The 44,503-nt window shown below is 49.6% G+C and carries 41 protein-coding genes, 2 tRNA genes, 1 rRNA gene, 1 pseudogene, 1 riboswitch and 1 other annotated feature; of the genes and pseudogenes, 14 read left to right on the forward strand and 31 right to left on the reverse strand.

The annotated features are described in order from the left end of the window. From P9B68_RS10740 to P9B68_RS10840, 21 genes and pseudogenes are all read right to left on the reverse strand, one after another. Positions 1 to 141, reverse strand: a pseudogene (locus P9B68_RS10740) (transketolase); the annotation flags it as partial. A gap of 18 nt (positions 142 to 159) precedes the next feature. Next, positions 160 to 1,341: an iron-containing alcohol dehydrogenase gene (locus tag P9B68_RS10745; RefSeq protein ID WP_277669022.1), complete on the reverse strand. Its 1,182-nt coding sequence runs from the start codon at positions 1,339 to 1,341 to the stop codon at positions 160 to 162. 223 nt (positions 1,342 to 1,564) lie between these two features. Continuing rightward, positions 1,565 to 2,047, reverse strand: coding sequence for a divergent PAP2 family protein (locus tag P9B68_RS10750; RefSeq protein WP_135660845.1), 483 nt, complete (start codon positions 2,045 to 2,047; stop codon positions 1,565 to 1,567). A gap of 157 nt (positions 2,048 to 2,204) precedes the next feature. Then, positions 2,205 to 2,660, reverse strand: coding sequence for an Lrp/AsnC family transcriptional regulator (locus P9B68_RS10755; RefSeq protein WP_135660847.1), 456 nt, complete (start codon positions 2,658 to 2,660; stop codon positions 2,205 to 2,207). 39 nt (positions 2,661 to 2,699) lie between these two features. Beyond that, positions 2,700 to 3,458, reverse strand: coding sequence for a copper homeostasis protein CutC (locus P9B68_RS10760; protein ID WP_243113028.1), 759 nt, complete (start codon positions 3,456 to 3,458; stop codon positions 2,700 to 2,702). A 134-nt stretch (positions 3,459 to 3,592) separates the two neighbouring features. Next, positions 3,593 to 4,987, reverse strand: coding sequence for an aspartate ammonia-lyase (locus P9B68_RS10765; protein ID WP_277669024.1), 1,395 nt, complete (start codon positions 4,985 to 4,987; stop codon positions 3,593 to 3,595). 201 nt (positions 4,988 to 5,188) lie between these two features. Then, on the reverse strand, positions 5,189 to 5,614 hold the full coding sequence (locus P9B68_RS10770; protein ID WP_135660853.1) for an aspartate carbamoyltransferase regulatory subunit: 426 nt from the start codon (positions 5,612 to 5,614) through the stop codon (positions 5,189 to 5,191). Beyond that, entirely contained in the window at positions 5,607 to 6,527 is a 921-nt protein-coding gene (gene pyrB / locus P9B68_RS10775) for an aspartate carbamoyltransferase (protein WP_135660854.1), read from the reverse strand. Before pyrB ends, P9B68_RS10770 begins: the two co-directional genes overlap by 8 nt. Before the next feature lie 363 nt (positions 6,528 to 6,890). Further along, positions 6,891 to 7,148, reverse strand: coding sequence for an HPr family phosphocarrier protein (locus P9B68_RS10780; protein WP_135660857.1), 258 nt, complete (start codon positions 7,146 to 7,148; stop codon positions 6,891 to 6,893). 39 nt (positions 7,149 to 7,187) lie between these two features. Continuing rightward, a complete protein-coding gene (locus P9B68_RS10785; RefSeq protein ID WP_167875227.1) occupies positions 7,188 to 7,667 on the reverse strand; it encodes a PTS sugar transporter subunit IIA in 480 nt (159 codons plus the stop codon). 131 nt (positions 7,668 to 7,798) lie between these two features. Next, complete coding sequence (nagE, locus tag P9B68_RS10790; RefSeq protein ID WP_135660861.1) at positions 7,799 to 9,247, reverse strand: N-acetylglucosamine-specific PTS transporter subunit IIBC; 1,449 nt, start codon at positions 9,245 to 9,247, stop codon at positions 7,799 to 7,801. A 45-nt stretch (positions 9,248 to 9,292) separates the two neighbouring features. Further along, positions 9,293 to 10,189 (reverse strand): PRD domain-containing protein, encoded by an 897-nt coding sequence (locus P9B68_RS10795; RefSeq protein WP_135660863.1) that lies wholly within the window; start codon positions 10,187 to 10,189, stop codon positions 9,293 to 9,295. 246 nt (positions 10,190 to 10,435) lie between these two features. Beyond that, positions 10,436 to 11,101, reverse strand: coding sequence for an HAD family hydrolase (locus P9B68_RS10800; protein ID WP_135660865.1), 666 nt, complete (start codon positions 11,099 to 11,101; stop codon positions 10,436 to 10,438). After that, positions 11,098 to 11,733, reverse strand: coding sequence for a thiamine phosphate synthase (gene thiE / locus P9B68_RS10805; RefSeq protein WP_277669025.1), 636 nt, complete (start codon positions 11,731 to 11,733; stop codon positions 11,098 to 11,100). The genes P9B68_RS10800 and thiE overlap by 4 nt, the downstream gene beginning before the upstream one ends. Next, entirely contained in the window at positions 11,723 to 12,541 is an 819-nt protein-coding gene (gene thiM / locus P9B68_RS10810) for a hydroxyethylthiazole kinase (protein ID WP_135660869.1), read from the reverse strand. The genes thiE and thiM overlap by 11 nt, the downstream gene beginning before the upstream one ends. Next, the gene (thiC, locus tag P9B68_RS10815; protein WP_277669026.1) at positions 12,538 to 13,869 is read right to left on the reverse strand and encodes a phosphomethylpyrimidine synthase ThiC; all 1,332 of its coding nucleotides are present in this window, start codon (positions 13,867 to 13,869) and stop codon (positions 12,538 to 12,540) included. The genes thiM and thiC overlap by 4 nt, the downstream gene beginning before the upstream one ends. Next, positions 13,856 to 14,668 (reverse strand): bifunctional hydroxymethylpyrimidine kinase/phosphomethylpyrimidine kinase, encoded by an 813-nt coding sequence (gene thiD, locus P9B68_RS10820; RefSeq protein WP_135660922.1) that lies wholly within the window; start codon positions 14,666 to 14,668, stop codon positions 13,856 to 13,858. Before thiD ends, thiC begins: the two co-directional genes overlap by 14 nt. 233 nt (positions 14,669 to 14,901) lie before the next feature. Continuing rightward, positions 14,902 to 14,999: riboswitch (TPP riboswitch) on the reverse strand. 123 nt (positions 15,000 to 15,122) lie between these two features. Then, the gene (locus P9B68_RS10825; protein ID WP_135660873.1) at positions 15,123 to 15,989 is read right to left on the reverse strand and encodes a carbohydrate ABC transporter permease; all 867 of its coding nucleotides are present in this window, start codon (positions 15,987 to 15,989) and stop codon (positions 15,123 to 15,125) included. Position 15,990: 1 nt separating this feature from the next. Continuing rightward, entirely contained in the window at positions 15,991 to 16,923 is a 933-nt protein-coding gene (locus tag P9B68_RS10830) for a carbohydrate ABC transporter permease (RefSeq protein ID WP_135660875.1), read from the reverse strand. A gap of 85 nt (positions 16,924 to 17,008) precedes the next feature. Then, complete coding sequence (locus P9B68_RS10835; protein ID WP_135660877.1) at positions 17,009 to 18,409, reverse strand: type 2 periplasmic-binding domain-containing protein; 1,401 nt, start codon at positions 18,407 to 18,409, stop codon at positions 17,009 to 17,011. Between the two features lie 54 nt (positions 18,410 to 18,463). Then, entirely contained in the window at positions 18,464 to 19,471 is a 1,008-nt protein-coding gene (locus tag P9B68_RS10840) for a LacI family DNA-binding transcriptional regulator (protein WP_277669027.1), read from the reverse strand. Between the two features lie 498 nt (positions 19,472 to 19,969). On the opposite strand from P9B68_RS10840, the gene P9B68_RS10845 reads away from it, so the two are divergent. The 7 genes from P9B68_RS10845 (at position 19,970) to P9B68_RS10875 (ending at position 28,544) form a co-directional block, all read left to right on the forward strand. Beyond that, positions 19,970 to 22,405: a GH36-type glycosyl hydrolase domain-containing protein gene (locus P9B68_RS10845; RefSeq protein ID WP_277669028.1), complete on the forward strand. Its 2,436-nt coding sequence runs from the start codon at positions 19,970 to 19,972 to the stop codon at positions 22,403 to 22,405. A 4-nt stretch (positions 22,406 to 22,409) separates the two neighbouring features. Further along, positions 22,410 to 23,759, forward strand: a complete 1,350-nt coding sequence (locus P9B68_RS10850; protein ID WP_277669029.1) for a GH1 family beta-glucosidase — start codon at positions 22,410 to 22,412, stop codon at positions 23,757 to 23,759. A gap of 566 nt (positions 23,760 to 24,325) precedes the next feature. Further along, positions 24,326 to 24,790: an HTH domain-containing protein gene (locus P9B68_RS10855; RefSeq protein WP_277669030.1), complete on the forward strand. Its 465-nt coding sequence runs from the start codon at positions 24,326 to 24,328 to the stop codon at positions 24,788 to 24,790. A 14-nt stretch (positions 24,791 to 24,804) separates the two neighbouring features. After that, positions 24,805 to 26,334 (forward strand): BglG family transcription antiterminator, encoded by a 1,530-nt coding sequence (locus P9B68_RS10860; protein ID WP_277669031.1) that lies wholly within the window; start codon positions 24,805 to 24,807, stop codon positions 26,332 to 26,334. A 27-nt stretch (positions 26,335 to 26,361) separates the two neighbouring features. Next, positions 26,362 to 26,832, forward strand: a complete 471-nt coding sequence (locus tag P9B68_RS10865; RefSeq protein ID WP_167875228.1) for a PTS sugar transporter subunit IIA — start codon at positions 26,362 to 26,364, stop codon at positions 26,830 to 26,832. After that, the gene (locus tag P9B68_RS10870) at positions 26,829 to 28,265 is read left to right on the forward strand and encodes a PTS fructose transporter subunit IIC (protein WP_135660889.1); all 1,437 of its coding nucleotides are present in this window, start codon (positions 26,829 to 26,831) and stop codon (positions 28,263 to 28,265) included. Before P9B68_RS10865 ends, P9B68_RS10870 begins: the two co-directional genes overlap by 4 nt. A 21-nt stretch (positions 28,266 to 28,286) precedes the next feature. Further along, the gene (locus tag P9B68_RS10875; RefSeq protein WP_135660891.1) at positions 28,287 to 28,544 is read left to right on the forward strand and encodes an HPr family phosphocarrier protein; all 258 of its coding nucleotides are present in this window, start codon (positions 28,287 to 28,289) and stop codon (positions 28,542 to 28,544) included. A 375-nt stretch (positions 28,545 to 28,919) separates the two neighbouring features. Here P9B68_RS10875 and rlmD read toward each other — a convergent pair whose 3' ends face one another. Continuing rightward, positions 28,920 to 30,287 carry a 23S rRNA (uracil(1939)-C(5))-methyltransferase RlmD gene (gene rlmD, locus P9B68_RS10880; protein WP_277669032.1) on the reverse strand — a complete coding sequence of 456 codons (1,368 nt, stop codon included), beginning with the start codon at positions 30,285 to 30,287 and terminating at the stop codon, positions 28,920 to 28,922. 148 nt (positions 30,288 to 30,435) lie between these two features. Beyond that, positions 30,436 to 30,678, forward strand: a binding site (T-box leader). 51 nt (positions 30,679 to 30,729) lie between these two features. On the opposite strand from rlmD, the gene P9B68_RS10885 reads away from it, so the two are divergent. The 6 genes from P9B68_RS10885 to P9B68_RS10910 all read left to right on the forward strand — a co-directional run bounded on the left by P9B68_RS10885 (position 30,730) and on the right by P9B68_RS10910 (position 38,404). Next, entirely contained in the window at positions 30,730 to 32,112 is a 1,383-nt protein-coding gene (locus P9B68_RS10885; protein ID WP_277669033.1) for a TrpB-like pyridoxal phosphate-dependent enzyme, read from the forward strand. A 390-nt stretch (positions 32,113 to 32,502) separates the two neighbouring features. Continuing rightward, complete coding sequence (locus P9B68_RS10890; protein WP_277669034.1) at positions 32,503 to 33,561, forward strand: hypothetical protein; 1,059 nt, start codon at positions 32,503 to 32,505, stop codon at positions 33,559 to 33,561. Between the two features lie 58 nt (positions 33,562 to 33,619). Further along, entirely contained in the window at positions 33,620 to 34,288 is a 669-nt protein-coding gene (locus P9B68_RS10895; protein ID WP_135660900.1) for an acyltransferase, read from the forward strand. Positions 34,289 to 34,378: 90 nt separating this feature from the next. Continuing rightward, complete coding sequence (locus tag P9B68_RS10900; RefSeq protein WP_135660901.1) at positions 34,379 to 35,236, forward strand: pyridoxamine kinase; 858 nt, start codon at positions 34,379 to 34,381, stop codon at positions 35,234 to 35,236. A 112-nt stretch (positions 35,237 to 35,348) separates the two neighbouring features. After that, complete coding sequence (locus P9B68_RS10905; RefSeq protein WP_135660903.1) at positions 35,349 to 37,022, forward strand: FtsW/RodA/SpoVE family cell cycle protein; 1,674 nt, start codon at positions 35,349 to 35,351, stop codon at positions 37,020 to 37,022. Continuing rightward, on the forward strand, positions 37,022 to 38,404 hold the full coding sequence (locus P9B68_RS10910; protein ID WP_135660905.1) for a penicillin-binding transpeptidase domain-containing protein: 1,383 nt from the start codon (positions 37,022 to 37,024) through the stop codon (positions 38,402 to 38,404). Before P9B68_RS10905 ends, P9B68_RS10910 begins: the two co-directional genes overlap by 1 nt. A gap of 52 nt (positions 38,405 to 38,456) precedes the next feature. Here the strand turns inward: P9B68_RS10910 and P9B68_RS10915 are convergent, their stop codons facing one another. The 4 genes from P9B68_RS10915 to P9B68_RS10930 all read right to left on the reverse strand — a co-directional run bounded on the left by P9B68_RS10915 (position 38,457) and on the right by P9B68_RS10930 (position 41,588). Further along, complete coding sequence (locus P9B68_RS10915; RefSeq protein WP_277669035.1) at positions 38,457 to 39,272, reverse strand: FUSC family protein; 816 nt, start codon at positions 39,270 to 39,272, stop codon at positions 38,457 to 38,459. Between the two features lie 3 nt (positions 39,273 to 39,275). Next, the gene (locus tag P9B68_RS10920) at positions 39,276 to 39,947 is read right to left on the reverse strand and encodes an HAD family hydrolase (protein WP_277669036.1); all 672 of its coding nucleotides are present in this window, start codon (positions 39,945 to 39,947) and stop codon (positions 39,276 to 39,278) included. Between the two features lie 237 nt (positions 39,948 to 40,184). Then, on the reverse strand, positions 40,185 to 40,619 hold the full coding sequence (locus tag P9B68_RS10925; RefSeq protein ID WP_135660912.1) for an adenine nucleotide alpha hydrolase family protein: 435 nt from the start codon (positions 40,617 to 40,619) through the stop codon (positions 40,185 to 40,187). A 234-nt stretch (positions 40,620 to 40,853) separates the two neighbouring features. Next, a complete protein-coding gene (locus tag P9B68_RS10930; RefSeq protein ID WP_135660914.1) occupies positions 40,854 to 41,588 on the reverse strand; it encodes a M23 family metallopeptidase in 735 nt (244 codons plus the stop codon). Positions 41,589 to 41,922: 334 nt separating this feature from the next. Between P9B68_RS10930 and lexA the strand changes: the two genes are divergently transcribed. Further along, positions 41,923 to 42,510: a transcriptional repressor LexA gene (lexA, locus tag P9B68_RS10935; RefSeq protein WP_207669580.1), complete on the forward strand. Its 588-nt coding sequence runs from the start codon at positions 41,923 to 41,925 to the stop codon at positions 42,508 to 42,510. A gap of 92 nt (positions 42,511 to 42,602) precedes the next feature. On the opposite strand, the gene P9B68_RS10940 is transcribed toward lexA, so the two are convergent. The 5 genes from P9B68_RS10940 to P9B68_RS10960 form a co-directional block, all read right to left on the reverse strand. Further along, positions 42,603 to 43,184 carry a cyclase family protein gene (locus P9B68_RS10940; protein WP_277669037.1) on the reverse strand — a complete coding sequence of 194 codons (582 nt, stop codon included), beginning with the start codon at positions 43,182 to 43,184 and terminating at the stop codon, positions 42,603 to 42,605. Positions 43,185 to 43,198: 14 nt separating this feature from the next. Then, the gene (locus tag P9B68_RS10945; RefSeq protein ID WP_135660920.1) at positions 43,199 to 43,888 is read right to left on the reverse strand and encodes a 5'-methylthioadenosine/adenosylhomocysteine nucleosidase; all 690 of its coding nucleotides are present in this window, start codon (positions 43,886 to 43,888) and stop codon (positions 43,199 to 43,201) included. Positions 43,889 to 44,142: 254 nt separating this feature from the next. Next, a tRNA-Asn gene (locus P9B68_RS10950) sits at positions 44,143 to 44,218 on the reverse strand. 7 nt (positions 44,219 to 44,225) lie between these two features. Continuing rightward, positions 44,226 to 44,342, reverse strand: a 5S ribosomal RNA gene (gene rrf / locus P9B68_RS10955). Between the two features lie 69 nt (positions 44,343 to 44,411). Beyond that, a tRNA-Glu gene (locus P9B68_RS10960) sits at positions 44,412 to 44,486 on the reverse strand. Between the last annotated feature and the right edge of the window lie 17 nt (positions 44,487 to 44,503).

Consider the following 44,503-nt stretch of genomic DNA (forward strand, 5'->3'; position numbering starts at 1 on the left):
AAAATACAGGTACGTGAAAATGTCGGCCGCCGACAGGCTCCCGCCCGGGTGTCCTGACTTTGCGTGGTACACACCTTCAACCACGCCACGCCTTACTTTACAGGCCAGTATTCGCAGTTCCTTCTTTTCCATGTTGTTCATGAATTCTCCTCCTGTTTATTAATAGTTGGCCTTTTTATAAATTTCATAGACATCCTTGCCGTCAAGCTTTTTAAATCCGCCGATCGTGCGTTTTCCGTGGAACACGCAGCTATCCGCCAACTGACGAAGAACATCGTCGCTCTGCGCCCCGATACCCAGCTGCGTAAAACAGGTCGGCATTTGGAGCGAAGCAAAATAAGAAACCATTTGGGCAATCGCCGCCTTCACAGTTTCCTCGGTACCGCTCTTTCGGATTCCCCAAACCTTGTCCGCGAAACGCACGAAGCGCTCGGGTTTATCGCGCCAGCAATAGGCAGCCCAGGAGCCCCATACGGTCGAGAGGCTCGCGCCGTGCGCAACGTCAAAACGGGCGCTCAGCTCGTGGCCAAGCTGATGGGGCGCGAAATCCGTTACGGCGCCGAGCCCGGTCAGCCCGTTGTGCGAAAGGCTTCCGCACCACATCAGTTCACTCATCGCGTCGTAATCGTGTGGATTTTCATGTGCGATTCTTCCATTCTTTATGACAACCCGCAGAAGGGATTCGGCGATTTCATCCGTAATCTCATTTCCCTCTGTCGGTGTAAAATAGCGATCAAGCGTATGCATCATGATGTCGACGATGCCGCAGGAAACCTGAAAAGGAGGAAGCGAATAGGTCAGTTCCGGATTCATAATGGCAAACCGGGGGCGGTTGAACGGGGTGTTCAGCCCCCTTTTTACGCCCAGCTCCATATTCGTCAGCACAGCCGAATCGCTGGTTTCGCTTCCGGCTGCGGAAATAGTCAGCACCGCGCCGACGGGCATGGATTTCGTAAGCTCCTTTTCACGCGTCCAGAAAAGCCATAAATCCGTATCCGGGTTCGCCACGCCGTGCGCGACCGCTTTCGCCGTATCAATCACGCTTCCGCCGCCGACGCCAAGGAAAAAGTCCGCACCGAAAGCAATCGCTTTGGCAACCGCATCGCGCGCAAAGGACACGCGGGGGTTCGGCTGGACTCCTCCAACCGTCAGAAAAGGCAGGCCCGCCTTTTTGAGGGTCTGTTCCACTTTTGCGATCAAGCCGCTCCTCACCGCGCTTCCGCCGCCGTAAAGAACCATAACGCGTGTGCCGCCGTGCTTTTTAATTTCATCCGCTACCTGAAGCTCGGAATCTTTTCCGAAGATGACTTCCGTAGGGGAATAAAATGTAAAATTCTTCATCTGCAAGACCCCTTCGTTAATCGCTGATATCATTTTACACCATTTTTGAAATGTGTCAAATGTTTGAATCCCCACACCAGTTTATTTAAAAAATATTATGCGCAACTCAGCAGTTCCGGATTCGCATGAAGCAAAAAGCAGGAGTTATGACACTAAAAAGAGAAAAATTCCAATAATAACAGCCGTCCGATAAATTTGCGTTTAAAGGACGGCCGTACACACTTTAATGGAGCCAGATAATGGATAATACCGCAATCAGAATCCCGAGAGCCATGCCGGCGATCACTTCCGTGGGCGTATGCCCCAGCGATTCATTCAGCCCCGTAAGCATATGTTCAAAATATTCGTCACCTTCCGGCAGCTCGTACCGGTGCTTTTTCAGATAAGCCTGTATGGAATTAATCGCTTTCGCTTGCTCACCGGCCGCGTGCCGGACGCCCATGGCGTCGTACATAACAATCACAGCCAGCGTAAAGGCAAAGGAAAAGTAAGGAGATGAAAGGCCGTATTCGTGGGCGGTTCCAACCGCTACGGAACAAACGAGTGCGGAGTGCGCACTTGGCATCCCCCCCGCGCCGGAAAGTGTTTTGAAATCGATCCGCTTGTTGCGGAAAATAAAAATCAAGGATTTAATTGCCTGCGCGGCAATCCATGAAACAACGCCAATCGTAATCAAGTAATTAAAAGTAAGAATTTTATAGATCATCGAACCCCATCTTTCCCTTTATATGCCGGGCGGCGAATTGACATTTAAAAGTGTAATTCATTATACCATTTCCAATGTTATAAAGCAAAATGATTTTCCGGTTTTTTAATATTTTATGACAAAAAAGAGCATATCGGCAAATGATATGCTCTTCGGCTTATTGCTCTTCACTATAGTCCGCCGGTTTAATGCCCCTGTGCGGAACAGGCGTGGAAAAAACGATCTGCGTCTGCGTATGCCCAAATTGCTGCAACTGCCCCACAAAGGTGTCCAATTCCACCGTGCTGGGGAATGCAACCTTGATCAGCATGGAATAATTCCCCGTGATGCAGTTGCATTCAATCACATTGGGACATTTCTGGATAAACGGATAAAATACTACTTTTTCACTTGGGGCAACTTCAAGGTTAATAAAGGCCATGATATGGTACCCCAGCTTAACATAATCGACGGAAGCGGTGTAACCCGTAATGATTTTCAGCTTTTCCAGCCGTTCCAGCCGTGCCGAAACCGCCGGGGCGGACAAAAACACCTCCTGCGCCAGTCTTTTAATGGATATTCTCGCATTGGACTGCAGCAGTTCTATCAATTTCCTGTCGATTTTATCTAGCATTCTCTATATCCCCCGCAACGGGAACAGCCGGCTCTCCTTTCAGCCGGCTGAACCTAGCTTATTTAAAATGTTCCGGACGGCTGCCACTTTCCTTTCGTCCGTTCGGAATATGGCATACTCGCTCATAACCGGAAGTCCCATGCTCACACCCTGTTTCCGGTATGTCATGGCGCTGTCGAGCGTCGCCTTCCCCGACATATGGAAGGACCGCGCACCGGTTTCTTTAGCGAGCACTTCGACATTTTCCGCGCCGACGCCGCCACCGATTAAAATATCGATTTTCCCGTCCGCTTCCTTTACAAGGCTTGCAAGCAGTTCCCGTCCTTCGTAACTCGAATTCTTCTGTCCAGAGGTTAGTATGGTCCGCACGCCGAGCTTTTCGGCAGCACGAAGCATCTGGAACGGGTCGCGGCAAACGTCAAATGCGCGGTGGAGCGTAACCGGCCTGTCCCCGGCCGCGTCCATCAAAATGCCCATCCGCTCCAAATCCAGATTGCCGTCTGGCTGAAGGACGCCGATCACGATGCCGTCCGCTTCGTTTTCGCGGAACATTTCAACATCTTTTTGAACAATGTTAAATTCCTCATCCGTGTAACAAAAGTCGCCGAAGCGCGGCCGTATCAAAACATTGACCGGAATGGAAACCTTTTTCTTTACCGCCAAAAACAAATGAATATCCGGCGTGGTTCCCCCGATGATCAAATTTCCGCACAATTCCAGCCGGTCGGCCCCGCCCGCCTGCGCGGCGACCGCGGATTCTACTGAATCCACACAACATTCCAGTAAATAATTTTTCACAGTTACATACATCCCTTTTTATCCGTTGCCTATGCGGCAGAATTCCTACCGGCATCATTTTGCCTCCCGCCAAAGGCAGGAGGCAGTTTCCATTTTCCGTATGTAAGCTATTTTAACCCTCAATCCTGAAATCGTCAACCCCGGATATTGGGCCGGGTCATTGCCATGGGATTCAGAATATTATCCAGCATCTGCTTGGGCAGAAGGCCTTTCTCTAAAACGATGTCCTCCACATTTTTGCCGGTTTTCAGCGCAAGCTTGGCAATTTCGGCGGATTTCCGGTAACCGATGTAAGGGCACAGGGCGGTCGCAATCCCGACGCTTTGCCCGAGAAGCTGCCTGCAACGCTTTTCGTTTGCGGTAATGCCGGACACGCAGTTGTCCACAAAGGTTCTTACACCGTTTTCCAGTGTGGTCAAGGATTCAAATAAATTGTAAAACAGCACCGGCTCAAACGCGTTCAGCTCCATCTGCCCGGCTTCCGCAGCCATAGTGATCGCCATATCGTTGCCAATAATATTAAACGCAATCTGCGACACAACCTCGGGAATGACAGGGTTTACCTTGCCCGGCATAATGGAAGAACCATTCTGCTTCGCCGGCAGGCTGATTTCCGCAATGCCTGCTTTCGGCCCACTGGAAAGCAGGCGCAAATCGTTCGCCATTTTGGAAAGATCCACCGCACAAGTTTTCAGCGCGTTGGAAACAGCCACAAAGCCGTCCAGATTCTGCGTGGCATCGATCAAATCGTCCGCCTGCCGGATTTCGATCCCGCTGAGCTTACGAAGGTTTTCAACAATGTGTTCCAGATAGGAGGGACTGACATTGATCGCCGTTCCGACAGCGGTTCCGCCCATATTCACGGCGCGGATTTCCCCCTCGGCTTTTTCCAGGCGCCGGATGTCGCGGTCGACAACGGATGCGTAAGCGTGGAACGACTGGCCAAGCCGGATGGGGACGGCATCCTGAAGCTGGGTGCGCCCCATTTTCACGATGCCGTTGAATTCGACTCCCTTTTTCTTTAACACGTCGCTCAGCCGTTTCAACTGGGCGATGACCTTCGGCATCAGCATCAGCGCCGTCAGCTTTCCGGCGGTCGGGAATACGTCGTTGGTCGACTGGGACATATTCACATGGTCATTCGGATGCACGACCGTGTAATCACCCTTTTTCCCGCCCAGAATCTCGATAGCCCGGTTCGCAATAACTTCGTTTGCGTTCATATTTGCCGAAGTCCCTGCGCCACCCTGAATCGGGTCAACGATGAACTGGTCGTGCCATTTGCCCGCAAGGATTTCATTGCAGACCTTTACTATGGCGTCCGCTTTTGTCCGGTCGAGCAAGTTCGCTTCACAGTTGGTAATCGCGGCCGCTTTTTTAATCTCGGCCAAACTATTTATAAAACAATCGTTCATCCGTAAGCCGGTGATGGGGAAATTCTGTTTTGCCCTTAACGTCTGAACCCCATAATAGGCTTCCTCCGGTACTTCCAAGCTGCCAATCGAATCGCTTTCGATTCTTGTTTTCATTTTTTTGCCTCCTCCAATACATTCCGAAACACAACATAACTTTTGCTATTAGAGGATAGCACCGGAGAATCCACACGTAAATACATACCGGCAAAATGAAAATTAAATATGGAAACAGAACCTGAAAGTTAACAAAAATAAGTTTTTCTGCAATATACTTTCTTTTTCAACTTGTTTTCCTGCCCGTTTTTCCGGCGGGATTTACTTATCCTGGTACTCCTGCTCGCAGTAAATGCAGCGGTAGCGCTGTGTTCCGTCCTGCGTAAGGCGGAATACATGATCGATCTCCTCTTCAATGCTGGTAATGCAACGGGGGTTTTTGCATTTAATCACATTGGTCAGGGTTTGGGGAAGAACCAACTTCTTCTTTTCAATAATCTTCCCGTTATCAATAATATTAACGGTAATATTGTGGTCGATGAACCCAAGCACGTCGAGGTCGACGTCGGTGGTTCCTTCGATTTTAATAATATCCTTTTTTCCGAGCTTATTGCTCTTGGCATTTTTAATGACCGCAACGCAGCAATCCATTTCGGACAGCTTCAGCAAATCATAAATTTTCATACTGCTTCCCGCGCGGATATGGTCCAGTACAATTCCTTTTTCCAAGCTGTCGATATTAAGCATGTTCTACCTCCAAAAGCGTCATCATTAGTGCCATTCTAACGTACACTCCGTTTTGAACCTGATCAAAATAGGCGGCGCGCGGGTCGTCGTCCACTTCCAGCGCAATTTCGTTTACGCGCGGCAGCGGATGCAAAATCGCCATATCCGGCTTTGCATTCTTCATTTTCGCCATTGTCAGAATATAGCTGTCTTTTAAGCGGATATAGTCTTCCTCATTAAAGAAGCGCTCCCGCTGAACCCTTGTCATATAAAGGATATCGAGCTGCGAAATCACGTCCTCGATATTTTCGACTTCCTCATAAGGAATATTCTTTTCTTTGAGGACATTGTCGATTATGTAGTCCGGCACCCGCAGTTCCTCCGGGGAAATCAGCACAAAGCGGACGCCCTCGTACCTTGATAAAGCCTTAATTAAAGAATGAACCGTCCGGCCAAATTTCAAATCGCCGCACAGTCCAATGGTTAAATGATCCAGCCTGTGCTTTTTCGCACGGATGGTCATTAAATCTGTTAATGTCTGGGTCGGATGCTGATGCCCGCCGTCGCCGGCGTTAATAACCGGAATTTTGGAATACCGGGAAGCCCTTAACGGGGCGCCCTCTTTCGGATGACGGATTGCGCAAATGTCGGCATAACAGGAAACGGCCCGAATCGTATCGGCAACGCTCTCCCCTTTCGCAGCGGAACTGCTGTTTGCAGAAGAAAAGCCTAATACACTGCCTCCCATGTTCAGCATTGCGGATTCAAAGCTTAACCGGGTGCGTGTACTAGGCTCGTAAAATAAGGTTGCTAATTTTTTCCCCGAACAGACTTGCGAATACTTTTTTGGATTTTTTGAAATATCATCGGCTAAATCCAATAGCATGTCAATTTCCTGCACGGATAGGTCGAGTGGATCGATCAGATGTCTCATTTTTACCTCCATCATCTTCAAATTGCGTCCGGATGCCCGAAAAGAAGCACACCCTGAAAAATTCAAAGTGTGCTGCTCAGTCATGAACCGGAATGGTTTTTGTTTTATAGTATACGCTAGCGCGCCGCCGATGTCCATTGTAAGAACTTATAAAATATGCCTCCAACTCACCGACAACACTTGTTTAGAATAACGGAGGTCGGGGAAAACACGATTATACCGTCTGATCCCTCCGTTCGCCCTGTCAAAGCGCTTTGACAACCGGGAAGGTAACCGCACAGGGCCGGGCAGCTTGTTTTGGCTGTCCGGCCCTGTCGGATTGAGTGTATGATTATCTGTGTCCCCGAAAGCGGGCATGCGTAATTACAGGTTTTCCCGGCAAAAATCGCCGATTGCTTTTATATCCTGCTCCTCATTCTTTCCGGACACCGCAATTTCAATGGTGTCCCCTTCCTTTACGCTCAAAGCCATAATCGAAAAAAGCTTTTTTGCATTCGCACTCTTTCCGCCACAGGTAATAATAATTTCCGAATCAAGCTCCTGTGCGCATTTCGCCAAAAGCCCTGCCGGCCTTGCATGCAGGCCGTCGGTAGCGGTGATGGTATATTGTATTGTTTTCATCTTTGTTTTCCCCTTTGCGTTGCTGTTTTACTTTAATTTTTATTTTTCATATTGGACAACAACGGTTTCTCCCGCTTTTGCGTCCCCTGTCTGCAGGGACAGATTTTTCAGGTCTGTAAGGTTGGTCACGATACAGGGAGAGGCTGTACTGTAGCCCTGTTCTTTAATGAATTCCAGATCCATGTTCATCAGCTTTTGTCCAGCCTGGACATGATCCCCCTGCTTTATATGGCAGCAAAATCCCTTTCCCTTCAACTCAACGGTATTGATGCCTAAATGAATGAGCACTTCCGCCCCGTCGTCGCCCTCAATACAAAGGGCGTGGTAAGAATGCGCAATGTTGACCACCTTACCGGCTACCGGCGCGACCACTTCCCCGTTTTCCGGAAGAATCGTCACACCGTCCCCCAGAACCTTCCCGGAAAAGACGCTGTCGGGCGTTTCCGAAACAGGAACCGCCTTGCCGGTTAGTGGGGCTAAAATTTCGAACTTCTTTTTCTTTCTTGTAAATAATCCCATAGGAACCTCCAGTGATATATTCTGCACAAACCCGTTGATTGAAACGGAAAAGTCGGCGGGCGTGCTTCCGACCGGAGCCAGAAGCATTCCCCCGCCGCTGTGATTTTTAACTTATTCGACTAGGCGCTGCTTTACGCAAGGAATTTTTTCATTGCGTTAACCAGCATTTCCGCCTTTGTACCAACGATAACCTGCGTTACCTGATTTCCTGCTTTCAGCAGGCCCGAAGCGCCAAGGGACTTGAATGCCGTTTCATCCAGTTCCTTGTTGCTTTGCAGAACCAGGCGGATTCTCGTAATGCAGGAATCAATCTCCTTAATATTCTCCGCACCGCCGAGCGCCTCTATGTATTGCTTCGCCAAATTATCAAAGCCCTGGTCCTCCACAAGCTTTGCAAAGTTAGCCGTTTCGTTGTCGTCCTCGCGGCCGGGTGTTTTCAGGTTGAACTTCTTGATAAAGAACACGAACAGGAAGAAATAAATAACCGCAAACACAAGACCGACCGGAATAATCATCCACCCGTTGCGCGCTATGTTCCAGTTGAGCAGGTAGTCTGTCAAACCGGCCGAGAAAGCAAAGCTGTCGTGAATGCCCAGCGCACTGCAGACAACGAGGGATACGCCCATTAACACCGCATGGATCAAGTACAGAACCGGAGCAAGGAACATAAACATAAATTCAATCGGCTCGGTAATACCCGTTAAGAAAGCCGTAAGGGCAACGGAGAAAAGGGCGCCGCCAACAGCGGTTTTGTTTTCTTTCTTCGCGCATACGTACATTGCCAGAGCCGCCGCGGGCAGAGCGAACATCATAATCGGGAAGAAACCGGCTGTAAAATGACCGCCAGTTGGGTCGCCGGCAAGGAAACGGTTGATATCGCCATGAACGACTGTTCCGTCCGGTTTTGTAAAATCGCCAAACTGGAACCAAATCGGCGTATTAATTACGTGATGCAGCCCCAACGGGATGAGCAGGCGGTTAAGGAAACCGTAGATGAATTCACCCGGGCCTTTGCTTGTAAGCATCCAGTTTGCCGCCGCGTCAAGCCCCTTCTGAACAGTCGGCCAGATCACGCCTAAAACAGCCCCCACGGCAAGGGAGGCGCCGCCGGAAACGATCGGGACAAATCTTCTGCCGCCGAAAAATCCGAGCCAATCCGGAAGCTTCGTATCCCTGAACCGGTTATAGAGCAAACCGGCAATAATACCGGCGATAATCCCGCCGAAAACCGCCATGTTGATTTTGGTCAGATCCTTTGGTAGTCCGCCCTCCGGCAAGAAGATGGTATGTACCTGTAAAGCATAGTTTACCGCCTGGCTGGATTCGGTAAGAATATAATAGCAGATTGCGCCGGCTAAGCCCGCCGCGCCGTGGTTGTCTTTTGCAAGGCCTACAGCAATGCCGATCGCAAACAGCATGGGCAGATTGTCGAACAGGACTCCGCCCGAGTTTTGAATAAACGGGATGTTGAGCAAATCCGGCTGCCCAAAACGTAAAAGAAGACCAGCAACAGGAAGTACCGCGATTGGTAACATCAATGATTTACCAAGCTTTTGAAATGCCGCTAAAACCTTTTGCATTGTTTTTCCCCCTAATAATAAATATTTTGAATCGAGCTCCCTCGATTAGGTTACGAGTTGCTTAAGCTTTTCAATATCCGTCGCTATGAAAGCAACCGCATCGCCGCAAAGACGGATATCCATCTCCTTTTCGATCACCTCTGCAACCTTTGAAGCCATCGCATACGAATCGGTCATGCTGAGCTTTACCTGCTGGCTTATCTTCATGGTGATCGGTTTTTGATTGGCGGTTAAGGTAACAAGGCAGTGCACGGAAAGCAGAAAACTTTTGGCGGGCGCGTGTGCCTTATCCAGTTTTTTCCCGAGCATGGCGCCGACCATATCCAGAATTTCACTATACACCCTTGTATTTTTTATGGTTGTGCGTATGTGTTTGTTTCTGCGGGCGGAACAAAGATGCAGCGCAATAAAACCCGTTTCCCCGTCGCCGATTTCAATGCCGATGCGTTCCTTTATGATTTCCGCGGCGATCTGTGCTATTTCATACTCTTTACTGTAAAGAATAGAAATTTCCCCAATGAAGGGATTGTCAATCGGCAACCCCATTTGCAGACATTCGATCGCAAACGTAATATGATCGAGTAAAGCGCCAAAGAGTTTTTCGTTTTGAATCCCTAGTTTTTTGCGTGCAATTTCAACAATCTCGCGGGTTATCTGTTCTACCTTCGCTTCTTCCAAACTGAGCTGCCTGAGCTTACTTTCGCTCCCGCTGCTGTCCAGGATGTAAAACATTTTCTGTTGCGCTGTATTTTCATCCACAGTATCTCCCGGCCTTTTTCCAAAACCGATGCCTTTGCTCATCAGAACGATCTGGCTGCCATCCGGCTTTTTAGCAAGAACCGCATTGTTGTTCAATGCCTTAATCACTTTCAAGCCCATTTCGGGAGCCCCCACATCTTTCAATTTTTCATAGCATTCCCCATCTTGACGATTCAGCTTCAACCCCCCCTCAAAGCATAAAAAGGCATAAGCAGTCAGCCCCCTACAAAAAGGAGATCTGAAAGCTTATGCCTGATCGAATCAGTTACATACTTCAATTTTCTCTTATTATAATTAGTTCCTATGCAATTGTCAATATGTTATGAAAATTTTTCTTTCTATAGTTATTTTTATGGAAATTAATTCTCCTTTAGTCATGAGAGATCTTGCAAAACAGCTTAACCGGCGTATCCCGGCGCAAGCGCTTATTCAATGGCCTTGCCGGGATTCCAGCTCGCACAACTCCAGGTAGGAACGGATATAACCGTCCGCTTCCCGCTGAATGGTTTCCTTTTCATATTCCGAATACGGATCGTAAACCCCGCAGGTACAAAATCCACCTGCTTTCGCTCCCAGGATTCCCAGGGAGATATCCTCAAACACCATGCAGTCGCCCGGCTTCAGGCCAACCCGCTGTGCCGCAAGCAGGTAGACATCCGGAAAGCCCTTTCCGCGCGCAACCTCGCTTAAGTCGGCAAAGGCGTCAAACAATTCCAGCACACCGTTATTTTGGAGCGCCGGGCGGTATAGCTCCTCTGCCTGCGCGGTTGCAACCGCCAGCTTTACGCCCTTGCTTTTCAAATGGCGAAGGTACGTTTCGGCGTACGGCTTCAGCCGGATTTCCGACCGGTAGGCTTCCTTCGAAAGCTCTATCCACTCCGCAATCACTTCTTCCGCTGTTTCGGGCAGCGAAAAACGGGAAATGGTATAATCCGCCGCGTCGCCGTAGCTCATAGGTGTAACCTTCTCTATATAATCCTCCGGAAGCACAATTCCTCTTTTTGAAAGGAACCGCTCGTCAATCTTCGCCCAGATTCCCATGGAATCCAACAGGGTTCCGTCAAGATCAAAAATCGCACCTTTAAAATTTTTCATTCGCTTTTCCCCTTAAATATTTCCAATAGCTCGCGGGCGGCATTGCGGATATCGGGCCGGGCGATAATTGCAGAAACGACCGCAAGCCCGTCGACGCCGATGTTGCGGAAAGCGGGGGCGGTTTCCCGGTTAATCCCTCCGATGACGACGATGGGCAGGCTTACCGCTCTCCGGATTTTCAAAAGCTCGTCCATGGAAACGATCGCCGCATCCGTTTTCGTGCCTGTAGCGTACATGGCGCCAACGCTGAGGTAATCCGCGCCGTCCTTTTCCGCCTGAACCGCTTCTTCCAAAGTGGAGGCGGAAACCCCGATAATCTTATCCTCCCCCAGGATCCGCCGCAGGATCTTGCAGGGCAGGTCGCTCTGCCCCACGTGCACACCGTCGGCGCCGACAGCAAGCGCGATGTCCGGACGGTCGTTGATAATCAGGGGGGTATTGTACCGGTCGGTCACTGCTTTTACCGAACAGGCGGTTTCGCAAAAGGCGCGTGAGGAGCAATCCTTTTCCCGAAGCTGAATCAGCGTGCAGCCGCCGAGAATTGCCTGCTCCACCGCCTCCTCCACGGTGGGGGTGGACATCAGCCCCCGGTCGGTGCAAAGGTACAGCGAATAATCGATTTTACGCTTCATCCAGCTTCAACCTCGCTTCCATTACGGCGAAATCCAACTGGCTAAGCTCGTCGAGAATCGCAATATGAAAACTGCCTGTGCCAACTTGTCCCGCTTTCTTATAGGCGATTTCCCCCGCGATTCCCATGGAGGCAACGCCAGCAGCAGCCGCAACGAACGCATCCCTGTTTGCGCCCGCGTAAGCACCAACCAGCGCGGTCGTCATGCAGCCCGTTCCGGTTACTTTGCTGAGCATCGGGTGACCGTTATGAATTTTCACAACCCGTTTACCGTCGGAAATCACATCCACCGCACCGGTAATTGCAACGGTACAACCAAGCTTTTCAGCGACCAAGCCTGCTACGGAAACCGCGTCACGGCGTCCGTCCGCGGCGGAAGCGTCTACGCCCTTGGTGGTCGCGTCCAGCCCAGCAACAAAGGAAACTTCCGAAATATTGCCGCGCAGGACTGCGATTTTTACCAGTTCAAGAATCTCCTTCACGGTGTCGTTACGCAGTCTGGAAGCACCCGCGCCGACCGGGTCGAACACGACCGGGACGCCGCATTCGTTGGCCCTTTTCCCTGCCGCGATCATGGAATCGATCGTGTGCCGGTTCAGCGTGCCGATGTTCAGTACGAGGGCGGAGGAAATCGCGGTAATATCGCCAGATTCCGCCGGGTCATCCGCCATGATCGGCGACGCGCCGATGGCAAGCAGGGCGTTCGCACAGTCGTTTACGGTAACGTAGTTCGTAATGTTATGTACCAGCGGAGCGGCTTCCCGCAAGCGGGCAATTGCCTGTGAAATTTCTTTTGTAATCGTGTTCATTTTTTCAATCTCCTTTCTTTTTCGGAGCAGAATTCGACCTTTTTGCCCTCCAGAATCCAATTGGTCGTGCGTACGGCGCACATCTTGCCACACATGGAGCAGGTGTGCCGGTCGGCCGGAGGGGTGCTTTCGAAGTACTGCTTCGCTTTTTCGCCGTCAATCGCAATTTGGAACATTTCTTCCCAGTCCATTTTGTGGCGGGCATGCGCCATTTGATCGTCCAAGTCGCGCGCGTAGGGAATGTCCTTTGCAATATCCGCGGCGTGCGCGGCTATTTTGCTGGCGACGATCCCCTCCTTTACATCGTCCAAATCGGGCAGGCGCAGATGCTCCGCAGGCGTAACGTAGCAGAGGAAGTCCGCCCCGCTTGCCGCTGCGATCGCGCCCCCGATGGCAGCGGTGATGTGGTCGTAGCCCGGCGCGATATCGGTTACCAGCGGGCCAAGCACATAGAACGGGGCGTTGTGGCAGATGCGCTTTTGCAGCTTCACATTTGCCGCGATTTCATCCATGGCCATGTGGCCGGGGCCTTCCACCAAAACCTGCACATCCTTTTCCCATGCGCGCCGCGTGAGGTTCCCGATTTCGATCAGCTCGCCGATCTGCCCTGCGTCGGAGCTGTCGTTCAGGCAGCCGGGGCGCAGCGCGTCGCCTAAGCTGATGGTCACGTCGTGCTCGCGCAGGATTTCGAGCACCTCGTCGTAGTATTCAAAGAACGGGTTTTCGTTTCCCGTCATTTCCATCCATGCAAACAAAAGGGAGCCGCCACGGGAAACGATGTTCATTTTTCGCCCTTCCCTATGGAACGCTTCCAGCGCGCGGCGGTTAATCCCCGCATGGATCGTCATAAAGTCAACGCCTTCTTCAGCGTGCGCTTTTACAACCCTTAAAAAGTCCTCTGCAGAAATTTCGAGCAGATCCTTGTCCAGGTAGCCGATCGCGTCGTACATGGGAACCGTTCCGATCATCGCCGGGGATTTCGCGATCAGTTCGCGGCGGAAGGTGTTGGTTTTGCCGTAATTGCTCAAATCCATGATTGCTTCCGCGCCAAAACGCAAGGCCATTTCCACCTTTTGCATTTCCACGTCGTAGTTTTTGCAGTCACCCGAAATTCCAAGGTTCACGTTGATTTTTGTTTTCAGCCCCGTACCGATCCCTTCCGCGGAAAGCGCGGTGTGGTGGATGTTCGCCGGAATCGCTACCTGGCCGCACGCGACCAGCGCACGCAGCTTTTCCGGCTCAACACCTTCCTTTTTCGCTACGGTTTCCATCTCTTTTGTAACAATGCCCTTCTTGGCCGCTTCCATCTGTGTTTTATAATTCGGCATGGCAGAGTCCTCCTTCCTGATAAAGGGTATAAAAATGATTGGTCGGGCCGTTCCCTTTTCCAATGGGCAGGGCATGCCGGATAGCGGTTGTCACATACTCCTTTGCCGCTTTTACGGCTTCAACCGTCCCCATCCCGTTTGCTAGATTCGCCGCGATAGCGGACGACAGCGTGCAGCCCGTTCCGTGGGTATTTTTTGTTGGAATCCGTCGCGTAATAAACGTATGAAAGTCCCCGCCGTCGTACAGAATATCCACCGCGTCGCCCGAAAGATGCCCGCCTTTGATAAGCACGTTCCATGGACCCATTTCCGACAGGAGCACCGCGGCCCGCTTCATTTCTTCTTCGGTTTCGATTTTCCTGCCCGTCAGGGCTTCGGCTTCCGGAATATTGGGCGTAATGAGGAACGCCCGGGGAAGCATTTCCTTCTTTAACGTTTCCAGCGCTTCCGGCTGCATCAGCGCGCACCCGCCCTTTGCCACCATCACCGGGTCAAGCACCACGCCGCGCGGGCGGTACTGCAATAACTTGCCCGCCACCGTTTTCATCTGCTCTTTGTTCGACAGCATTCCGATTTTCACGCCGTCGACCGGTATGTCCTCGAAAACGGCGTCGATCTGGTCGGCAATGATCCCCGGCGCAACGTCTTCAACGGAGATCACCCGGCAGGTATTTTCCGCGACAACGGAAATAATGACGCTCATCCCATACACGCCGTGCGCGGCGAAGGTTTTTAAGTCCGCCTGGATACCCGCTCCGCCGCTGCAGTCCGAGCCTGCAATGGTCAATACATTTTTGATAGCAATTCCTCCTTCAAATAAAGCAGCACACGGAAAGGCGGAGTCGGCGCCCCCACTTGTACGGTTCACCCCGAAAATCAAAAGCGGGTTTGCAGGGAGATGTTCCGCCCCGAAGGGCCAAAGGCTAGACGGAATACCCACCGCAAAGACGGTTGTTTGTAAGCGGGACAACCGCATTTATCTTTCAAGGAAATAAAAAATGCCCGCCGTCATGGCGAGCATTCATCCATCTCAATTTCTCAATTCAAGCTCCCTACGACAGTATTAACTGACAGGTTCAAAGGGTCAGGTTCTACCTTCTCAACTCCGAAGAGTCCCCCCGTGTTCTTATTCAATTTTATTGATATCATATCCCTTTTCTGCGGTTCTGTCAATTCACTCCCGTCAATTTTTCTTTCGAATACCGGAAAAGGCGGCGCACCGTTTCGATACGCCGCCTTTCAAAGCATATTGATCAGCCTTTCACGCTGCCAAGGGTAACCCCGCCGACAATAAAGCGGGCCATGCACAGATAAACCAGAATGATTGGGATAATTGCAATTGTAATGAGCATGTATACCTGCCCCATATCGAATTTCAGGAAATCGGCGCTGCGAAGCTGTGCAATGAGAATCGGAAGCGTCTTTTTATTCTTGCTGTCAAGCAGCAGGGCGGGCAGGAAGTAATTGTTCCACGCAAAGACAAAAGTAAAAATCGCCTGAACTGCAATCGCCGGCTTCATCATCGGCAGAACCACGGTGTTAAACGTCCTGAATTCACTGGAACCGTCGATGCGCGCCGCTTCCACAATCTCCAGCGGGAGCGCGCTGATCAGGTACTGCTTCATAAAAAAGACAACGGTTGGCGAAGCGGCGGCGGGCACAATCAGCGGGATGAAAGAATCCTTCAGCCCCATGGCCGCCATCTGGCGGATGAAACCAAGCGAATAAACCTGCGTCGGCACCATCATGATCAGCATGATGAAGGAAAACGCCAATTTTTTCCCGTGAAATTCATACGCGTGCAGCCCAAACGCCGTCATTGCGGAAAAATAGGTTGCAAACAAAGCATTTAGGAAAGAAATCAGAAGGCTGTTCCGGATGCCATAAAGCACCGGCAAATTCTCGTTATGAAGCACATTGTGCAGATTGATAAAAAAGGAATTCCCCGGAAACACGCTGAACCCTTTCTGAATGTCCGGATGGGCGCGCGTAGCATTGATAAGCAGAATAAAAAACGGGATAAGGCAAAGCAATGTAAGAAAAATCAAAACAAAATAAACCTGTATGCGTTTCCCGTTTCCCCGCCGGCGCGCATAAGTCTTTTCTGCGGTATTCGTCATATTAAGCCTGCCCCCTTTCCATGCGTCCGGTCAGGCTTCGATAAACCAAGGCGCTGAGCGCAGCGCAAAGGAAGAAGAGGATAACGGAAACGGCGCCGCCCAAACCGTAATTTTTGCTGAACAAATGCTTATTCAGGTACATGACGAGCGTCATGCTGGAACGGCTCGGATTCCCGTTGCCGTTCGTCAGAATCTGCGGTACGTCGAACATCTGAAGGCCGCCTATCATCGAGGTAATGAACACATAGGTAAGAATCGGCTTAATCAGCGGCAGCGTAATTTTAAAGAAGATTTGACTGGAGGTTGCGCCGTCAATTTCAGCCGCCTCAAAAAGTCCCGGATCCACCCCAAGCATCGCCGCCATCAGCAGAATGGTCGTATTTCCGAACCACATCAAAAAGTTCATCAGGGCTATAAGTCCCCGCGTGCTACCAATATTTGCAAGAAAGCGGTACGGATTTTCCATCCCCATGCTCATTAAAATGCTGTTCACCGGGCCGGAATCGGAAAACATAGCGTAAAACAGCATGGAAAAGGCTGTCGCCATAATCAGATTCGGAAGGTAAATAACGGTTTTGAAAAATCCCTGCCCCTTTATCCGCAGGCTCGCATTCGTGAACCACGCCGCAAGCAGAAGTGAAAAAACAACCTGCGGAATAAAGCACATCAGCCAGAGAATGACGGTATTTCCCATATATTTCGGCATATCGCCGTTGAGAAAGATTGTTTTGTAGTTTTCAAGCCCCACAAATTTAGGGCCGATATGTAAAAGCCCTACCATGTAATTTTCAAAGAAGCTGTTGTAAAACGTGGAAAGAAGTGGTACAAGGGAAAAAACAGCAAATACAAGGAAAAACGGCGCGATAAAAAAGTATCCCCATTTCGCGTAGCTTACCGACTTTCTTTTTTTCACACCGTGCGAAAGTCCGGGCATTTCGATCACCTCAGAGTACATACTCATTCAAACAGCAGGGCGGACGAACCGCCCCGCCGCATTCCGACACACTCGAATATGGATTTTACGAAGGCCTTTTCAAATTCGGATACTTTTCAATTGCCGCCGTATAGAAATTTTCGAGCGCTTTTTCCTTTGATGTATTTCCGTCAAAATAATCCTTGAAGGCCTTCTGGAATTCTTCGTTCAGACCCTGGTCATATTTCGAGATATTGTCCATTTTAATCTTCGGAGCCGTCTTTGCGAACAGCTTAATGTGGTTCTGGCCGCCGAGGAATGCGGATTTGTAATTGCTGTTCGCAAGCTCATTCATTGCGGCCTGGTTGTTTGTGTAATCTTCCGTATCCTGCGTAATTTTCTTCATGGTCTCTTTGTCACAGGTCAACGTTTTCATCACGTCGCGCACCAGGTCTATATTGTCGGTGCCCTTCGCCGCGCAGATCCATGAGCCGCCCCAATAGTAGTTTTGCGGGCCTTCGCAGACCGCGTAATCGCCGTAAGCCCCGTTGCCGACTTCCTCTTTGCCGCCGTCGGCAACCGATTTCGCAAGCGAATTTCCAAGCAGGGTAAAGTTAATGCCCCATGTGGAATAGAAGAAGCCGAACACCTTTCCGTTCGGGCCCTGGTCGGCGGCCCAGCCGTCGTCCCATAGGGAGGTTTTGTTGTTGTATCCCAATGACGTGTATTCCTTCGTCTGGTCAACCCACTTCATCAGGTTTTTGTCAACGACAATCGTGTCGTTTTTGTCTACCCACGGCGCCGATACATTATTCGAGAAGGCGCGGTAAGCGTCATCGTATCCGGAAAGCATTTTGTAGCCCTTCTGGTGCATCTTTACGGCAACGGAATTAAACTTATCCCAGTTGGAGATGGCCTCCTGCACTTTTTCGGGGTCGTCCGTGCCCAAGACGTTTTTGGCGATGGAACGGCGGTAGGCGAACAACCCCGGCGTTGCCTGCCAGCTAACGCCTTTCTGCCTGCCCTTGCTGTCCGTTACGATTTGCTTGGTATATTCATACTGTTCTTTCAAATCCTCGTCGGTCAGTCCGACGTCCTTCTTTACGTCCAGCGTATAATCCGAGTCAACATATTTCAAAGCATAGTCTGCTTCCACAAGGAAAATATCAATCTTCTTTTCCGCAGATTCCTGATTAAGCAGATCCTGGTCGAGCTTGTTCTGATACGCGTTGTTTTCGTTCGGGGTGATCACCCAGTCCACAGTAATGTCCTTCGGAAGCTTCGACGCGTAATAATCCTTGAAACGGCTTTGGAACTCTTCGTTCCAGCAGTAAATGCGCAGAACCTTGTCGGATGAACCGGAAGCCGCTTCCGTCCCGCTAGCGGGCGAAGCGGGCTGAGACGAGGAAACCGTTTTCCCACCGCCGCAGCCGGTGAAGGTTCCCACAGCCAGCGCGGCTGCCACCGTAAACGCCAGTACCCTTTTCAGTTTTATGCTTCTTTTCATGACTTGATACTCCTCCTTTAAATGAAAGATAGTCGGGTGCAACAGGGCGACGGCCTACAGTTGCCTTACCGACCGCCCTTCCAGGAGTTTTCCGGGAATAATGATGCGTTCCGGCAAGGTCGTCCTTGGCCGTTCAATTTGATTGACAAGCTGCTCCGCGGCCGCCCGGCCGAGGGCAGAGGTGTCCTGTTTTAGTGTGGTGAGCCGGGGGGAAAGAATCTGGGAAAGCCAAATTCCGTCATAGCCCACCACGGAGATATCGTCGGGGATGGATAGCCCCGCTTCCAGAATCACGTTCATTCCGCCGATATAGGAAAAGTCATCCGGGAACATAATGCACGTGGGCCTACGGGGCAGCGCCAGCAGCTCCGCCGTACAGCGTGCGGTTGCCGCCGCGTCGTGGTACCTTGCTTCCTTCACGTAACTGTCCGGCACCTCGATTCCCAGCTCGCTGCAGGTTTTGTAAAAGCTGGTCAGCCGGTTTTCGGTAACCGCCGTATTTTCTCCATGGATGAAAGCAATGCGCCGGTGCCCCTTTTTGTAAAGATAAGTGACCAGATCGCGCACGCCGCGGATATTATCGGATATGATCGCTGTGCGGTTATTAAAGATATGGTCGATGGTTACGATGGGAAGCTTGGAGTTTACCAGCTCGATGACCTGCGGATCGTTAAAATCCACGGAAGCCACAACAACGCCGTCCATCCGGCGGTAAAGGCAGTGCTCCAGATAACTGGTCGCTTTCCCGCCGATATTGCGGTTGATAAACGTGATATCGTAACCGCGCTTTTCAGATTCCACCTTGAAGCTCTCCAGCACGGTTGAAAAATATTCGTGTGTCAGCCCGCGCTGTGTTTCGTCCACAAACAGCACGCCGATATTGTAGGAACGGTTTGTCTTCAGGGAACGCGCCGCCGAGTTGGGCGTATAGCCCATTTCAGCCGCTGCTTTCCGCACCCGCTCCCGGGTGGATTCACCGATATCGCGGTGGCCGTTCAATGCCTTGCTAACAGTAGCAACCGATACGCCACAGCGTTCAGCTACTTCTTTAATGGATACCATGCTTGTTCCTTCTCCCCAATTATGTATATATTATTGTTTTCAGAGCATTTATTTTATTTATTATACCATAGCGGCAGTTTGTTTAGGGGAGAACGGGATAAAAAGCCCTTCACTTAATCGTTTTCGTGATTTTGAGTATAATGCACATCTGGTCATTTTGCAAGTATTTTTTCTTATTTATTGATATAGTATATGAATTTTGTATAGAATTCTAAAAATATTATTTCATTTTATTAATTATAATCAAGGAATCATTTGGTTTTCGCGATTATTTTCGTAGCACATGGGAATCTTTACAATGTGATAAATTGTCATTTGGACATTTTGCTGTATTTTTATGTATTCTTTTGACATTTCTATAATTTTGTTTGAAAAGTCCCCAATTTTACACTTGATTTTTCCCTCTGTTTCCAGTATTGTTAAACAAGGATTATTGCTCTCCCCATTACTTAATCGTTTTCGAAGAGTAATTCGCCCCCGGGCAAAAGGAGAGCCAATATGCAATATGGGTATTTTAACGACGATTTACGCGAATACGTTATCACCACGCCCCGCACGCCGCTGCCGTGGATAAACTATCTTGGCAACAGGGATTTCTTTTCCTTGATTTCGAATACCGCCGGCGGTTACAGTTTTTATAAGGACGCAAAGCTTCGGCGGCTGACCCGTTACCGCTACAACGCCTGTCCGCCTGACCAGAACGGCCGCTATTATTATATAAAAGACGGTTCCTGCATATGGAACCCCGGCTGGCAGCCGACGCAAACCGAACTGGACCGGTACACATGCCGCCACGGCCTGGGGTATACGGTCATCAGCGGCGAGAAAAACGGGGTAAGTGCGGAACTCACCTGCTTTGTGCCGCTGAACGACCCGTGCGAGGTAAACCGGCTGGTACTGGAAAACCGGTCTGCGGAAATTAAGGATCTGGACATTTTCAGCCTTGTGGAATTCTGCCTGTGGAACGCCGTGGACGACGCGACGAATTTCCAGCGCAATTACAACACCGGCGAGGTGGAAGTGGACGGAAGCGCCATCTACCATATAACGGAATACCGGGAACGGCGCAACCACTACGCGGTTTTTGCCGTTAATACGGCGATTGAAGGATTCGACACCAGCCGCGACGCTTTCTGCGGGCCGTACCGTGGTTTTTCCTCACCAGAAACTGTTTGCAACGGCTGCTCCAAAAACAGCATCGCCCACGGATGGGCGCCTGTCGGGAGCCACCATATCCGGCTGCATTTACAACCCGGCGAAAAACGCAGCCTGCTGTTTGTGCTGGCCTATATTGAGAACCCGTTGGAGGAAAAATGGGAAGCCCCGGGCGTCATTGCGAAAATACGCGCAAAAGAGCTGCTTGCCCGCTACCGCGAAGACCAGCAGGCGGAATTCGCCTTTGCCGAGCTGCACAATTACTGGAGCGGGCTTCTGAACCGCTTTTCCGTTTGCACAGGGGATGAAAAGCTCGACCGCATGGTCAACGTCTGGAACCAGTACCAATGCATGGTCACCTTCAACCTGAGCCGGAGCGCCAGCTATTTTGAAAGCGGCACGGGACGCGGCATGGGTTTCCGGGATTCCTGCCAGGATCTTCTGGGATTCGTGCATTTGGTTCCCAGCCGGGCGCGGCAACGGATTTTGGATATTGCGGCAACGCAGTTTGAGGACGGCAGCGCCTATCACCAGTACCAGCCTTTGACGAAAAAGGGCAATTCCGACATAGGAAGCGGCTTTAACGACGACCCGCTGTGGCTGATCGCCTGCGTTTCGGCCTATCTGCGCGAAACGGGGGACTTTTCGATTCTCCAGGAAAACGTTCCGTTCCAGAACGACGAAAAGAAAGTCCGCCCCCTTCTGGAACACCTTCGGAGAAGCTTTGATTTTACGGTCAGCCGAAAAGGCCCCCACGGGCTTCCGCTGATTGGGCGGGCGGACTGGAACGACTGCCTGAACCTGAACTGCTTTTCCACCGAACCGGGCGAAAGCTTCCAAACCTGTTCGAATATGGAGAGCAGGAAAGCGGAAAGCGTCTTTATCGCCGGAATGTTTGTGAAATACGGCGGAGAATACGCCGACCTCTGCGACTGGCTGGGCGATACGGCGGAGGCCGCGCGCGCACGGGCGGAAATCGAGAAGGTCCGCACCGCCACGGAAACATCCGGCTGGGACGGCGAATGGTTTCTGCGCGCATACGACGCGTTCGGGAAGCCGGTCGGCAGCCGAACCTGCGAGGAGGGGCAGATTTACATCGAACCGCAGGGAATGTGCGTAATGGCGGGGATCGGCGTTGAAAACGGCCTAGCCGATAAGGCGCTCAACAGCGTGATGGAACGGCTGGAAACGCCGTACGGCGTCATGCTGCTGCAACCCGCTTACACCTGCTATCATGCGGAGCTTGGGGAAATCACCAGCTATCCGCCGGGTTACAAGGAAAACGCCAGCATTTTTTGCCACAACAATCCGTGGATCTCCTGCGCGGAAGCTGTTCTGGGGCACGGAGAGCGCGCCTTCCATATCTATCGGCTTACCTGTCCCGCCTATGTGGAAGCATTCAGCGAAATCCACCGTACAGAGCCATATGTATACAGTCAAACCGTCGCGGGCAGCGACGCAAAGACCTTCGGAGAAGCGAAAAACAGCTGGCTGACCGGCTCAGCGGCATGGAACTTTGTGAACATCAGCCAGTACATACTTGGTATCCGGCCCGGTCTGGAAGGGTTGGAAATCGACCCCTGCATCCCCCGCTGGATGAAAGGGTTTACTGTTCATCGCGTATACCGGGGTGCAAATTACTATATTACGGTAGATAATACGGCGGGCGTGGAAAAAGGAGTGGCGGCAATGAAGGTGAACGGAAGACCCGTAGCCGGAAACCGGGTTCTACTGGAAAACGCCCGTTCCGAATATAACGTTGAAGTAATAATGGGGTGAACGCATGTCTTTTCCAAACGAATTTATCTGGGGCACAGCTTCCGCCGCCTATCAGATTGAAGGCGGTGTTTCGGAGGGCGGGCGCGGCCCGTCGGTCTGGGATACCTTCAGCCATATGCCGGGGAAAATTTTTGAAAATCAAAACGGCGACATCGCATGTGACGCATACCACCGGTACAAAGAGGATATTCGCCTTATGGCGGAGCTCGGTATCCATAACTACCGGTTCAGCATAAGCTGGGCGCGGGTCATACCCGACGGTTTTCATGTCAACCCGAAAGGGCTGGAATATTACGACCGGCTGGTGGATTGCTGCCTGAACTACGGCATAACGCCATGGGTCACGCTTTACCACTGGGATTTGCCGCAGGAGGTGGAAAACCAGGGAGGCTGGACAAACCGCAAAACCGCAAAAGCCTTCTGCTGGTACGCGGAAACGGTTGTCCGGCACTTTTACGAGCGTGTGCGCCATTGGTACACCCTGAATGAACCGCAGTGCTTCATCGATTTGGGGTATCGCACCGGAACCCATGCCCCGGGGCGGCGGGAAAACAAGGGGCAGGTTTTTCACGCCATGCATAATGCGCTTCTCGCCCACGGGCTTGCGGCAAAGGCCATGCGAAGCATCGACCCCGGCCTTATGATCGGGGTTGCCACTACGGGCCGCCTGTGCTACCCGGCCAGTCTGAAGCCATCCGACCGGGAAGCGGCCAAGGCGGCAACCTTCTTCCTTGCCGACGAGAACTGGTGCTTCACCCATCACTGGTTCCTTGATCCGCTCTTTTTCGGGCATTATCCGGAATGCGGGGGTACCTTTCTGGAACCGCTGGCCAAATCCGTTCCGGAAGCGGATTGGGCAGACATACAGGAAAAGCCAGACTTTATCGGGATGAATATTTACCACGGTATGGAGGCAGAAGCCACACCCGAAGGCGCGCCGTCCATCAAACAAAAGTATACGGGATACCCGTGTACCGCAACAAAATGGCCGGTGACGCCGCAGGTCATGTACTGGGGTACAAAATGGATTCATGAGCGGTACGGCGCGCCCATCATCATTTCGGAAAACGGGCAAAGCGGAAACGACCGGATTTATTTGGACGGAAAGGTACACGATCCCGACCGGATTGACTTCCTAAAACGATACCTTCGGGAGCTGGAAAGGGCGATCCGGGATGGCGTGAACATCCGCGGCTATTTTCATTGGAGCTTCACGGACAATTTCGAATGGGCCCTCGGATACGGCGAGCGCTTCGGGCTGATTTACATTGACTATCCGACGCAGAAGCGCATTCCGAAGGACAGCGCCGCGTGGTATGCGGCCATGATAAAGTGCAACAATCTTCTTTTCTAAATAAATTTGAAAAAGGGACTTCCTGTTCTTTCTCCGGTCACCGGACGGATTACAGGGAGCCCCTTTTGTTATTCCGAATCTTTTTTACACTTTTCTCTCCGGACTTTATGCTTGCAGGTCCCAAATATTAAAGGGCATGGAGATAACCGCGATCAGCGCCCCGGATGCTATCATCAGCATGTATAGCGGTCCTTTTGCGGAAAGGATGACCAGATGAAGAAGACAATAAATGAGGCACTCTATGGAATTAGCGTAGGGTGCCTTGTCTTTTACGTTTTATCCGAATTTATTGAACTTTTTGCTCCATATATTTTTCAAATAATTATGTTCGATAGCTGATTTATTCATTAGTTGCTAAAATACACTAAATATTATTGAATAATTTAGAAAATTTGTATATCAACATAATTATCTATATGGAATTTAACTAAAAACGAATAGCACAATTACAACGAATAAGACAATATGTGGAATAATTGTGTTGGGTTCAAAGAAATGTGTCATTCATTTATGCATTGTTTTTAGTTCTGGTATTATATAATGAAAATGGGGAGGCAAAGTCGAAAATGTTTAGTAAAATAAGCAGACGTGAACGAGAAATCATAAATTTGCTTCATCAACAGGATGAATATGTGACTGTTCAGTTCATTGCCAACAAAATTCATTATTCTGAAAAAACTGTGCGCAATGACTTGAAAAAAATCAGTAACTATTTAAGTCACGCCGGCTTAGGAGAGATATCCGCCAAGCCCAAAAAGGGGGTGAAGTTGACGGTCACTTTCGATCAGTGGGAAAAGCTGCAAAGCTCCGTCAGACAATTTGAATTTGTACCGTTAGCGGATGTTTTTACAGAAGAACGAAAATATCAAATTTGCCTTATGCTTTTGCAAAACCGAAGCATGAGTGTTGCAGATTTAGCGAAGCGGCTTTACCTAAGCAGATCAAGCATAGAAAGTGCTTTAGTGCAGGCTGAGAAGTGGTTTAAAAAGCATAGTCTCTCTCTTAAAAGAATTCGTGGAAAGGACTGGTGATAGAAGGAAGCGATTTGTCAATTCGATTAGCAATGTTGGAATTATTTCAAATTTTTAAGTTAAAGCAAGACAAATCGTGCGTGAATGTGAAATTTGGAAGTGATGCATACGTAATCAACCTGATAGCAAAATTTTTAAATGGTTTTCAGGCAGACGGAGTTATCCGCTGCGTCAAAGAAACGGAAAGGGAGTTCGGATTTAATTTTGAATATCATTCACGATATCCACTTTTCTTTCTAATATCTTTTTCACTGTATTGCTGTCGTTTAAAAAGGCAGTACTCCGCATCATTCGGAAATCCCGAAATATCCGTTTTTAACCGGCAAGTTACCAATTTTTTAATAACGCAGTTAGAAAAATGCTATCGTATGAAAATCCCAGATGGAGAAAAAAATTATCTGCTGTTATGTTTGAGTGCGGCACATATCGAAAAATTTGAAGATACTGAAAAATATGAGTTTTGCAAATCAACTGAAATACAGTTTTATAACCTTGTTCAACAATTTGTCAATCTCACAGCTAAAATAGCAAATACAGACATAAGCTCGGATGAAATACTACTGAAAGATGCATTTCTGTACCTACGCTCTGCAATCGTAAGAATGTGGTGCAAGGTTCGCGTTCCAAATCCTTTTTTGGAACAGATAAAGCGGGAATATCGTAATGTCTTTGCGGTTGTATGGTTATCCAGCACGCTGCTGGAAAGCGAATTGAAAGTGGAAATAAGTGAAAATGAAGTAGCTTCGCTTACCATTAGTGTAGTAAGCGCAATTGCACGCGCAGTATCTAAAATTAAAATATACATAATTTGTAATTATGGAATTGGCTTTTCACGGCTATTGCGTCAGCAAATTGAACGTCAGATTCCAGAAGTTGTAGTAGAGGGAATCGCGACAGTAGCGGAAGCGCAAAAAATTAAAAATAGCGGCTGCGATTTTGTCGTTGCACCGGAAGATCTCGGAGGCCGGTTTGGCGGCAAAGAAGTAATTAAAGTTGATAACTTTTTAAAGACTTATGATATTAAAAATATTCAGAAAAAGGCATTTCAAATCCGCTGTCAGAAAGGACAAGATCTGGTTGGTACAAAAGAAGTGGAGCATGCAATGATTTTTGACGGTAAATTCGTTTATTTTCTCGATAATATTTTAGATAAAACAGAACTGCTTAAAAAAATGTGTTCTCATTTGGAAAAAGGAGGATACGTTTCAGAGGGATTTATCCAGTCGGTCTTGTATCGCGAAAAATCGTCCTCAACAGAATTCGGTTGGGGAGTTGCTTTGCCACATGGTGATGTTAAATATGTCATTCAACCGATTATTTCGGTTGCGGTGTTAAAACATCCCATCAAGTGGGACAATGTGGATGAAGTTGATACCATTTTTTTGCTGGCATTAGACTCGAATAGCGCGGCGAACAATTTACAGGTAAAGAACTTCTATACCATACTTTCGACTATGACTGACAGTTCAGATGTTTTAGAAAAAGGAAAAGAAATGTTGGACGAACAGAAATTCGCCGATTATATGAATGCGTTAACAAAATAAAGTTTTATGCTGATGGAGGCAATCGTTTTGATCAAAGATTTACTTAAAATGGAAACAATTTTTTTAGATATTGAAGTACCGGGTCAAAAAAAGAAAAGCGCACTTAAATTGTTAAGCGAAAAGTGTGCGGATTATAGCGGTATTGAGGAACGAACATTGTTTAAAGCCTTTGAACAGCGCGAAAAGATAGATTCAACCGGTTTTGGCGGAGGAATCGCGATTCCTCATGCTAAATTGGATAAGCTTGAAAAACCGTTTATAGCTATCATGCGTTTCAAAGAGCCTATCGATTGGAAATCCATTGACGGTCAACCGGTAAAATTAGTGATTGCTTTGGTCATGCCGAAAAACGATAAAAACAATACCCACCTAAAAGTGATTTCTTCTTTGTCACGCAAGCTTGCCAATGAGGAATTTATTCAAGAAATAACTGCCAAAGAAAATCGCGGCGAGCTTTATAAATTTATAATTGAAAAAATGGAGGAGAATGCAAAATGAAAGTTATAGGTGTTACAAAGTGTCCTGTTGGTATCGCACATACATACTTGGCAGCAGAAAAGCTGGAAAACGCCGCAAAAGAATTCAAGTACGACGTTAAAGTTGAAACACAGGGCGCACAAGGCACAGAAAATCTTTTGACAGAGGAAGATATTGCAGCCGCTGATTATGTCATTATTGCGGCTGATGTAGCAATCGACGGTAAAGAAAGGTTCGTCGGCAAAAAAGTAGTGGAACTTTCGATTAAAGAGGTTATCAAAGATCCAAAGGCTTTTTTGAGTAGTTTGGAACAAAGAGCGGTCGTTTACTCCTTGTCAGATGTTGAAGGTGAAAACAAACCGAGCAAGGCAGCAGAAAAAGAAAATACGCAAAACAGTTTTGGCAAAGCCATGATGAAACAACTGATGAATGGCGTTTCATACATGATTCCGTTTGTTGTACTTGGTGGTTTATTCATTGCTCTGTCAATTTCATTTGGAGGTACTCCAACAAGCAAAGGAATGGTTGTCAACAATCCGTTTTGGAGCAAAGTAAATGCCATAGGCAGCATCGGTTTTAACTTGATGATACCGATTCTTGCAGGATTTATCGCTTTTTCAATCTCTGGCAGAGCTGCTCTTGCGCCTGCTATGATTTCAGCAGTTGTGGCAAATGATAAATCTATATTGGGTACTTCGTCGGGAACGGGCTTTTTAGGAGCAATTCTAGTCGGTTATTTGGCCGGTTACCTCGTTAAGTGGATAAACACCTGGAAGATTCCGAAAAACATCAGGCCGATTATGCCTATATTTGTAATACCGCTGCTTGGTACAGGTGTTTTGTCTGCCGTATTAATTCTGTTTTTTGGCAGACCTATCGCCATGCTGATGGGCGGCCTGCAGAGTTTGCTGAGTATGCTGTCTCAGAAACCTGAAACCGCTCTTGCCCTGGGGTTGCTTCTTGGCGCAATGGCAGGTTTTGATATGGGTGGTCCAATCAACAAAGTTGCGTTCCTTTTCGGTACAGCATCTATCGTTTCCGGCACACCACAGATAATGGGAGCAGTTGCTGCTGCTATTCCAGTAGCACCACTTGCTGTTGGACTTGCAACTCTTGTGAAAAAAGACCTTTTCAATAAAGAAGAAATTGCTGCAGGTGTACCTGCACTTTTAATGGGACTTATCGGTATATCAGAAGGTGCCATTCCTTTTGCAGCTTCAGATCCGAAAAGGGTTATCCCAAGCAATGTTATAGGAAGCGCTGTTGCTGCTGCTGTCAGTTTATTGCTGGGTATAACAGACGTAGTTCCACACGGCGGCCCAATCGTTGGTATTTTAGGCGCAACGAACAATGTTCTGCTTTACTTCCTTTCTATTTTGATAGGAACAGCAGTAACAATGTGTATGATTTTGCTGTTAAAAAAACGTCAGATGAAAAAGCAGACAATAGATTAATCTTTTGAAAGGAATATACAAATGCGACAGTTTGATTATGTTATTAAAGACCCGGAAGGTTTGCACGCACGTCCGGCAGGACTGCTCGTGCAGTGTGCCAAGGAATGCACTTCGAAAATATCAATTAGCACAAGTCAAGCATCGGCAGATGCAAAAAAGCTATTTAAGGTAATGGGATTGGGTGTTGCATCGGGTGAAAAATTTACTGTGACTGTTGAAGGAAAGGACGAAGCAGTAGATAGTGACAAGATAAGAGCCTTTTTGGAAGCCAATCTGTAAGGTTAGGCGGGGCTGCATGAAGATTAACAGGGATCATGTCAAACCCTTAAAAGCACAAAAAACGGGAGTCATCCATTTGGGGGTGCTCCCGTTTTTTGATTCGTTGAGTTTGATAAGCTGCCGGATAGTTCTTCTTATCTGGACAACATTGCCATAGACAAAAACGCAAGGGCTTCCATGACCGAGGAATTGCGAAGATATGGCATCAATTACACCCAGCTCTTCCCGGAAATCGGGTACGTTGCTCTTAAAATAACCGAGGAAGGATATTGATGGACTGTAAAAATGGCGTATATGGACGGTTTGTTGTATGGCGAGAAAGCACACGAAAGTTCCAAAGTCCATAAAGAACTATTTACTGGACTTTTTATACTCTCACTTCTCACCCCTCGACATCAATACGACCGTCTCCACGTGATTCGTGCGCGGGAACATGTCCACCGGGGTTACCTGCTGTGGTTTATATCCCTTCTGGAAGAAAAGCTTCAGGTCGCGGGCAAGGGTGGCCGGGTCGCAGGAGACATAGACCACGCGCTGCGGCGCCATCCCGGCTATGGTTTCAATCAACGAAGCATCGCAGCCCTTGCGCGGCGGGTCAATGATGACCACATCCGGTCGCTCACCCCGGTTTTTCAGCATGGAAGCGGCTTCGGCAGCATCCGCACAAAGAAATTCGGCGTTATCAATCCGATTGTCCTGCGCGTTCCTTTTCGCGTCCTCTACCGCCTGCTCCACAATTTCCACGCCGATAACTTTCGCCGCATTCTTCGCCATGGAAAGCCCGATGGTTCCGGTACCGCAGTAAAGATCCAAAAGGGTCTCCTTCCCGGTTAGCCCGGCATATTTGCCCGCAATCGTATACAGCCGCTCCGCCTGGTCACGGTTGACCTGGTAAAAGGACATAGGGGATATGTGGAAATTCAGCCCGCACAAGGTATCCGTAATCGTGTCGCTGCCCCACACTGTGCGGCACTCCTTCCCCAGCACCACATTCGTCTTTTCGCGGTTAACGTTCATAATTACGCTCTTTAATCCGAGCACTTTTTCTTTCAATATGTTGACCAGTTCCGATTCATAATGCACGCCGTTCCCGTTTACAACAACACAGGCCATCACTTCCCCGGTCGCGTTCGCTTTCCGCAGGTACAGGTGCCGAAGCCTGCCTTTCCCGGTTTCTTCCTCGTAAACGCTGTCCCCGCTTTGCTCCGCCCATTGCCGAAAGGCTTCCATCGCCGCAGTAAATTCTTCCGGCTGCAACAGGCATTCCTCGCAGGGAATGATCCGGTGGCTGTGATTTGCGAAAAATCCCATCCGGATTTTGCCGTCCGGCCCGCACCCGATGGGAAGCTGTGCCTTATTACGGTAACGGTCGGGAGCCTTTGCGCCGACAATCGGCCGAACCGCAATCTTGCGGAATCCGCCGATGCGTTCCAGCGCGTCCTGCACCATCTGTTGTTTCGCTTGCAGCTCGGCAGTATAATCGATATGCCGGTAAACGCATCCGCCGCACTGGGCAAACTGTGCACAGTCAAGCGCAATCCGGTCTTCCGATGCCTTTAAGATTTTATCAATTCGCCCGAAGGCGTATGTTTTTGCAGTTTTTAGGATTTTTACACGCAGCCGGTCGCCCTTCGCCGCAAGCGGAACGAAAACCGCGATGTCGTTATATCGGCCGACGCCGCTCCCCTGCGCTGTATATCCCGTTATTTCCAAATCAATGAAATCATTCTTCTTTAAGTCCATATCTTTCCCTCATAAGCAGATTTTCCTGCCGTTTATTGTGTCATCATTTTATCATTATACCCTTAGAAAAACAATACAGCCCAAATTCATAAGAATCAAAACTTCCCCTTGACATTTTCGATCACTCCTCCTATAATAAGGCAAATAAGAAAAACCGATGAGTAAGAGTAGTAAACAGGCAAAGCGTTTTCCAAGAGAGCCGCAGGCGGTGGAATTGCGGCAAAACGGGGCTTGTCGAATGGACTTACGAGGGCAGCGTGAAAGGAAGCGAGTAGCTGCTGACGGGAACTCCGCCCGTTACCAAGGGAGCACGCATGATGGTGCGTGGAAAAAGCGGCGCTAAAAGCGCAATTTGGGTGGTACCGCAGGAGCAATCGCTCTTGTCCCTAATGATTTAGGGGCAAGGGCGTTTTTTATTCCCGTTTACGAAAGGAGAATTGTTATGACAAAGATCCCACACAGGATAATTTTAGCCGAGGAGCAGATGCCGAAGCAGTGGTACAATCTTCGGGCGGATATGAAATCCCAGCCCGACCCTTTGCTGAATCCCGCCACCTTCCAGCCGATCCGCACAGCAGAGCTTTATCCCATTTTCTGTGAGAAACTGGCGGAGCAGGAAATGGACTGCACCACAGCCTATTTTGATATTCCCGAACCGATTCAGGAAGTTTACAGGGCGTACCGCCCCTCCCCGCTCTGCCGCGCGTATGCGCTGGAAAAGCATCTGAAAACGCCTGCAAAGATTTATTTTAAATTCGAAGGCGGAAACACTTCCGGAAGCCACAAGCTCAACTCCGCCGTCGCACAGGCATATTACGCGAAGGAGCAAGGCTTGACGGCCCTTACAACCGAAACTGGGGCCGGTCAGTGGGGGACCGCGCTGGCCGAGGCTTGCGCATACTTCGGAATCCATCTGGATGTGTTCATGGTAAAGTCCTCCTACAGCCAGAAGCCGTACCGGAAGACAATTATGCAGACTTTCGGCGCAACGGTAACCGCCAGCCCCAGCGACACGACAAAAGCCGGCCGCACGATTCTTTCGGAAAAACCCGACACCACCGGAAGCCTTGGCTGCGCGATTTCGGAAGCAGTTGAAAGGGCGGTAAGCACTCCCGGATGCCGCTACGTGCTGGGTTCCGTACTCAATCAGGTTTTACTGCATCAATCCATTATCGGGCTGGAATGCAAAAAGGCCATGGAACTGCTGGGAGAATACCCGGACATTGTGATCGGCTGTGCCGGGGGCGGCTCCAACTTAGGCGGCTTGATTGCACCGTTTATGCAGGATAAGCTGCTGGGACGGGCAAACCCGTATTTCATCGCGGTGGAACCCGCTTCCTGCCCCTCGCTCACGCGCGGGCGCTACGCCTACGATTTCTGCGACACGGGCAAGGTTACTCCGCTTGCAAGAATGTACACCCTCGGCAGCGGCTTTATCCCATCGCCAAACCACGCGGGCGGGCTGCGCTATCACGGGATGTCGCCGATCCTTTCAAAATTGTACCATGACGGCTATCTGGACGAAGCGCGCGCCGAGGAACAGAGCAAGGTATTTGACGCGGCAATCCTGTTTGCCAAGCTGGAAACCATTCTCCCCGCGCCGGAAAGCGCCCATGCCATCCGCTGCGCGATTGACGAAGCGATAAAATGCAAGGAAACCAGCGAAGCGAAAACCATCCTGTTTGGGCTGACCGGAACCGGCTATTTCGATATGGCGGCTTATGCTTCCTACCTGGAAGGGAAAATGACCGATTCTATCCCTTCGGACCAGGATTTGCAGGCCGGTTTTGACTCCCTTCCGAAGATTCCCGGCATCCAAGAATAGCATGGCAAAATCTCTGATTTTGTCGAAGCTGGTGCGGTTTTTTTTCTGATTCCTTCGTCAATAATAACTAAATCCCATGAACAAAAAACTACGTTTTATACAAATGAGAGATTGTTAAAAAATCGATTGTTAATTCATTGACATTGCAAAACATGGGTACTATAATAGAATCCAGACAGAGTAAATATCTAACTTTAAGTACGAGATTTGTGACAAGGATTTGTCACGACCTTTTCAATACAACTCCTCCCCATAAAAAACAGGAACCGGTTGCAACCGGTTCCTGTTTTTTGTGCAATTTTTGCATGAAATAATTTCACAAAATGCTTTTTTGTCATATATTGCGAGTATAATGCTGATAGGCAATTAAATGTCGAGGAGTGTCAAAAGATGAATAAAAAGCGCAAAAGCCATTTTCTGTTGTGCCTGCTGATTTTCTTTATTATGATTCTTCCTGTGACAGCCGCACTCACCTGCTTTGCTGAAAATTACCTTGCGCTGGAGGACGTTGACCCCAGCCTTTACCTGCCAGAAAAGCATCTGTTTTTTCACCGCCCGGACGGCGGATTTGTCCTACTCAGCTCCGACGGCAGCCAAAAAACGATGGCCGCCCTGCTGGACAAAGACGGCGGCATGGATTTATCTTGCAGCAGGCCGGTGCAGAATTTGAAATATGTCTACGAAAAAGCTTCTCCATACGGGGATTTCCTTTATATTGTCGGGATGGAACTGAACTCCGACTCCAACGCGTTAATCTACCGCCTCAATATGAAAACCGGCGAACGGATTTATAATAAAATTCTTGGCTGTACCTTTGACTTCACGCGGGATTTCCACGCGGAAGCGGACGGGAAGCTTTCCCTTGTTACCGCCCCCGCCGGGCAAACAATCGACGCCGGCACGAAGGCGTCCGTTTACCGTTTCCAAGAGACAAACGGCATGTCGATTACGTCGGAAGCTCCCGAACCGGAACCCGGCCCCGGTTCCGCATCAAGCGATGCGCCGGCTTCCTCCGCCCCTTCGGAGCCGGCGGCGGAGCTTCCTTCTTCCATCCAGACTTACCGCTTTGAAAAGCCGGTGACAATCGAAGCGCTCCAGTCCGCGCTGGATGCGAACAAGCAAGGCGGAAAAGTCCGGGTCCTGTCGGCCGAAGACAGAACAGAGATAAAAAGCGGCCCGCTCGGAACGGGCCAGATTGTCCAAACCATTTTAAGTGGCAAAACGGAAACCGCCTATATTGTAGTGATCCCCGGCGATCTGGACGGCTCCGGCACCGTGACGGACTATGACTACCGCCTTCTGTGCGATTATTTCACACAAACCGCGGCGGGCGGTTCGGCTGTTCTCAGCGGGCCATATCTTGAGGCAGCAACCCTCAGCGGCGGAAAGCTGCCGGAAACCGGCGACCTTCTGAAAATAAAAAGGCTTATAAAAGAACTTCGCAATTGATTTTCAAAGAAAATCAAAATATAATGGTAAGAAATGAATACATGGAGGAACCTTTCAAATGTATGATAAACTTACCATAGCAAGCCTTTTCGACCTTAGCCATACGGCGGCGGCGCCGCTTCTGGAAAAGCTGAGCTACCCGTGGGAAGCCCTGCCGAAAATCGGCGAATTCATCCTTCAGTTAGGGCAGACCTTGTCCCCGGAGGAATATGAAAAGCGCGGCGAAAACGTTTGGATTGCAAAATCCGCGAAGGTTTTTGCTTCCGCCTTTATCAACGGCCCCGCGATCATCGGGCCGGATACGGAGGTTCGCCACTGCGCGTTTATCCGCGGAAACGCGCTGGTTGGCGCTGGATGCGTTGTGGGAAATTCCACAGAGCTAAAAAACGTAATTCTGTTTGACGGCGTTCAGGTGCCGCATTACAATTATGTCGGCGATTCCATTTTGGGATACAAGTCCCATATGGGCGCCGGCTCCATTACCTCAAACGTAAAATCGGATAAGACGCTTGTAAAAATCAGCGTGGAAAGCGAACGCTTGGGAACCAGCCTGAAAAAAGTCGGCGCCATGCTCGGCGACCACGTGGAAGTCGGCTGCAACTCCGTGTTGAATCCCGGAACGGTAATCGGCAGGGAAAGCACTATTTATCCCCTTTCCATGGTGCGCGGTTATGTGCCCGCCCGCAGCATTTACAAGCATTCCGGGGAAATTGCCGGAAAAATATAACCCGCCGCGATATTTCACGGGCTTTACATTTTTCACTCCCATTTCCCATATGATTGCGTATACAATTGTATAACGTATGAGGTGATTTCCATGGATACACAAAAGAGGATTGCGGCGATCCACGACCTTTCCGGCTTCGGCAAATGCTCGCTTACGGTTGCCCTGCCCATTCTGTCCGCTGCGGGAATCGAAGTCTGCGCCCTTCCAACCGCTGTGCTGTCCTCCCATACAGGCGGGCTTGCGGGATATACCTATCGGGATCTGACCGAAGATATGCCCGGCTTTGCAAGGCAGTGGGAACAGCTTGGACTGCGTTTCGACGCAATTTACAGCGGATTTTTAGGCTCGAGTAAACAAATCCAGATTGTATCAGATTTCTTTGATACCTTTAAAACGGAAAACAATTTCATCATGGTCGACCCCGTGATGGCGGACGAAGGCGTATTGTATAAGACGATCACCCCTGAGATGTCGGATGGGATGAAACAGCTCTGCCGTAAAGCCGACCTGATCGTGCCGAACATGACGGAGGCGACATATCTGCTGGGCAGCGAATACAACGAAGGCCCCTATACCCGCGAGTACATTGACTGCATTTTGCGGCGGCTGAGCGACCTTGGCCCGGAACAGGTGGTTCTTACCGGAGTATGGTTCAATCAGAGCCTGATTGGCGCGGCGGGGTACACCCGCAAAACCGACGAAGTCAGCTATGCGTTTTCCCAGAAGATTCAGGGGCATTACTACGGCACAGGGGATATTTTCGCCAGCGCGCTTTTAGCGGGGCTTCTGAATCAGATGCGGCTGCAAAACGCCATGCAGGTTGCGGTGGATTATACGGCCGGCTGCGTCCGGCGAACCAGAAACGCCGGTACGGACTTCCGGTACGGCGTAAACTTTGAAGCAGGCCTGCCCCGATTTATGCGCGAGCTTGGCCTTACAGAAGAATAATGTAGCAGCGGAGGGGACGATGTCCCCTCCGTTTACTTTGCAAATAAAACATTGTATAATAGGAAAACAAGCAAAGGCAGGCTTTGCTCCAAATTAGGAAGGAGGCGTTTCCTTGACGCTTGACTTACCTGTAATTCAAACTTCTTTTGACTTGGTACTTTTCGCTTTCCGCGTGATTGTACCGTTTGCGTCACTCATCGTAATATGCAGGTGCTTTGCGTCGCTCAAACGCGGTCGCAGACGGGAAGACCCCGTCGTAATATTGGAAGACATGGTAACACATGAAGTGATTCCTGTTTTATACTGGGAAAATTCCATCGGGCGCAGCAAAAGCTGCGATATCGTATTGAACGACCCTACTGCAAGCCGTGACCACGCCGTCCTGATGCGGCGCGAAAGCGGGTGGATTATTACCGACACCGGTTCAAAATCCGGTACCTTCGTAAGCGGCACCAAAATAAACGGCCCGTATCAGGTGATGCCCGGGGACGTGATGGCAATGGGTTCTACGGCATTGATGCTGAAGCGGGCAAACAATAACCCAAAGAAACGCAAATGGGTGCGGCGCCGCGCGGCGTCCCCGTTCGGACTTCTGCTCTCGGTCACGTTCATCCAGATTCTGTTGGTTTTTCAGGCCTGTTTCGCAACGGGCAAATTCAGCCCCACGCCACTACTTCCCTTCGGCGGCCTACTGGGGCTGGAATGGGGATTGTACTTTTATTCCATCAAAGGTCTAGGGCGCGTCAGCTTTGAGCTGGAAACCATCGCGTTCCTTTTAAGCGGCACGGGGCTCCTCCTCATTTCCGGAACGGACGTGAAAAGCACCTTTACCCAGCTCGGGGCGCTTGCAGGCGGGATCGTATTGTTCTGCGTTATGATCCAATTTCTGAGCGACCTTGACCGCGTAATGCGCTGGCGGCTGGCAATTGCAGGCTTTGCCATTCTGCTTTTCATAGCAAACCTGCTCTTGGCGCGCACGCACAACGGCGCGCGCAACTGGATTAAATTCGGCCCGTTAAGTGTGCAGCCCTCTGAATTTATTAAAATCGCCTTTATCTTTGTGGGGGCTTCCACGCTGGACCACCTGCAGACCGCCCGGAACTTAACCGGATTCATAGGTTTTTCCGCCGTCTGCATGGGCGCGTTATTTTTAATGCGCGACTTCGGCACGGCCTGCATATTCTTCGTAACCTTCTTGATCATCGCCTTCATGCGCTCCGGCAGCCTGCGTACTATCGCGCTGATCTGTTCCGTTGCGGCTTTCGGCGCTTTCCTCATTCTGAAATTCAAGCCCTACGTTGCGGATCGCATAAACGCCTGGGGACATGTCTGGGAGCATGTGAACGACTCCGGCGGCTACCAACAGACCCGCGTGTTAAGCTACGCTTCCAGCGGCGGGCTGTTTGGAATGGGCATCGGACGAGGCTATTTAAAAAACGTGTTTGCCGGCACAAGCGACTTGGTTTTCGGTATGCTCTGCGAAGAACTTGGACTGGCCTTCGCGCTGCTCCTTGTAATAACCATCGCGTTCGTGATGTTTTACGCCCGCTCGGACGCAACCCGCAGCCGCTCAACATTCTACTCCATTTCCGCCTGTGCGGCGGGCGGCATGCTGCTGTTCCAAACCTGCCTGAATGTGTTCGGCGCGACCGATGTGCTGCCGTTAACCGGCGTTACCCTGCCCTTAATCAGCCTTGGGGGTTCAAGCGTTATGGCGGTCTGGGGACTGCTAGCATTTATTAAAGCAAGCGATGAACGCACTTACGCGGCAAGGAGGAAGAACTGATGAAAACGACCGGAATCCGCTCATTAATCCTCTGGATTCTAGGGATGTGCTTCTTTGTCGGACTGGGATACCTTGTCCACGGCTTGGTTACAAACGGCCCAACCTGGGCCATGCAGCCCTTCAACAAGCATCTGACCAGCGGCTCCCAGCTTGCAAACGGGGGAGAAATCCTCGACCGCAACAATGTCGTGCTGGCGAAGAGCGAAAACGGCAAACGGATATACAACAGCGACGAAACTGTCCGCCGCGCCATGCTTCACGCCGTAGGCGACACCAAGGGCTATATTTCCACCGGCATACAATACAACTACCGCTCCGAACTTTCCGGCTACAATCTTATTACCGGGCTTGCAACGCCGACCGAAAAAAGCGGCGGCAGTAATATCAAGCTGACACTCGATAGCGCGCTGAGCAAGCTGGCCCTGCAAAAGCTAGGCAACCGCAGCGGCGCGGTCGCGATCTATAATTATAAAACCGGGGAAATGCTCTGCATGGTAAGCTCCCCGAACTTTGACCCGCAGAATCCACCAAAGGATCTGGATACGGACAAATCGGGGAAATACAGCGGCGTATACCTGAACCGCGTACTTTCCTCCTCTTATACGCCCGGTTCCATTTTCAAGCTGGTTACTTCGGCTTGTGCAATCGAGAACATCCCGGATCTGGACAGCCGGACATGGGACTGCAAGGGAAGCATCCTGATTAACGGAAACAAAATTACCGACGTTTCCTCGTATGGAAAGCTGAACTTTAAGAACGCGCTTGCAAAGTCGTCCAACATTGCCTTTGCGCAAATCGCGGTGGAGCTTGGAAGCGATAAGATGAACGCCATCGCAAACGAAATGGGCTTCAACAAAAGCTTTGATCTTGACGGAATTCCCACCAGCAAAAGCGTTTACAATGTAACCGGAGCAAAACCCAATGAGCTTGCTTGGTCAGGCGTCGGGCAATACACCGACCTGACGAATCCGTATCATATGCTCCTGATTATGGGCGCGATTGCGAACGAGGGTGTGCCCGTAAAGCCGTATGTAATCAGCAGTATCACTTCCCCGCTCGGGCTGACAACAAAAAGCGGACATACCCATGAAGGGGATCGTCTGCTGAAGGCTTCCACCGCCAATCGGCTGAAAGAATACATGCGGTATAATGTTTCAAACTACTACGGCGACAAAATGTTCCCAAACCTTTCTGTATGCGCGAAAACCGGAACCGCCGAAGTGGGGCACGGCAAAAAGCCGAACGGCTGGATGGTGGGCTTCTCCTCCAACCCGAACACGCCCCTCGCCTTTGCGATCGTTGTGGAAAATGCGAACAGCGGCATTTCTTCCGCCGGGCAGATTGCCTCCGCCTTGATGGCCGCGGCGGCAAAGATTCAATAACAAAAGGAACTTTCCAAATGGAAAGTCCCATTCTTATATTTCGTATTTTTTATTATGGCTTCCGCACATGTTCCAAAAGTCTTTGCATCCGGTCCATATGGTAATGATAAACTGTAAAAAGCTCTGAACCGGGTTTTAGGGCATCCTCCGTCAGTTCCATAACCTCAATCGCCCTTAGCTCGTCCAGAATCATCTTATAGGTGGAAATTTTACAGGATATTTTGAATACCTCATCGTCGTTCCATCGAAGGAATTTCGCTTGCGCAATGTACATTCGCACATTGTAGTTCAGCTTTTGGATGCCGGCTTCCACCCCGCCGATATCAATCTGCTGAATCTCGGCGGCATTCCCCATGGATTCCTCAATCATAGCGCAGAGCTGATCATAGGATTTTTTGATTTCCTCCGCGTAATTGGGCGGCATCATAACCAGATTCACAACAATAGCGACAACAATTCCAATAAAACAGTTTATCGCGCCGATAAGCGGGGTTCCCAACTGGAACATGATCGCCGTAAAAACAAAGCTGGACAGCGTCGCCGCACCGTCGAGGCGGAAAAAATGGCACAGATACAGCGTTAAGATGATTCCCACGCCGCACAGTCCCGCATTCGCCGGGGACACCGAAACAAGACCATAGCCGATCACCGCGCCAATTACAACGCCGATTATTTTATTGCGACCGGATTTTATTGACGCGTCAATGGATTTCCCCATCGTCATAACTGCGGCAATTACCATAAAAAACGGCTGATCCAGCTTAAAAAAAGTGGATAAGACAACGCAGAGCGTAACGGCAATTCCTGTCTTTACCACTCGAAAGCCAAGCCTGTGGTCGGATTTAAGAAAATTTTGAAGCCACTTCATGAATCACCTCATGCTGCGGGCAGCTATACCATAAATTTGCTCCGGCCTTTGAATAATAAATTTTGCCTGATTTTCCCGTAATTCCTTTTCGTCCCGAAAGCCCCAAAGCACCCCTACCGTATCCATTCCGGCGGCGGCACCGGTTTTCATATCGGTATTCGTATCCCCGATATAAAGGAAGTCCTTCGGTTCAATTTGAAGTTCATCCGCAATTAGCAGGGCACCGTCCGGCGAAGGCTTCCGTGCAACCTTAGGGCGTTGGCCGTAGCAGCAGTCGAACAGTTTTCCGTAAATGGATTCTACAATGGCTGTTGTGCAGTTATGCGGCTTATTCGAAAGCACCGCCAGCTTCAGCCCGGCGGCTTTCAGCTTTTCTACTGTTTCGCGCATGCCGGGGTAGTTTGTAACCAAATAGGTTGGGTTCCCTTCGTACAGCTCGTCGTATACTTTGCGCACCCTTCGGACATCTTCTTCGCCGTATCCGTCTGCGCCGCAGACAGTAGCCAGCATATTATGCAACAGCCTGTCCGCGCCGTTTCCAACCAGATACCGGTATTTGTCTACCGCAATGGTTTCGTAGCCGCACTTCTGCAGAGCGGTGTTTGCAAAGTAAGCAATGGACGCAAGTGTGTTCGCTAGTGTTCCGTCCAAATCGAAAATGCATCCTTTATACAAAAAATCACCTTACATTCAGAATCAGACATATTAATAATAATAAACAATTTTGGAGTGATTTGCAAGTTTTTTATCGGTTCTGCGCCCTTCGCAAACGTTTTCGGCGCGCTGGATCTTCAAGCCCCCGGACAACAAGCCCGTAGCCGTCCAGATGTTTCCGTACGGCCATTTTAAGGAGCGCAACAGGGAATAATAATGAACGCCGGAGTTTTCGCTCCGGCGCTCGGTTCATATGTATTAATTCTGCATAGCAAGTTTTACTGTCTGCTGTTTTTTACCAGTAGGACAAATATTATAAATCGTCCCTTCTTTTCCAACCATGGAAACAGGTACTTTGGGCAAAAGCTTATGAATTAGCTCAACAAATCCATTCACCGGTGCTTCCGGCATTCCCGTTACAATATGGACAGCACCGATTTGTTTTGCAAACCCCACGGCGATCAATGCCGCATCGTCGTTAAAATACACGGTCATTTCCGCCTGTGCGTCACGTGCCGTCTGCCTCAGATACTCAAGCTCCTCACAGCTTTCATCCCCTGCGGAAGTTGGCTGCACGCAAAGAACTTGCAGAGAAGTGGAAGTTTCGTCAGCAATTTTCCTGCCGGCCCGAATCAACCTGTCGCAGTCACGCTGCCCCGTAACGCACACTAGGGTTGTATTTCCCTTCTTCAATCATTAGCCTCCTTTCCATAACCTTTCCCGACAATACAAGTATAAAATGGTTATGGTAACAGATAATGTATAAATCATTAACAAACTGTAAATAAAAAATTCGACTTTTTTTGTGCGATTCATACATTCAAGTTCTATTATAGCACAATGCAGAGGCTTTCACAAATGAAAAAGGCCGCGGAACCAATCGGCTCCGTGACCTTGCAGCGCCCCTAATCGTATCGGGGGCGTGTGTTATTTAATAACAGAGAGTGGGTCAATGTATTTTCCGTCTCTTTTCATGGAAAGATGCATATGCGAAGCATCAGCACTTTCAAAAGGCGTAATACCCACCGTGCCAATTTTCTGACCCTGTTTTAAAACTTCGCCTTTACGGACAATTATAGTGCCAAGGCCGCAGTAGCTTGTTTCTATATTGTCGTGCATGACAACTACGGTGTTTCCGTAAAAATCGTCCGACACAATATCCTTAACCGTACCGTCCGCGGCGGCCTTTACGGTATCCCCCGGCTTCGCCGCAAAATCCGTGCCTGTATGCACGCGCCAATCCTTGAAGGTTTTGGAATAGACCGGATTCTGGCCGCTGAAGCCTTGGGTAACCGTTTTTTCAACCGGGCTGGTAAAAGTTAATACTTTCGCCTCCGTACGCTTAGCGGGTACCTTGGAGGGCGGAGTTACAGGGGCTTTTGAAACTTCCTCTTTTACTTTTGGCGCCGGTTCAGATGAAATCACCGGTGCCGGTTCCGAGGATTCCTCCTCGTACACTTTAATGCCGCTGACCGCTTCATTCGTATGCTGAACCTGCTTACTGCTGACTGTTCCTTCATTGGGAGCCGCGTAATTCACTACGCTGTCATAGGTTGTCCATGCCGCCACGCCGATTGCAATCAGGCATACACCGAGCGCAATATAAAACCCTCTGGAATTATCCTTTTTTGGTTTATTGTTTAGCAGATGTAAATTATCCATTCGTGCCACCTCCGATACTATTTTGACCACATAATAGGCGGTCTATTCGGAAATGGAAGTGAATTTTTGACAAAATAAAAAAGAAAAAGAACCCAGTCCGAATGATTGGGTCCTTCTTCATTAGCTTGAGGGGTCTATTGAGGAGGGTAGAACATGTATCAAGTAATGGTGCGGCTCCATATCCTTGATTACATCTCTATTATATAGCAATGCGCTTTTGAGTTGTTAAATAGCTATGAATTTCTTATGAATTTTTGGTTTTACATCGTTTGTTTGATTTCTTCTAATTTTATGTTATAATGTTTATATAAGGATTTTTAAGGGGGCGCGCTGTGTGTTGACCGAAAGCCAGCGAAAAGTTTATGAATACCTGAAAAGCAGGACGGAGGGCGGACTTCCGCCGACCGTGCGCGAAATATGCAAAGCAACGGGACTTCGGTCCACTTCAAGTGTGCATGCCCATTTGAAAACATTGGAACGCTTGGGCTATATTACTCGCGACGCCCGCTTAAACCGTGCAATCCATCTTGCAGGCGAGCAAAGTACAATCCAAGTTCCCATTGTCGGCAGGGTTGCCGCAGGGCAGCCGATCCTCGCCATAGAGGAGATTGAAGGCTATGTACCCTATGCTCCCAGCAATAACCGAAGCAGTTCGGAATATTTTGCACTAAACGTCCGCGGCGACAGCATGATCAACGCGGGTATTCTGGACGGCGACATTGTCATAGCGGTGAAAACCGCCACCGCAAATAACGGCGAAATTGTCGTCGCAATGATTCAGGACGAAGCGACCGTAAAGCGATTTTACCGCGAAAAGGACGGTATCCGGCTTCAGGCGGAAAACCCGGCTTATCAGCCAATTTACGCGAAGGAAGTTTCGATTCTGGGCAAAGTCACGGCTGTTGTGCGCCATTATAAATAAAAAAGAAGAAAAAACGGGCATGGGATTCCTTGATTCCATGCCCTCTTTCATTTTATAAATAAGCATAACCGATTGGAAGCACACGCGGGTAATTATTCCGCCACCAGTACCGCGCGTACCGGGGAGGCCTCCGCGCCGCCTAGGAGCAATGGCAGGGCGATCAGACGGTAGTTACCCGGTTCCACTTCGGAAAGGTTCAAGCCCTCTAGTATCGGAATCCCGGCGCCCAACAGCTCCCGGTGGGCCGGATAGGCTTCGTCCTTGTCCGTTTCAATGCTGAGAGAATCCGTACCCACCAGCAAAATACCGGCGTCGGTCAAGGCAAACGCTCCGCTTTCGGAAAGGAGCGCTTTTTCTTCTCCTTTAAACAGGATCCGCTTTTTGGCAATCGGCAGGATACGGTCAATATCCGAGCCGGTAATAATCCCCTGCATCTCTATAACCGTACACTCACCGAGAAAACGTTCCGGTTCCAATTGGTCAACTGTTTTTCCGTCCTCAATAAAGTGGCTTGGAGCGTCTATGTGGGTTGAAGCGTGACAGCCTGTGTAAAACCCTGAAAGATTGCAAACATCGCCCAAATCCATTCTGCGCAGCCTGTCGCGGCGGGGAATGGGGTCGCCGGGATAAACGGGAGCTGAAAACAGTTCACGCGAAATGTCGATCACCTTCATGGTTTTCACCTCTTTTATATGTTGGGAAGGACCTTCCGAATCAGCTCCGCCGATTTCCGGGCAGAGCTCGCAGCAAATGTAGGGAAATCCACCTTTGCCGCTTCATTCGCGTTATCCGATATGGCGCGGATAACCACAAATTCTATCTGATTCATATAACAAACCTGCGCAATACTGCCGCCTTCCATTTCACAGGCTGACGCACCGAATTCCTCCGCAATTTTATTCAGCGTGCCGACATCGCCGATAAACTGGTCGCCGGTTGCGATAATTCCGGTATGTACGCCCTTCCCGTAGATATTCTGTGCCGTAGCAGCAACAAGGTAGGAAAGACGTTTGCTGGCTGGAATCGTAACAAGGTTCAGCCCGCTGATCAGGCCCTTTTCGTCGCCGAGTGCAGTAGTATCCATATCATGCTGTACCAGCCCGGTCGAGACAACGATATCGCCAATATGGATTTCCTTTCCGATACCGCCCGCCACACCGACATTAATCAACGCGTCTGTTCCATATTTTAAAATCATGGTCTGCGCACAGACGGCGGCGGCTACTTTGCCGACTCCACATTTCGCTACAACGCAGTTGGTGTTTTCAATTTTTCCCATATAAAAAACGATTCCGCTGATTGTCTCCGAGTTCCGGTCGGTCATAACCGAAATCAAATTTTCCACTTCAATTTCCATGGCCCCGATAATACCGATCATATTTACACCTCATCCTTATTTTAAATATTAAGTATAAAGCAAGAACGATAGAAAAGCAATGAGGAATATTGACGCCGCCTTCAACTCAGGAAAGCAGGCTGAAAGAATACAGCATTTACTCTACACTATACTTCCGATATTTGCTTTTTTGCTTCTCGCAATCTTCACACGAAATTACAAAACCCGCCTTATATATTTGCTGCGAACAGTACCATATGTAAAAAAGCCACCTGTCGTAAGACAGGTGGCTTTCTTGGCTCCCCAAGTTGGACTCGAACCAACGACCCTGCGGTTAACAGCCGCATGCTCTACCGACTGAGCTATTGAGGAATATTTGTGTTGGCACCTTCCTATTGTCCCGGGCCGTTGCCAGCCAAGTATCTTCGGCATCGATGAGCTTAACTTCCGTGTTCGGAATGGGAACGGGTGGACCCTCATCATCATCAGCACCAACTAATATTTCACACATTGCTGTGCGGATATCAATTTATCTGCTAATCTATATCAATGGACATTTCGCAATTGGTGACCCGTGGGAGAATCGAACTCCCGTTATCGGCGTGAGAGGCCGGTGTCTTAACCGCTTGACCAACGGGCCATATACTGTCAGACGCA

This window comes from Caproiciproducens galactitolivorans (assembly GCF_029266045.1).
GTDB lineage: Bacteria > Bacillota > Clostridia > Oscillospirales > Acutalibacteraceae > Caproiciproducens > Caproiciproducens galactitolivorans.

Bases quoted from the DNA above. Each gene is read 5' to 3' on its own strand.
- P9B68_RS10745 (WP_277669022.1), bottom strand. From the start codon at position 1,341: ATGAAGAATTTTACATTTTATTCCCCTACGGAAGTCATCTTCGGAAAA.
- P9B68_RS10750 (WP_135660845.1), bottom strand. From the start codon at position 2,047: ATGATCTATAAAATTCTTACTTTTAATTACTTGATTACGATTGGCGTT.
- P9B68_RS10755 (WP_135660847.1), bottom strand. From the start codon at position 2,660: ATGCTAGATAAAATCGACAGGAAATTGATAGAACTGCTGCAGTCCAAT.
- P9B68_RS10765 (WP_277669024.1), bottom strand. From the start codon at position 4,987: ATGAAAACAAGAATCGAAAGCGATTCGATTGGCAGCTTGGAAGTACCG.
- P9B68_RS10770 (WP_135660853.1), bottom strand. From the start codon at position 5,614: ATGCTTAATATCGACAGCTTGGAAAAAGGAATTGTACTGGACCATATC.
- pyrB (WP_135660854.1), bottom strand. From the start codon at position 6,527: ATGAGACATCTGATCGATCCACTCGACCTATCCGTGCAGGAAATTGAC.
- P9B68_RS10780 (WP_135660857.1), bottom strand. From the start codon at position 7,148: ATGAAAACAATACAATATACCATCACCGCTACCGACGGCCTGCATGCA.
- P9B68_RS10785 (WP_167875227.1), bottom strand. From the start codon at position 7,667: ATGGGATTATTTACAAGAAAGAAAAAGAAGTTCGAAATTTTAGCCCCA.
- nagE (WP_135660861.1), bottom strand. From the start codon at position 9,247: ATGCAAAAGGTTTTAGCGGCATTTCAAAAGCTTGGTAAATCATTGATG.
- P9B68_RS10800 (WP_135660865.1), bottom strand. From the start codon at position 11,101: ATGAAAAATTTTAAAGGTGCGATTTTTGATCTTGACGGAACCCTGTTG.
- thiE (WP_277669025.1), bottom strand. From the start codon at position 11,733: ATGAAGCGTAAAATCGATTATTCGCTGTACCTTTGCACCGACCGGGGG.
- thiM (WP_135660869.1), bottom strand. From the start codon at position 12,541: ATGAACACGATTACAAAAGAAATTTCACAGGCAATTGCCCGCTTGCGG.
- thiC (WP_277669026.1), bottom strand. From the start codon at position 13,869: ATGCCGAATTATAAAACACAGATGGAAGCGGCCAAGAAGGGCATTGTT.
- P9B68_RS10825 (WP_135660873.1), bottom strand. From the start codon at position 15,989: ATGACGAATACCGCAGAAAAGACTTATGCGCGCCGGCGGGGAAACGGG.
- P9B68_RS10830 (WP_135660875.1), bottom strand. From the start codon at position 16,923: ATGCCCGGACTTTCGCACGGTGTGAAAAAAAGAAAGTCGGTAAGCTAC.
- P9B68_RS10835 (WP_135660877.1), bottom strand. From the start codon at position 18,409: ATGAAAAGAAGCATAAAACTGAAAAGGGTACTGGCGTTTACGGTGGCA.
- P9B68_RS10840 (WP_277669027.1), bottom strand. From the start codon at position 19,471: ATGGTATCCATTAAAGAAGTAGCTGAACGCTGTGGCGTATCGGTTGCT.
- P9B68_RS10845 (WP_277669028.1), top strand. From the start codon at position 19,970: ATGCAATATGGGTATTTTAACGACGATTTACGCGAATACGTTATCACC.
- P9B68_RS10850 (WP_277669029.1), top strand. From the start codon at position 22,410: ATGTCTTTTCCAAACGAATTTATCTGGGGCACAGCTTCCGCCGCCTAT.
- P9B68_RS10855 (WP_277669030.1), top strand. From the start codon at position 24,326: ATGTTTAGTAAAATAAGCAGACGTGAACGAGAAATCATAAATTTGCTT.
- P9B68_RS10870 (WP_135660889.1), top strand. From the start codon at position 26,829: ATGAAAGTTATAGGTGTTACAAAGTGTCCTGTTGGTATCGCACATACA.
- P9B68_RS10875 (WP_135660891.1), top strand. From the start codon at position 28,287: ATGCGACAGTTTGATTATGTTATTAAAGACCCGGAAGGTTTGCACGCA.
- rlmD (WP_277669032.1), bottom strand. From the start codon at position 30,287: ATGGACTTAAAGAAGAATGATTTCATTGATTTGGAAATAACGGGATAT.
- P9B68_RS10885 (WP_277669033.1), top strand. From the start codon at position 30,730: ATGACAAAGATCCCACACAGGATAATTTTAGCCGAGGAGCAGATGCCG.
- P9B68_RS10890 (WP_277669034.1), top strand. From the start codon at position 32,503: ATGAATAAAAAGCGCAAAAGCCATTTTCTGTTGTGCCTGCTGATTTTC.
- P9B68_RS10895 (WP_135660900.1), top strand. From the start codon at position 33,620: ATGTATGATAAACTTACCATAGCAAGCCTTTTCGACCTTAGCCATACG.
- P9B68_RS10900 (WP_135660901.1), top strand. From the start codon at position 34,379: ATGGATACACAAAAGAGGATTGCGGCGATCCACGACCTTTCCGGCTTC.
- P9B68_RS10910 (WP_135660905.1), top strand. From the start codon at position 37,022: ATGAAAACGACCGGAATCCGCTCATTAATCCTCTGGATTCTAGGGATG.
- P9B68_RS10915 (WP_277669035.1), bottom strand. From the start codon at position 39,272: ATGAAGTGGCTTCAAAATTTTCTTAAATCCGACCACAGGCTTGGCTTT.
- P9B68_RS10930 (WP_135660914.1), bottom strand. From the start codon at position 41,588: ATGGATAATTTACATCTGCTAAACAATAAACCAAAAAAGGATAATTCC.
- P9B68_RS10940 (WP_277669037.1), bottom strand. From the start codon at position 43,184: ATGAAGGTGATCGACATTTCGCGTGAACTGTTTTCAGCTCCCGTTTAT.
- P9B68_RS10945 (WP_135660920.1), bottom strand. From the start codon at position 43,888: ATGATCGGTATTATCGGGGCCATGGAAATTGAAGTGGAAAATTTGATT.